This is a genomic window from Chloroflexus islandicus (genome assembly GCF_001650695.1).
GTDB lineage: Bacteria > Chloroflexota > Chloroflexia > Chloroflexales > Chloroflexaceae > Chloroflexus > Chloroflexus islandicus.
Map to the genome: position 1 here is coordinate 1 of NZ_LWQS01000043.1, position 57,671 is coordinate 57,671.

48 protein-coding genes (1 of these 48 running past the window's edge) are annotated in these 57,671 nt (G+C 61.3%); 27 read left to right on the forward strand and 21 right to left on the reverse strand.

The window, feature by feature from the left end; translation table 11 throughout:
• Nucleotides 1-205: 205 nt before the first annotated feature.
• Genes mnhG through mbhE form a run of 7 tightly spaced genes read right to left on the reverse strand, consistent with a single transcriptional unit; the run spans nt 206 to nt 6,094 of the window.
• Nucleotides 206-562, reverse strand: a complete 357-nt coding sequence (gene mnhG, locus A6A03_RS07020; protein WP_066785501.1) for a monovalent cation/H(+) antiporter subunit G — start codon at nt 560-562, stop codon at nt 206-208.
• On the reverse strand, nt 562-831 hold the full coding sequence (locus A6A03_RS07025) for an MrpF/PhaF family protein (RefSeq protein WP_066785503.1): 270 nt from the start codon (nt 829-831) through the stop codon (nt 562-564). The genes mnhG and A6A03_RS07025 overlap by 1 nt, the downstream gene beginning before the upstream one ends.
• Before the next feature lie 12 nt (nt 832-843).
• Nucleotides 844-1,356 carry a Na+/H+ antiporter subunit E gene (locus A6A03_RS07030; RefSeq protein WP_066785506.1) on the reverse strand — a complete coding sequence of 171 codons (513 nt, stop codon included), beginning with the start codon at nt 1,354-1,356 and terminating at the stop codon, nt 844-846.
• A 10-nt stretch (nt 1,357-1,366) separates the two neighbouring features.
• Nucleotides 1,367-2,884: a proton-conducting transporter transmembrane domain-containing protein gene (locus tag A6A03_RS07035; RefSeq protein ID WP_066785507.1), complete on the reverse strand. Its 1,518-nt coding sequence runs from the start codon at nt 2,882-2,884 to the stop codon at nt 1,367-1,369.
• Between the two features lie 15 nt (nt 2,885-2,899).
• Nucleotides 2,900-3,250 carry a sodium:proton antiporter gene (locus A6A03_RS07040; RefSeq protein WP_066785510.1) on the reverse strand — a complete coding sequence of 117 codons (351 nt, stop codon included), beginning with the start codon at nt 3,248-3,250 and terminating at the stop codon, nt 2,900-2,902.
• Nucleotides 3,247-3,786 (reverse strand): Na+/H+ antiporter subunit B, encoded by a 540-nt coding sequence (locus A6A03_RS07045; protein ID WP_066785513.1) that lies wholly within the window; start codon nt 3,784-3,786, stop codon nt 3,247-3,249. The genes A6A03_RS07040 and A6A03_RS07045 overlap by 4 nt, the downstream gene beginning before the upstream one ends.
• On the reverse strand, nt 3,722-6,094 hold the full coding sequence (gene mbhE / locus A6A03_RS07050) for a hydrogen gas-evolving membrane-bound hydrogenase subunit E (RefSeq protein WP_066785516.1): 2,373 nt from the start codon (nt 6,092-6,094) through the stop codon (nt 3,722-3,724). The genes A6A03_RS07045 and mbhE overlap by 65 nt, the downstream gene beginning before the upstream one ends.
• A gap of 417 nt (nt 6,095-6,511) precedes the next feature.
• Here mbhE and A6A03_RS07055 point away from each other — a divergent pair, with 417 nt between their 5' ends.
• Nucleotides 6,512-6,889, forward strand: a complete 378-nt coding sequence (locus A6A03_RS07055) for a cupredoxin domain-containing protein (protein ID WP_066785518.1) — start codon at nt 6,512-6,514, stop codon at nt 6,887-6,889.
• Nucleotides 6,890-6,957: 68 nt separating this feature from the next.
• On the opposite strand, the gene A6A03_RS07060 is transcribed toward A6A03_RS07055, so the two are convergent.
• Nucleotides 6,958-8,067, reverse strand: a complete 1,110-nt coding sequence (locus tag A6A03_RS07060; RefSeq protein ID WP_066785521.1) for a calcium/sodium antiporter — start codon at nt 8,065-8,067, stop codon at nt 6,958-6,960.
• Nucleotides 8,068-8,419: 352 nt separating this feature from the next.
• On the opposite strand from A6A03_RS07060, the gene A6A03_RS07065 reads away from it, so the two are divergent.
• Complete coding sequence (locus A6A03_RS07065) at nt 8,420-9,415, forward strand: TerC family protein (protein WP_066785523.1); 996 nt, start codon at nt 8,420-8,422, stop codon at nt 9,413-9,415.
• A gap of 6 nt (nt 9,416-9,421) precedes the next feature.
• On the opposite strand, the gene A6A03_RS07070 is transcribed toward A6A03_RS07065, so the two are convergent.
• Entirely contained in the window at nt 9,422-10,360 is a 939-nt protein-coding gene (locus tag A6A03_RS07070; protein ID WP_066785527.1) for an alpha/beta fold hydrolase, read from the reverse strand.
• A gap of 391 nt (nt 10,361-10,751) precedes the next feature.
• On the opposite strand from A6A03_RS07070, the gene panB reads away from it, so the two are divergent.
• Nucleotides 10,752-11,612, forward strand: a complete 861-nt coding sequence (gene panB, locus A6A03_RS07075; protein WP_066785530.1) for a 3-methyl-2-oxobutanoate hydroxymethyltransferase — start codon at nt 10,752-10,754, stop codon at nt 11,610-11,612.
• Between the two features lie 227 nt (nt 11,613-11,839).
• Complete coding sequence (gene panC, locus A6A03_RS07080; RefSeq protein ID WP_066785533.1) at nt 11,840-12,682, forward strand: pantoate--beta-alanine ligase; 843 nt, start codon at nt 11,840-11,842, stop codon at nt 12,680-12,682.
• Nucleotides 12,683-12,725: 43 nt separating this feature from the next.
• On the opposite strand, the gene A6A03_RS07085 is transcribed toward panC, so the two are convergent.
• Nucleotides 12,726-14,078, reverse strand: coding sequence for an aminotransferase family protein (locus A6A03_RS07085; RefSeq protein ID WP_066785535.1), 1,353 nt, complete (start codon nt 14,076-14,078; stop codon nt 12,726-12,728).
• Between the two features lie 138 nt (nt 14,079-14,216).
• Between A6A03_RS07085 and A6A03_RS07090 the strand changes: the two genes are divergently transcribed.
• Complete coding sequence (locus A6A03_RS07090) at nt 14,217-14,861, forward strand: NUDIX hydrolase (protein WP_066785656.1); 645 nt, start codon at nt 14,217-14,219, stop codon at nt 14,859-14,861.
• A gap of 43 nt (nt 14,862-14,904) precedes the next feature.
• Here A6A03_RS07090 and A6A03_RS07095 read toward each other — a convergent pair whose 3' ends face one another.
• Together A6A03_RS07095 and A6A03_RS07100 are read right to left on the reverse strand one after the other, a co-directional pair.
• Nucleotides 14,905-16,083, reverse strand: a complete 1,179-nt coding sequence (locus A6A03_RS07095; protein WP_066785537.1) for a S1C family serine protease — start codon at nt 16,081-16,083, stop codon at nt 14,905-14,907.
• 166 nt (nt 16,084-16,249) lie between these two features.
• Complete coding sequence (locus tag A6A03_RS07100; RefSeq protein WP_066785539.1) at nt 16,250-17,191, reverse strand: TIGR01777 family oxidoreductase; 942 nt, start codon at nt 17,189-17,191, stop codon at nt 16,250-16,252.
• A 787-nt stretch (nt 17,192-17,978) separates the two neighbouring features.
• Between A6A03_RS07100 and A6A03_RS07105 the strand changes: the two genes are divergently transcribed.
• From A6A03_RS07105 to A6A03_RS07140, 8 genes are all read left to right on the forward strand, one after another.
• Nucleotides 17,979-21,359, forward strand: coding sequence for a cyclic nucleotide-binding domain-containing protein (locus tag A6A03_RS07105; protein WP_066785542.1), 3,381 nt, complete (start codon nt 17,979-17,981; stop codon nt 21,357-21,359).
• A 1,286-nt stretch (nt 21,360-22,645) separates the two neighbouring features.
• The gene (locus A6A03_RS07110) at nt 22,646-23,647 is read left to right on the forward strand and encodes a LacI family DNA-binding transcriptional regulator (protein ID WP_066785544.1); all 1,002 of its coding nucleotides are present in this window, start codon (nt 22,646-22,648) and stop codon (nt 23,645-23,647) included.
• Entirely contained in the window at nt 23,644-24,558 is a 915-nt protein-coding gene (gene rbsK, locus A6A03_RS07115; protein WP_066785552.1) for a ribokinase, read from the forward strand. The genes A6A03_RS07110 and rbsK overlap by 4 nt, the downstream gene beginning before the upstream one ends.
• Nucleotides 24,555-24,950: a D-ribose pyranase gene (gene rbsD, locus A6A03_RS07120; protein ID WP_066785555.1), complete on the forward strand. Its 396-nt coding sequence runs from the start codon at nt 24,555-24,557 to the stop codon at nt 24,948-24,950. Before rbsK ends, rbsD begins: the two co-directional genes overlap by 4 nt.
• Before the next feature lie 30 nt (nt 24,951-24,980).
• On the forward strand, nt 24,981-25,949 hold the full coding sequence (locus A6A03_RS07125) for an ABC transporter permease subunit (protein WP_082908933.1): 969 nt from the start codon (nt 24,981-24,983) through the stop codon (nt 25,947-25,949).
• A gap of 94 nt (nt 25,950-26,043) precedes the next feature.
• Complete coding sequence (gene rbsB / locus A6A03_RS07130; RefSeq protein WP_066785560.1) at nt 26,044-26,973, forward strand: ribose ABC transporter substrate-binding protein RbsB; 930 nt, start codon at nt 26,044-26,046, stop codon at nt 26,971-26,973.
• 51 nt (nt 26,974-27,024) lie between these two features.
• A complete protein-coding gene (locus A6A03_RS07135; RefSeq protein WP_066785568.1) occupies nt 27,025-28,518 on the forward strand; it encodes a sugar ABC transporter ATP-binding protein in 1,494 nt (497 codons plus the stop codon).
• A gap of 5 nt (nt 28,519-28,523) precedes the next feature.
• Complete coding sequence (locus tag A6A03_RS07140; protein WP_156525291.1) at nt 28,524-29,471, forward strand: ABC transporter permease; 948 nt, start codon at nt 28,524-28,526, stop codon at nt 29,469-29,471.
• 21 nt (nt 29,472-29,492) lie between these two features.
• Here A6A03_RS07140 and A6A03_RS07145 read toward each other — a convergent pair whose 3' ends face one another.
• The 4 genes from A6A03_RS07145 to A6A03_RS07160 all read right to left on the reverse strand — a co-directional run bounded on the left by A6A03_RS07145 (nt 29,493) and on the right by A6A03_RS07160 (nt 32,013).
• Nucleotides 29,493-29,900 (reverse strand): hypothetical protein, encoded by a 408-nt coding sequence (locus A6A03_RS07145; protein WP_066785570.1) that lies wholly within the window; start codon nt 29,898-29,900, stop codon nt 29,493-29,495.
• A complete protein-coding gene (locus A6A03_RS07150) occupies nt 29,893-30,096 on the reverse strand; it encodes a hypothetical protein (protein WP_066785573.1) in 204 nt (67 codons plus the stop codon). Before A6A03_RS07150 ends, A6A03_RS07145 begins: the two co-directional genes overlap by 8 nt.
• Before the next feature lie 66 nt (nt 30,097-30,162).
• Entirely contained in the window at nt 30,163-31,152 is a 990-nt protein-coding gene (gene ftsY, locus A6A03_RS07155; protein ID WP_066785578.1) for a signal recognition particle-docking protein FtsY, read from the reverse strand.
• Between the two features lie 69 nt (nt 31,153-31,221).
• Entirely contained in the window at nt 31,222-32,013 is a 792-nt protein-coding gene (locus A6A03_RS07160; RefSeq protein WP_066785579.1) for an esterase/lipase family protein, read from the reverse strand.
• A 1,149-nt stretch (nt 32,014-33,162) separates the two neighbouring features.
• Here A6A03_RS07160 and A6A03_RS07165 point away from each other — a divergent pair.
• Nucleotides 33,163-33,630, forward strand: a complete 468-nt coding sequence (locus tag A6A03_RS07165) for a (2Fe-2S)-binding protein (RefSeq protein ID WP_066785581.1) — start codon at nt 33,163-33,165, stop codon at nt 33,628-33,630.
• Nucleotides 33,627-35,786: a xanthine dehydrogenase family protein molybdopterin-binding subunit gene (locus A6A03_RS07170; protein WP_066785583.1), complete on the forward strand. Its 2,160-nt coding sequence runs from the start codon at nt 33,627-33,629 to the stop codon at nt 35,784-35,786. Before A6A03_RS07165 ends, A6A03_RS07170 begins: the two co-directional genes overlap by 4 nt.
• Nucleotides 35,787-35,975: 189 nt before the next feature.
• Here the strand turns inward: A6A03_RS07170 and A6A03_RS07175 are convergent, their stop codons facing one another.
• Genes A6A03_RS07175 through ptsP form a run of 3 tightly spaced genes read right to left on the reverse strand, consistent with a single transcriptional unit; the run spans nt 35,976 to nt 40,885 of the window.
• The gene (locus tag A6A03_RS07175) at nt 35,976-37,409 is read right to left on the reverse strand and encodes a PTS fructose transporter subunit IIC (RefSeq protein ID WP_281181277.1); all 1,434 of its coding nucleotides are present in this window, start codon (nt 37,407-37,409) and stop codon (nt 35,976-35,978) included.
• 48 nt (nt 37,410-37,457) lie between these two features.
• Nucleotides 37,458-38,426 carry a 1-phosphofructokinase gene (gene pfkB / locus A6A03_RS07180; protein ID WP_066785590.1) on the reverse strand — a complete coding sequence of 323 codons (969 nt, stop codon included), beginning with the start codon at nt 38,424-38,426 and terminating at the stop codon, nt 37,458-37,460.
• Nucleotides 38,423-40,885: a phosphoenolpyruvate--protein phosphotransferase gene (ptsP, locus tag A6A03_RS07185; RefSeq protein WP_066785593.1), complete on the reverse strand. Its 2,463-nt coding sequence runs from the start codon at nt 40,883-40,885 to the stop codon at nt 38,423-38,425. The genes pfkB and ptsP overlap by 4 nt, the downstream gene beginning before the upstream one ends.
• Before the next feature lie 357 nt (nt 40,886-41,242).
• Here ptsP and A6A03_RS07190 point away from each other — a divergent pair, with 357 nt between their 5' ends.
• Nucleotides 41,243-42,040: a DeoR/GlpR family DNA-binding transcription regulator gene (locus A6A03_RS07190; protein WP_066785596.1), complete on the forward strand. Its 798-nt coding sequence runs from the start codon at nt 41,243-41,245 to the stop codon at nt 42,038-42,040.
• Nucleotides 42,041-42,485: 445 nt separating this feature from the next.
• Nucleotides 42,486-44,924: an endopeptidase La gene (lon, locus tag A6A03_RS07195; RefSeq protein ID WP_066785598.1), complete on the forward strand. Its 2,439-nt coding sequence runs from the start codon at nt 42,486-42,488 to the stop codon at nt 44,922-44,924.
• A gap of 321 nt (nt 44,925-45,245) precedes the next feature.
• Here the strand turns inward: lon and A6A03_RS07200 are convergent, their stop codons facing one another.
• Nucleotides 45,246-47,762, reverse strand: a complete 2,517-nt coding sequence (locus A6A03_RS07200) for a YbcC family protein (protein ID WP_066785600.1) — start codon at nt 47,760-47,762, stop codon at nt 45,246-45,248.
• A gap of 76 nt (nt 47,763-47,838) precedes the next feature.
• The gene (locus A6A03_RS07205; protein WP_066785602.1) at nt 47,839-49,413 is read right to left on the reverse strand and encodes a proton-conducting transporter transmembrane domain-containing protein; all 1,575 of its coding nucleotides are present in this window, start codon (nt 49,411-49,413) and stop codon (nt 47,839-47,841) included.
• A gap of 611 nt (nt 49,414-50,024) precedes the next feature.
• On the opposite strand from A6A03_RS07205, the gene A6A03_RS07210 reads away from it, so the two are divergent.
• From A6A03_RS07210 to A6A03_RS07250, 10 genes are all read left to right on the forward strand, one after another.
• Complete coding sequence (locus tag A6A03_RS07210) at nt 50,025-50,906, forward strand: LysR family transcriptional regulator (protein ID WP_066785605.1); 882 nt, start codon at nt 50,025-50,027, stop codon at nt 50,904-50,906.
• Nucleotides 50,907-50,918: 12 nt separating this feature from the next.
• Complete coding sequence (locus A6A03_RS20600) at nt 50,919-53,546, forward strand: winged helix-turn-helix domain-containing protein (RefSeq protein ID WP_066785607.1); 2,628 nt, start codon at nt 50,919-50,921, stop codon at nt 53,544-53,546.
• A 100-nt stretch (nt 53,547-53,646) separates the two neighbouring features.
• Entirely contained in the window at nt 53,647-53,937 is a 291-nt protein-coding gene (locus A6A03_RS07220) for a hypothetical protein (protein ID WP_066785608.1), read from the forward strand.
• A complete protein-coding gene (locus tag A6A03_RS07225; protein WP_082908935.1) occupies nt 53,886-54,527 on the forward strand; it encodes a flavodoxin domain-containing protein in 642 nt (213 codons plus the stop codon). The genes A6A03_RS07220 and A6A03_RS07225 overlap by 52 nt, the downstream gene beginning before the upstream one ends.
• A 15-nt stretch (nt 54,528-54,542) precedes the next feature.
• Nucleotides 54,543-55,397 carry a hypothetical protein gene (locus A6A03_RS07230; protein ID WP_082908936.1) on the forward strand — a complete coding sequence of 285 codons (855 nt, stop codon included), beginning with the start codon at nt 54,543-54,545 and terminating at the stop codon, nt 55,395-55,397.
• A 3-nt stretch (nt 55,398-55,400) separates the two neighbouring features.
• Complete coding sequence (locus A6A03_RS07235) at nt 55,401-55,703, forward strand: hypothetical protein (RefSeq protein ID WP_066785610.1); 303 nt, start codon at nt 55,401-55,403, stop codon at nt 55,701-55,703.
• The gene (locus A6A03_RS20335) at nt 55,682-55,858 is read left to right on the forward strand and encodes a hypothetical protein (protein WP_156525293.1); all 177 of its coding nucleotides are present in this window, start codon (nt 55,682-55,684) and stop codon (nt 55,856-55,858) included. Before A6A03_RS07235 ends, A6A03_RS20335 begins: the two co-directional genes overlap by 22 nt.
• Nucleotides 55,859-55,896: 38 nt before the next feature.
• Entirely contained in the window at nt 55,897-56,730 is an 834-nt protein-coding gene (locus A6A03_RS07240; RefSeq protein ID WP_066785612.1) for a CPBP family glutamic-type intramembrane protease, read from the forward strand.
• Between the two features lie 27 nt (nt 56,731-56,757).
• On the forward strand, nt 56,758-57,087 hold the full coding sequence (locus A6A03_RS07245) for a DMT family transporter (protein WP_066785614.1): 330 nt from the start codon (nt 56,758-56,760) through the stop codon (nt 57,085-57,087).
• An 88-nt stretch (nt 57,088-57,175) separates the two neighbouring features.
• Nucleotides 57,176-57,671 carry the 5' portion of a class I SAM-dependent methyltransferase gene (locus tag A6A03_RS07250; RefSeq protein WP_066785670.1) on the forward strand. 308 nt of this gene lie beyond the right edge of the window, so only the first 496 of its 804 coding nucleotides appear in the window; the start codon lies at nt 57,176-57,178; its stop codon lies beyond the right edge, outside the window.

The window sequence follows — 57,671 nt, forward strand, 5'->3', positions numbered from 1 at the left end:
TTAGGGCCGGGTTCTCGACAGATGTGCTGCCCACCCCTCCCCCAGCGGGGGAGGGGCACGGGGTGGGGGCCAACCCGCAGCCGCCAAGAACGCAACGAGGGTCGGGGCAGAGCCACCAAGAGCCACAAAAGATACCACAAACATCTGTTTGTGCCTCTTGTGTCTTTTCGTGGCTATTCAACCCGCACCGCAGGCCGCATAACCCCTATGACCGCAACCGGCCCTGCTCGACATCATACTTGCCGGCCAAATCGTCTTGCACCGTCTGCGGCGCGCGCTCGACCCCGGTCAGGTAGGCGGCTCGATCCAGCATGTGCGCCGCCACCGGCGCCGTCAACCAAAAGAAGGCGATCAGGGCGATCATCTTCGCTGCCGCGATCAGATCGCCATGATGCACAGCTACGGCCAACAGCACGCCAATAATCCCTAACGTACCGGTCTTGCCGCTAGCGTGGACACGGGTATACAGATCAGGCAGCTTGATAATCCCGATCGACGAGATAAAAATAAATCCTACGCCGATGGCAGCCAGCGCCAAGGTCACGATCTCTTTCAGTTCCATCAGCTTCGCCCCTCTTCGATATAGCGCGCCACGGCCACCGTCCCTAGAAAACCGAGCACCGCGACAATCAAGATCGCATCAACCAACGCCAACTGATCGGTAATCACCACATAGAGCGCCACCAACGCCACCACGTGGTTCATAATCGCGTCAAACGCCATTGCCCGATCAGGAATGCTCGGCCCGATCAGCAAACGGGCCGTCACGATCACCATCGAGATCGCCAGTACACCCATTAAGCCAGCGATCAGCATTTCAAACAACGTCATGATGATTGACCCCTACGGTAACAGTTCCATCACCCGCCGCTCGAAGTTCTGCTTGATGTCATCGCGCACCGCATCGGCGTCTTGCACATCAATACAGTGAATGTAGATCGTGCGTCGATCGGTCGAAATATCGAGCGAGACGGTGCCCGGCGTCAACGTAATCAGATTCGCCAAGACGGTAATCCCGGCATCACTCTTGACATCGAGCGGGATGGCGATAATGCCGGGGCGAATATCGGCGACGCGCCGGAAGAGCACGATCCGCGCCATGTCAATATTCGACTTTACTACACTCCACAGCGCAAACCCAATAAACGCGATCCACTTGAAGGTTAGGCGGGCGTAATTGCGCGTATCCATACGCGGGCGACCGAGCCCGCCATTGACAAAGGGAACGCTCAAAAAGCGGCTCGCCAGTGCGACAATCCCGTAGCTAAGGGCCAAGCCAACGATGAGATCGGGCAAGGTAAAGCTGCTTTGCAGCGCCATCCATGTGAGGGTAAGAATGAGCACTAAGACGATCATACCGCCCCCTTTACTTCAGCGCCGCCCGATACACCGCTTCACAACCATCTGCGCCACAAACGGCGGTAATGTAGACATTGCGGTCAAACGCCTGTTGGCCGGCAATCGTGTTGTAATCCACCAACGGCCCGGCCAGTAAGCCCAGCGCCACGCTGAGGATCACCAGCGCCGCTCCCGGCGCCAACAACCCGAACGATACCCGCGGCAAGCGATTGACATCATCGTACGACTTTTTCCAGAAGACCTCGTTCCAGATTTTGAGCATCGAGAAGAAAGTCAGAATGCTGGTGCCGGCGGCCACGGCGGTGATCAGATACGCCTGCTGGCTGACGCCAACCTGCAAGAGGATCAGCTTGCCGATAAAGCCGCTGAGCGGCGGGATGCCGGCCAGCGACAAAATGCCAAGGAACCAGAACAGCGCCAATAGCGGTTCGCGGCGGGCCAAACCACCCATCTTCTTCAGATCGCCGGTGCCGTAGATCTGCTCGGCGGCGCCGCCAATGAAAAACAGCGCCATTTTGACAATCATCACGTGCGCAGTAAAGACCAAGCCGGCGGCCAAGCCGGCGGCGCTGGCTAAGCCCAACCCCATCACGCTATACCCGATCTGGCTGATGATGTGAAAGCTGAGGATACGGCGCACATTCATCTGCGCCACCGCTCCCAACACGCCAATCACCATCGTCAGACCGGCCAGCAGCGTGAGCCACGGCCCGTAGGTCGCCAGTTCATTCTGGAACATCAACCCAAATGTCCGGTAGAGTGCATAGACGCCAACCTTCGTCATCAACCCGCTAAAGATAGCAGTGACAGCGACCGGCGGGGTGTGATAACTGGTAGGCAGCCAGAAGAAGAGCGGCACAATCGCGGCTTTGCTGCCGAACGCAAACAGAAAAATCCCAGCCAACACGGTCTGCAAGCCGGGGTTGGCGAGGGTCGCCATGCGCTCGGCGATATGGGCCATATTGAGCGTACCGGCGAAGCCGTACATCAAGCCGCAACCAAATAGAAACGCAGTGCTGCCGAGCAGATTGAGCACCAGATACTTCAATCCGCCCTCAAGCTGATCACGGCTGCCGCCGAGCGTGATCAATCCAAACGACGCCACCAACAACACTTCAAACCAGACGTACAGGTTAAAGAGATCACCGGTGAGAAAGGCGCCGCTCACCCCAAGCAGCAAGAGCAGCAACAGCGGATAATAAAAGTGCTGTTCCCGTTGCTCGTCAACCGAAGCGAAGCTATAGAGGATGGTCGTCAGCATCAGCAACGCGGCCAGCATCACCATCAGCGCGCTCATGCCATCGGCCACCAACGAGATGCCAAACGGCGCCAGCCAACCCGACGCTTGCGCCACCAATGGCCCGCTTGCTGGCGCCACGCTCATCAACCACAGACCGTAGCCAAGGTTGATCAAGACGCTGATCAGCGTGATGGCCCGCGCCACGATGCGCTGGCGGTTGAACAAGACGGCCAGCGCCGCCCCGATCAGTGGCGTGATGATCGGAATAAAGAGATGAAACACCATGTCTATATTCCTATGCTACAACCGGTCAGTTGTCGAGAGATCATCCAGATCGTCGCTGCCCACAGCCTGATTCGAGCGATAGGCCAGCGCCATCACAAAGGCGGTAAAACCAAAGCTAATCACAATCGCGGTCAGGATCAGCGCCTGCACCAACGGATCGGCAGAGCCGGGAGGGGGCTGACCAGCGGCATCCACCAGTGGCGACGCCCCGCGGCGCACCCCATCACCCATCGTAAAAATGAGCAGATTGACCCCGTGGCTCAACAAAATCAAGCCAAGAATCAGCTTCACTACCGAACGGCGCAACATCAGATAGGTCGCGCCGGCAAAGAGCGATCCGATCGCAATCGCTAACAAGATAATCATGCCCCCTCCTCTTGCTCGACCGGCGCTGGTTTCATCGCCGGCAACGGGAAGAGTGACGGCTCTTCAACCAGTAACAGCGCGATTTTCGTCGTCACGCCAATGACGGTAAAGTAGACCCCGATATCAAACAGCACCGGCGTGCCGATTTTGCCCACACCGGGGATCGGTTCAGGCAACCAGAACGCCTGCATATAGGGCAGACCGGCAACCATTGCCGGCAACCCCCAAATCGCGCCGAAGAAGACGCCAAACGCCGCCAATAGCAGATAGTTGACTGGCAAGATGCGCCGGGCCGTTTTGGGGCCAAACGCCACCATTTGCAGAATGATCGCGCTGGAAGCCAGCAAGCCGCCGATAAAGCCGCCGCCGGGTAGATTGTGCCCGCGCAGCAGCATATAGATCGAGAGCAGCAACAGCAGCGGCATCATCAGCCGGCTGACCGTGCGCAGGATCAGCGAATCGTACAGCGCACTATCTCTTGGTGTCGACCGGCTCGGCGGCCGGTTCGGCAGTGGTGACTCGTTCCGGTGCAACATCGTTCTTCCCCTGTCGTAAACGGAGCAAGCCGTAGATGCCTAACAGAGCAATAAACAAAACGGTAATTTCGCCCATGGTGTCAAAGCCGCGGAAGTCAACCAATATTACGTTGACCACATTGGCGCCTTTACCCTTCTCAAGACTATTCTCAAGGAAGAAGGGGGCCAAGGGCGCGAACGCATCGTTGGTCGCCGTCGCCAACACCAACCCGGTTATCAAGAGGCCCATGGCCGCCGCCACAATCGCGTCGCGGCGGCGCACCCACGCGGCTGAAAAGCTCTCGAACCGCACCGGCAAGACCGAAAAGACCAACAGCAGGAAGACGGTCGAGAGCACTTCAATCAGCAACTGGGTCAACGCCAGATCGGGGGCCGAGAAGAGCACAAACAGCAGCGACACCATCGCCCCCACCACGCCGGCGGCGATAATCGCCCCCAAGCGCGTGCGGGCCAGAATCGTCGCCAGCACGCCAACCGGGATCAGCGCCACGGCCAGCACTTCGTAGAATTGCAATTGCGGATCGAGATCAAACCGGATCGCGCCGAGGCCGAAGCTGGCAAACGGCACACCAACAAAGAGCAGCATCGCTAGCGCCGTGACCAAGATATAACGGCGCAAGCGACCCTCTTGGATCGTGCGGGTCAGCGCCGTCGCGCCGGCCAGTGTGCGCTCAATCAGGCGATCGAAAATCATATCGCCGCGCGACCATGCCGGCCAGCCACGCATGTTCGCCAACTGCTCGCCAAAGCGGGCTAACCCGACACCAACCGCAATCGCGCCAAGACTGACCAGCAGCGCCGTATTAACGCCATGCCAAAGGGCTAATTCAACCTCAAGCGGCTTGCCGTAGATGGCCGTGCTCGCCGGCCCAATCAAGCCGCTGATTGGCCCTAGCAAGGCCAGCGGAATGATCAGCGACAGCGCCGCCGGCACGCCGGGGCCAATCAGCATGCCCGGCACGGGGTCGGTGACGTGCTGCTGCATCGCCGCCATGCTGCGCTGGCCAAGGAAGGTATTGCTGAATAACCGCCAACCAGTGACCAGATAGGCCGCCGCCGTCACCGCGATCGCCGCCACCGCCAGCACGCTCAGGGTTGCGCCGAGATCGGTTTCGAGCGCCGCTTCCAGCATTAACTCTTTGGCGACGAAGCCGAACATCACCGGAATGCCGCCAAACGAGAGCAAGGCCAACGCGGTAATCACCATCGTCTGCGGCATATAGGCCCGCAACCCGCCCAGCCGGCGCAGATCGCGCGTGCCGCACTCGTGATCGATCACGCCGGCCAGCATAAACAGCGCCGACTTGTACAGGGCGTGGGCCAAGATGTTGGTCGCCACCCCTTCAGCGCCATACTTGCCGCCCAAACCGATCTGCATCGTCAGCGCGCCGAGCATGCTGATCGTGGTGTAGGCTAGCATCGCCTTGAGGTCAAACTGGCGCATCGCCACAATCGCGGCGAAGGTCATCGTGGCGCCGCCGACCACGGCCAGCGTCACATCCCATAGCGCCGTGCCGCCCAACGCCGGGCTCAGCCGCGCCATCAGATACACGCCGGCCTTAACCATGGTCGCCGAGTGGAGAAAGGCGCTGGCCGGGGTGGGAGCTTGCATCGCCCCCGGCAGCCAGAAGTGGAAGGGAATCTGGGCCGATTTGGTGAAACAGCCGAGCAAGATCAAGATTACCGCCGCCGGGTAGAGCGCATGCGCCCGCAAGACATCGCCGGCAGCCAAAATATCGCGCAGCTCGTAGCTGCCGGCGGCCTGCCCCAGCAGCAGCAACCCGACCAACAGCGCCAACCCGCCGCCGCCGGTCACCAACAGTGAGTGCAACGCGCCGCGCCGCGCATCGGCATAGTCGTGCTTGTAGCCGATCAGCAGGTACGACGTAACCGAAGTCAACTCCCAGAAGACGAACATCGTCAGCACGTTGCCGGCCAGCACCAGACCGAGCATCGCGCCCATAAACAGCATCATGTAGGCTAAAAACCGGCCAAGGCCGCTATCAGCGCCGAGGTAATGGCCGGCGTAGCCGACGATCAACGTGCCGATACCGGTGATAATCAGCGTAAAGAGCAGGCTCAAGCCATCGAGGGTAAAACTCAGATCAAGCCCAAGAGCCGGCACCCACGCGATCCGTTCGACGATCTGGCCGCCTTCCCACACTGGCCCGGCCTGCGCCAAGGTCAAGCCAAAGATCGCCAATGGAATGAGGGCCAAGCCCCACGCGATGCGATCACGACCGGGCAAGCGGGCCAACAACGCCAGCGGCGCAGCAGCCAACGCAATCAACACAAGCGGATAGAGCATGCTCCCCTCGACCAACGTGCAGAAACCAATCCAATACCGTGATAGAACACCGGCGCCGGCTCGATCCATCCTCACCGGCGCAATGCAGCAAGTTTCAACGATCGGTAGTGTGTCATTGTGCGAGTTAGGCAGATCATCATCGCCAAGCGCCGCGACCCATTGGTTGCCTATCTCGCCGCATCACTGCTAGCGCCAGATATGATGTTGTAGCCAAACCAGACCTACGATCGCGGTCACAGGCATCGCTGCATGGCTGCCAGATTCATCACTCAACATTCCACAAGGGTTTGGGTCTGCTGCCATTGTACCCGAAAATGGTTGAACTGTCACAAGACGATGCCTCTACCATCACCGCGCCTATTTCTGGTACAGTTATGGCGAAGCGACCGTGATCCATAAGCTGAAGAGTACGATCCCATGAAAACTGCCATCCAATCACGCCTGCACCGGATACTATTCGCCGCCGGCATCATCCTGATCGGATTAGCATTCCTCACTGCTTGCGGCGAGCCATTGCGCGAACGCACGATCGAAGTGACCGCCACCGAGATGCGCTTTGATCCGGATCGGGTCGAAGCCCAAACCGGCGAACAGATTTTTCTCCGGCTGCGCAACCGCGGCCAAGTCGTCCACAGCCTGACCATCGAGCTGCCGAGCGGCGATCGCACCGTTTCGGCTGATCCGGGGGTAGACGCGATTCTGGCCTTCCGCGCCCCCGCCCCCGGCGAATACCGGTTTTATTGCCGCATCCCCGGCCACGAAGCCCAACAAGGGGTACTGGTCGTATTGCCGTAAAACCCCCGGTAGAGCCGCACGGCCGTGCGGCTCCCATAGCCGTGCGGATCACCCCGCGCGGCCTGCGATTACGCCCCCGGCGTCGCCCAATCGCGCCGCCGCACCGCATTGAGCGCCAACACCAGCAACGTAATCGCCGTGATCGGCAACACAAACAGCGCCATCACGCTGCTGAAGGCCGGCAAGGCATCGTGCTGGGTAGCAGCCAAGATCAGGTAGGCGGTATATGCCACATAGTACCCAAGGAAGAGCGCCCCTTCCCAACGATTAATGCTAAGGCCGGTGACAAAGATTGGCAGCGCCGCAAACGCAACCGCGATCATCACCGGCAGGTCGAAGGTAATGATCGAGGGGGCGACCGTCAAGCCGCCGGGTGTCACCAGCGCGGCAAGGCCGAGAATGCCGAGAATATTGAAGACATTGCTGCCGATGACATTCCCGATCGCAATATCACGCTCGCCCTTGAGGGTGGCCACAATCGAAGCAACCACTTCGGGCAGCGAAGTGCCTGCCGCCACGATGGTCAAGCCAATAATCACATCACTCACCCCAAAGGCTCGCGCCAGCGTGGTTGCGCCCTCGACCAGCCAGTTCGAGCCAAGGGCCAGCAAGCCCAACCCGATCACGATAAAACCGATGCTGGTCAGCCATACCTTGGCGCCACCCTGCGCCGGCAACTTCTCCGGACCGAACTCTTGGGCAAATTCAGCCCGCGCCTCGGCGCTCTCTTTCCGGCTGGCGTAGATTGACCACACCGTATAGCCGATCAGCAAGCCAAACAAGAGCACGCCATCCAACAAGCCGACGTTGCCATCGAGCGCAAGGCCGGCCAGCAGCAGCGAAACGGCAATCATAAACGGCACCTCGCGCCGGATGAGCTGCACCGCTACGATCAGCGGGCTAATCACTGCGCACGCACCGAGAATGAAGAGAATGTTGAAAATGTTACTCCCCACCACATTGCCGACCGCAATATCGCTCTTGCCGGCCAAGCCAGCCTGAATGCTGACGGCCAATTCCGGCGAACTGGTGCCAAACGACACCACCGTCAACCCAATCACTAGCGGCGAAATACCGGCCAGCGCCGCCAACTGGCTCGAACCGCGCACTAATAGTTCACCGCCGACCGTGAGCAGCGCCAGCCCGCCAATAAGCAACCCGATTGTGATCACATCCATACGGCATGTCCATTGTTGATTCCTAAACCAATATACACAATTGTTTAGTATATCGATAAAGAACGAACTTGGCGAGGGCGGTTCTTCGCCATCATAGCTACCGCCCACCCGTAGCATGGGTGGGAAATTTTCCCCTATCAGAAACGGCAAAAATACGCTATAGTGCAAACCGTTGGGGAGTAGCCGCCTGCTTCGGGCAGGTTGATGCAATCGTCAAGACGGAATCCTCGCATTCCCGGTTGCATCGAGTACTGGAGTACCAGACTGGCGAGACCGGCGCAGTGGTGAGCTGCCGTCGGCTCGCTTTTTTATTGTGATAAAACGTATCACATGCACAGGGAGAAGCAAAACCATGTTCGATGCAGTATGGGTCTGGGTCGGCTTTAATCTTTTTGTCTTGGCCCTGCTCGCAATTGATTTAGGCGTCTTTCACCGGGAAGCGCACGAAGTTTCCCTGCGCGAAGCAGCCATCTGGAGCGTCGTTTGGGTTTCGTTGGCCTTGCTCTTGAATCTGGGGTTGTACCTCTTCTGGGATACCATCATGCCGAATAGCTCGCTCAGCGCGAGCGATGCCGGGCTGGCCTTCTTAACCGGGTATCTGATCGAGAAAGCGTTAAGCGTTGATAACATTTTCGTCTTTGTGCTGATCTTCTCGTACTTTGCGGTACCGGCTAAATACCAGCATCGGGTGCTCTTCTGGGGCATTCTGGGTGCGCTGATCATGCGCGGTTCGATGATTTTGGCCGGCGCGGCGCTGATCAAGCAATTCCACTGGATTATCTGGATCTTCGGCGCGTTCCTGATCTTTACCGGCATTCGTATGGCCACGGCCCAAGATGAGCAGATCGAGCCGGAGAAGAACCCGGTGGTGCGCCTGTTCCGCCGCTTTATGCCGATTAGCGATCGCTACGACGGCCAGAAGTTTCTGACCCGCCAGAATGGCGTATTGATGGCGACCCCGCTCTTGCTGGTGCTGGTGATGGTCGAAACCACTGACCTCATCTTCGCCATCGACTCGATTCCGGCCATCTTTGCGGTGACGCAAGATCCGTTTATCGTCTACACCTCAAACGTCTGCGCCATTCTGGGGTTGCGCGCGCTCTACTTTGTGCTAGCCGGCGTCGTCCACCTCTTCCACTACCTCAAGCTAGGGCTATCGGTGGTGCTGGCGTTTGTCGGGGTCAAGATGCTGTTGCCTGATCTCAGCGCAGCGATCGTTGGCGTGAGCTGGAAGATCCCGACCGGGGTGTCGTTGGGGGTCGTCGCCACGATTATTGCCGTGTCGATTATTGCCTCATTGGTGCGAGCGCGCGGGGCGGAAGCCGGTGAACATGCCGCCTCATCGTAGCCTCGTCTAGCCGTCTGAATGTTCGTTGCGCCAATCGGCTTCATCATCGTGCCCAGCAGGAACCAGCTCTGCGATCAATTCACCGATCTGGTCAGGGCATTCCTGCTGAGGCATATGGCCGCAACATTCAAGATGGATATACTGCCCGCGCCCTTCGAGCACCACTTCGGTGGCCTCGATACATTCGCCTGCGACGATCATGTCATGATCGCCAGCCATGAGAATAGTCGGCGTCGGACATTCACTGACCAGATCGAGATATTGATCAGCGCGGAAGAGCGCATCAACCGCCAGCCAGCGCAACGCCGAGAGGGTTGCCCGGCGTTGGCGCGCTTGGCACAGCCGCGCCCACACCCGGCGGCGCAGAAACCGCTGCTCGCGCGCCGGCAATTCGTAGAGATTGAAGTAGAATGGGCGCAAGCTCTGGAAGGCCAGCTCACGCGAGCGTCGCATACCGGCCAACATCAACTCGCCCACCCCCGGCAATAAGAGCGGCCACAGCCAGCGGCGTGGAAATTGGCGTTTGATCGGCAAGCAGCCGCTGATCAGAATTTGCTGTTGGATGAGCTGAGGCAAGCCTATGCTCAGACGCTGCGCAATCATTGCCCCCAATGAATGGCCAACTAACGTTACCTGCTGCAAACCGAGCGCCGCCATAAATTCGGCCATCGCGCGGGCAAAGAAGGTTAGGCTGTAACCGCTTTTAGGGCCGGAACTGCGGCCAAAACCGGGTAGATCAGGCGCAATGACGCGATAGCGCTGCGCGAGTGACGGAATGATAGACCGCCATGTATCGGCTTCATCGCCTAACCCGTGAATGAGCAGGAGCGTTGGCGCCTGAGCAGCGCCGGTATCGTAATAAAATAGTTCGAGATCACGAAGAGCAATCCGGCGAGCATACGGCACCAACATGGGGGGGATGTCCATCGTGGGATTTCTCTGCATAGCATTGGCTCATGGGCAAGCAACTTTGCTATATTTTATGCTACCTATTCTGATATGTCAAACATTTTGAGAATTGGGCGCTAAACTACTACAACAAAATTGTTGACCGATTTTAAATAAACCAGACCGCGTGCTGAATAAATCACTCATTATTTCGATTCACAAAAAGTTGTATCTTCTTTAGTAACAAGGCTCATCATACAAAAGAGCCACATTTCACCCGCTACATCACGCTTACGCCATATTTACACATAATATCACTATGGTTTAGCCCTGCGCTGTCACCAAACCCTCTCCTGCTCTATCCTGCTATCACCCCCCTCACTATTCCGTGCTACAATCGGGCATGCCGGAATGACCGGCAACGAATGACTACCAAGAGGAGCCGGCAATGCGCACAACCATTCGTGATATTCAGCAGATGCGCGATCGCGGCGAGCGGATCCCGATGGTGACCGCGTATGACTATACTTCGGCGCAAATCGCCGATCGCGCTGGCATTCCTATGATTTTGGTCGGCGATTCGCTGGGGATGGTGGTCTTAGGCCACGAATCGACGGTGCCGGTGACACTCGACGAGATGTTGCATCACACCCGCGCCGTCGTGCGCGGTGCGCGCAAGGCGTTGGTCGTGGGTGATCTGCCGTTTTTAACCTACGCCTCGCCCGAACAGGCCGTCATCAGCGCCGGGAGGATGCTACAAGAGGCGGGCGCGCAAGCGGTGAAGCTGGAAGGTGGTGTGCATATCGCACCGACGATTGCCCGGCTAGTGCATTTGGGAATTCCGGTGATGGGGCATATTGGCTTTACCCCGCAAGCGGTCAACCAAATTGGGTTGCGGGTGCAAGGTAAACGCGCCGCCGAGGCGCAGCAGTTGCTGGCCGACGCGCTGGCCGTGCAAGAGGCCGGCGCCTTTGCGGTTGTGATCGAGCTGGTGCCTGCCGAACTCGCGCAAGCGATTACCGAACGGCTACGGATTCCGACGATCGGGATCGGGGCCGGCGCCGGCTGTAGCGGGCAGGTGCAGGTCTGGCACGATATGCTCGGCCTGTACAGCGATTTTGTGCCCCGCCATGCGCGCCGTTACGCCAATCTCGCCGCTATCATCGGCGAGGCGCTGGCCCAATACGCCAATGATGTGCGCGCCGGCGCCTTCCCCGGCCCCGAACATAGCAGCCGGATGGATGCAGACGAACTGGCGGCGGCGTTGCGCCAGTTCGACGCCGGCGCACCGTCAGAGGAACCAGTCTGATTGTGCCGCTAGGAAGGGCGTAGCACCTGAGCCGCACTGCGCTGACCGGCTCAATTGCGGGGTCGATCCACAGGCGTAGATGGCGGGCCGCGGATGGGCCGTACTAAGCGGCGACCTAGCGCGCTCTTGCCAGCAATCTCTCGCGCTCAATCAGGCAATTGCCGCACTGCTGGCGGCGACTCGCAATGACATGCGAACCTTATCACATCTGTTCAATGAGGAATCGTATGGAAGTACTACATACTATCGCCGATTTCCGCCGCGCGCGCGCGGCCTTTGGCGAATTAGGCTTTGTACCGACGATGGGCTATCTCCACCAAGGTCACTTGGCGCTCGTCGAGCGGGCGCGCGCTGAATGCCCGGCGGTGGCAGTCAGCATCTTCGTCAACCCAACCCAGTTTGGGCCGCACGAAGATTTTGCCCGTTACCCGCGCGATACCGAGCGCGACTTGGCGTTGCTCGCCGCCGCCGGGGTTGATCTGGTCTTTGTGCCGCCGGTGGAAGAGATGTACCCACCCGGCTTTGGCACGTATGTCATCCAACCCGCCGCCGATGAAGTGCTGGAAGGCGCGGCCCGGCCCGGCCACTTTCGCGGTGTGGCGACGGTAGTGTGCAAGTTGTTTAACATCGTGCAGCCAACCAAGAGCTACTTCGGCCAGAAGGATGCGCAACAGACGGTGGTGATCCGGCAGATGGTACGTGACTTGAATATTCCGGTCGAGATCGTGGTCGCGCCGACGGTGCGCGAACCGGACGGGCTGGCGCTGAGCAGCCGGAATGTGTACCTCACCCCTGCGCAACGCGCTGCCGCGCCGGTGCTTTACCGGGCATTGCGGGCCGCCGCCGAACGCTACGCCGCCGGTGAGCGCAGCGGTGAGGCGTTGCGCGCGTTGATGCGCGAGGTGCTGGCGGCTGAACCGTTGGCGAAGCCGGAGTATGTGAGCGTGGCCCACCCGCTGACCCTGCGCGAGCTGGATCAGATTGGGCTAGAGGGGGCGCTGCTCTCGATGGCGGTGCGATTCGATGGCGTGCGGTTAATCGATAACTGGGTGCTGGAAGGGATGAGGTAGGGGCGTAGCGCGCTGTGCCCACAAGGCACAGCGCGCTGTACTCCTACCGGGTGGCGGCGATGGTGGCCTCGATGGCATCGGCGATGATGGTGACAATTTGGTCGATCTGCTCATAGGTGGTGACCAACGGCGGGGCGAGGCAGATGGTATCGCCGACAACGCGGGTGAAGAGACCACGCGCGGTCATCTCTTTCTGCACCCGCACGCCAACATTGGCGCTGGCTGGGAAGGGCGCTTTGGTGGCGGTATCGGCCACCAGCTCGATGCCGGCCATCATGCCTTTGCCGCGCACGTCGCCGACGTGCGGCAGCGCATACAGCTCTTGCAGCCGGCGCTGCATGTAATCGCCTACTTCGGCGGCGCGCTGCACCAGCCCTTCCCGCTCGATAATGGCGATATTGGCCAACGCCACCGCACAGGCGGTCGGGTGGCCGGAATAGGTAAAGGCGTGCATCCAGCGCTTATCGGGCGGAACCGACTCGATAGCTTCGTAGATGCGGTCACTGACGCCAATGCCGCCGAGCGGAATGTAGCCCGACGTGATCCCCTTGGCAAATTGGGCAATGTCGGGTTCGATGCCGTAGTGCTCTAGCCCAAACCAGCGCCCAGTGCGGCCAAAGCCGGTAATCACCTCGTCGCTGATCAGCAGCACCTCGTAGTAATCGCAAATCTCGCGGATCCGCTTGAAATAGTCGTCTTGGGGCGGAATGACGCCACCGGCGCCTTGCACCGGCTCGGCAATAAAGGCGGCGACGGTTTCCGGTCCTTCACGCAGGATCGCCTCTTCGAGCAGATTGGCGGCGGCCACGCCATCGCTGAGGTGCGGGGTCGGATTGACAAAACGGTAGGGGTAAGGCGACTCGATATGGATAAAACCGGGCACGCGCGGCTCAAACATCGGCCAGTAAGCCGGCAAGCCGGTGGCGCTCATAGCGGCCATCGTCACGCCGTGGTAGCCCTTCATGCGGGAAATGAACTTCACCTTCTCTGGCTTGCCAACCGCCTTCCAGTAGAAACGGGCCGTCTTAAACGAGCTTTCAGTGCTCTCGGCGCCGCCGGAGGTGAAGAAGAAGTGGTTGATGCTGGGGTAAAAGAGTTCGCTCAGTTTCCGCCCCAACTGAATAGCGGGCAGATTGGTCGAACCAACATACGACGAATAATAGGCCAATTGCTTCATCTGCGCGCAAGCGGCTTCGGCCAGCTCTTCGCGCCCATGGCCGACATTCACATTCCACAGCCCGCTCAGGCCATCGATATACTCGCGCCCTTCGGCGTCGATTACAATCGATCCACGGCCAGCCACCCAAATTTTCGGGTTCTGATGCGCCGTCGGATGGGTGAGCGAGTGGATCAGATAGTCATGATCGGCCTGAATCTGTTCCTGCAGGTTGTACACGCGCGCCTCCTCGTGGGAAATACTGGTGCTGATGATTGGATTGTAGCGGAGAAGCGCAGAGACGGCAAGCGAAGCATGGGGCGAAGAGCAAGAACGCAGTACAATAGAGGACAATGAATTCCGATGATGGAGAGCATTATGCGTTGGCGCACACAGATTGAATTGATCCGGCAGGCGCTGGCCGGGCCGCCGCCGCCACTCGAAGAGGTGCTGATCCTGCGCCGGCTTGATGGCGCGCCGTTGCGCCCATTCACGCCGCCACCGGGAGTCACGCCGCGCCAATCGGCGGCGTTGCTACTCCTCTTTCCGCGCGACGATCAATTGCACCTGCCGCTCACGGTGCGTTCGAGCCGCGTCACTACTCATCGCGGCGAGGTTTCGTTGCCGGGAGGCGGGATCGATCCCGGCGATGGCGGCGCTGCCGGCGCGGCGCTGCGCGAGGCGCACGAAGAGATTGGGGTTGATCCGGTGCAGGTGGAAGTGCTCGGCGCGTTGACTACCTTCTACATCCCGCCGAGCAACAACTACCTGACGCCAATCGTGGGGGCGTACCCAACGCCGTTTGAGCCGAACCACGACCCGGAAGAGGTCGAGAGCGTGTTTACGGTGCCGCTAGCTGCGCTGTTTGATCCGGCGACGGTGCGCGAAGAGATTTGGGAACGCAATGGCACGCGCATGCGCGTGCCGTTTTTCGCCCTCAACGGGTACAAGGTGTGGGGGGCCACCGCCCTGCTGCTGAGCGAATTTGTCGCCCGGCTGCAGCGGGCGGGGTGGGGACGGTGAACCGATGGCCATGCGATGGGTGTTGTCACCGATTATGAGGATGTTATCGTAAATTGCTGGGGCGTTCGCCCAACGTCACTGTCACATTCTGTTCTCGGCCGTCACGCAGGATGGTCAATTCGACCGTATCGCCGGGCCGGTACTGCAACAGCAATTGGCGCAGCGAGGTATTGTGATCGAGGCGTTGGCCATTGACGGCGGTGATAATATCACCCTCGCGCAGACCGGCCTGCGCCGCGGCGGTGTTGGGCAAGACAGCGGGCTGGCCGCCGAGGCCGGGATTAATAAACGCGCCGTTCTGTACCGGCAGATTGTACAGGGCTGCCACTTCACCGTCAATCATCAGATAGGTAATGCCGAGGAAGGGATAGCGCACCTGCCCCGTGCGGATGATCTGATCGGCCACGTTTGAGAAGATGCTGCTCGGCACCGCAAAGCCCAAGCCCTCGACCGGCGCGCTCGAACCAAACCCAAGCTCATTGCGCACAACCATCGTGTTAATACCGACCACCTCGCCCTTCAAGTTGATGAGCGGGCCGCCGCTATTGCCGCTATTGATAGCCGCGTCAGTCTGGATCAAGCCCTCCATCCCGCTGCCGGGAACCGAACGGTTCAGCGCGCTGACCACGCCAGCCGTCACCGTGTTACGGAAGTTGCCGAGCGGACTGCCGATCGCCAGCACCGTCTCGCCGGGTTGCAACGCTGCCGAATCGCCAATCACCGCCACGCCGGGCACCTCGCCATCAACCTTCAATACCGCAATGTCGTTGAGTGCATCAGTACCAACCACATTGGCTTGCCGGCGCACGCCATCGGCGAACAACACAAAGTAGCGACGACCGCCATCAACCACGTGATTATTGGTGATGATGTAGCCATCATTGCTGATAATCACACCACTGCCGCTGCCGCGACCGGTGCTGCTCTCAACCGTGACCGTCACCACGGCTGGAGCCACCCGCTTCACCGCTTCCACCATCGCATCCGACAGACTGACGACCACTGCATCGGACACTGCTGGCGATTGGGCAGGCGTAGCGGCGCTATTCGTTGTCGCCGCGACCGGTTGCGTCCGCAGCGATGTTACCGTCGCCGAGACCTGCGCGACGGTTTGGCGCGAAACGAGATAGCCGGCAACGCCGCCAGCGGCGCCGCCGCCGGCGACGCCGATAAAGATGCCAAGCAAAAAGACAAAGATCAATGCCAGCCGATTGACATTCATAATCAAACCTCCTCTGCTTCTGGCGACACCCGTCGCCATCGCTGCGGGTATCATCGCGCGCCAATTTTAATCTTGGGTTAGAAGCAAGTAAGAAGTTGATAAGATTCGATCGGAGTGTCCGCGGTAACGCACAGACGCTGATAGCGAGCGTCTGTGCGCTACAACCTCAACGCGGTATATTAAGCAAATCGCGCAAAGCCGGTTCGAGGGTGGGGAAGCGGAACTGATACCCCAGATCGAGCGCCTTGCGGGGCACGGCGTTTTGGCCATTGACCACCAGATCGGCCATTTCGCCGAGGGCGATACGCAGGCTAAACTCAGGCACCGGCAACCACGACGGCGAACCGAGCACTTTGCCGACCACAGCGGCGAAATCGCGGTTGGCCAGCGCACCGGGAGCGGCGGCGTTGAGCGGGCCGCGCACGCGCTCGTTTTCCAGCGCAAAGCGGATCAAGCCGATCTCATCAGCCGGATGGATCCACGGGTAGACCTGCGTGCCGGGCAAAATCGGGCCGCCGGTGAGCAGCTTGAACGGTAGCATAATCTGCGGCAATGCCCCCGAATCGGGATCGAGCACCAGACCGGTGCGAAGCATCACCGTGCGCACACCCAACGCTTCGGCTTTGGCCGCCTCAGCTTCCCATGCCACGCAGACCTGCGCCAGAAAATCGCGTCCGGGAGGCGAGTTCTCATCGAGGGGCGTGTTATCGCGGTAAAAACCGTAGTAGCCAACCGCTGACGCGCAGACAAACACGGCTGGCCGTTGCTGGGCCGCCGCCATCGCGTTGACGATGCCGCGCGTGCCGATCACCCGGCTGTTGCGAATCTCCGTTTTGTATTCGGGTGTCCACCGCATACCGAGCAAGCCGGATGAAATCGGTGCGCCGGCGAGATGGACGACACCCCATGCACCGTTGATAGCCGCAAACCATGGCCCTTGCTCGGCGGGTTGCCATGCTACATAGTCGGCAGCGCCGGGCAACGACGAACGGGCACGGGCCGGATCACGGCTAAAGATCACAAGCTCGTAATCGTTGCGGAGTTCGGCGACCAATTTGCGACCGATTAAGCCGGTCGCCCCAGTAATGACAATGCGTTTCGTGCTCATATTAGCATCGTACCATGTTCGGCGAGACTGTCAATGATGTTCCGGTTATGGAGTGCGGCAGTTTAACTGCCGTACTCCAAAGCGGGAGATACGCAAAAGGCGCAAACAATAACAACCTTTGCGCTCTTTGCGTCCTTTGCGCCTTTGCGTTCACAATCTCTGCACCTTTGCTTGCTTTGTGCCTTTGCGTTGACTCCCTCACCCCCCAGCCCCGCTCCCCTGCTGGAGGAGGAATGCCCCCACCCCGTGCCCCTCCCCCGCTGGGGGAGGGGTACACTCACCCCCCGGCCCCCGCTCCCACTGGCGCGTTCAAGGGCGGACAGAACCTTTGTCCAGCACCCGGCCCTGAAGGGCCGGGCTAGGCTTACGAAGCCCGCTGCGCGAGCTGCTGACCCTCACCCCCCGGCCCCGCTCCCACCTGACGGCAGGAGCGGGGGAGTCGCTAGGTTGCCGCCGTAGCGCGCCTACTACCCCTGTTTGTGCGGGCCGGCGGCCCGCGCTCCGGTGGGCCGGGTGGCGCTGGCGGGAAAGATTTGCCGCCGCGGGAGCGAGAGGGTGCGGTACTGCGCAAGGTTATGGAATGCGGCAGTTTAACTGCCGCGCTCCATAGCAAGGATTGCCATTGCTGAAGCGGAAGCGTGCTGTGAGGGATATCTTCGCTCGCAATACAAAACGAAAAACAGGTTTGGCAAATCACGACTTCGCTCTTATGATGTAAAGGCAACGCAGATTGGCCGTTCATACTAATGGCAGACCGGATTCTCACGCTGAAATTCTGCGCACCGGCATGGCACAAACCTTGCGCCCCCAACGCCGCTTTTGGTCTACACTCGAAGAGCAGGTGACTGCTCCGAGCGACCAGCGCCGCACCCTCTATCAGAGCCTGCAACGCCGGCTGGCCACCCACCCAGCCGGCGAAGGCGGGGTGTGGAGCATTTTGCGCCAACGCGCCGACCCGGCCCAATACCGGCCTCAGCGGATCGAAGGGGTGATCGAAGAGACGCTGAACGAAGGCGGCCAGCAGGTAACGGTGCTGCGTAGTCCGAGCGGGCATTACCTGCGCCTGAGCGCCGCTGAGCGTGAGATTTGGCAGGCGATGGACGGCAGCCGGACGATTGCCCAATTAGCGACGATGGGCTTTCTGCGCTTTAAGCAATTGTTGCCCATCGCCGATTTAGTCGATTCGTTGCGCACACAGGGATTTCTAACCGACACCCCAACCGGCATCTACCAGCGTCTACGCACCCAGCTCGAACAGCGCACGGCGGAGGGCTTAGGCCAACGCCTCCTTAGCCTCACCCATGGGCGGAGTTTTGCGTTTACCGGCGCTGATGCGCTGTTTGACGGATTGTACCGCTGGATTGGGCGCTGGCTGTTCAACCGCTTCTTTGCCGGATTGCTCGGCATCATCACCGTGATCGGCGTGATCTGCTACTTTTTGCCGGGCGTGAGCGGCAGCGACCTGATCAGTGGCGAACAGTTTGCGCTCGACTTTTTGATGTTGGGCATTGCACTGTTTATCACCCTCACCTTGCACGAAATTGCCCACGGCTTGGCGGTGAAACACTTTGGCCGGCATGTGCCGCGAGCGGGGATTATGCTCTATTTCGGCATGCCGGCAGCGTTTGTCGATACCAGCGACATTTGGCTCGCACCGCGCCATGCGCGCATTCTGGTGTCGCTAGCCGGCCCGCTCTGCGATTTACTGATCGGATCGATTGCCGCGATCATCGCATGGGCCGCGCCTGACACCCTCGCCGGGGTGTGGATGCGCCGGATTGCGACTGCTTCGTACCTGACGGCGCTATTTAACTTCAACCCGTTGCTTGAACTCGATGGCTATTTCATTCTGGTTGACGCTTTGCGCTTGCCGAATCTGCGCAACCGGGCGCTCGCCTTTATCGGCGGCCCGTTCTGGCAAAAACTCCGCACTGGCGCAGCGCTCAACCAAGAAGAGCGCATCTTCGCCGGCTATGGCTTGCTGAGCGCGATCTACACCGGCGTGGCGATCGTGATGGCAACCCTCTTTTGGCAACGCCAATTCGCCAGTATGGTCAGCGAATTGTGGGCCGGGGGCTGGTTCGGGCGGCTGCTGGCGGTGGCGCTGTTTGTGCTGGTCATCGCGCCGTTGGCGGTCGGGGTGGTGTTAGCTGGATGGGGGATGATCCGGGTCGCTGCCGAGTGGCTGGCCCGGCGCGGTTATGGGCGTAACCCGCTGATTGTGGCGAGCGCGTTTGGCGCGCTGGCATTGGCGGTTAGCCTCTTGCCGCTGCGTTTCGGGCTGAGTTGGGGAACCGGCGCTTTGCTGACCACGCTGTGGGTAGTGGCGGTTATTACTCAATGGTACCTGCAACGCGACTACGAAGGGGCGTGGATCGGGCGGGCGCTGGCCAGCTTCTTGCTGATCAGCGTGATCGAAATGGTGGCGCAGGCGGGATATTTGCTCGCCCCTGATGCAGTACGGCTCTGGTCGGGGATGGAGATTGCTGGCTATGCGCTGCTGCTCTTGGCCGGTTTTGTCGCGCTGCTCGATGTGGATTTGCACCAACAGCGCAGCGGTGAATTGATCGCCAGCGCCTTTCTGCTCACCCTCGCCTTCCCCGCCGGCGCAACCGCTGCCGAAATCATCCGCGTGGCGCACCCCGAGTATAGCCCGTTGTGGGCCTTGATCGCTGCTGTGCCGATTTACAGCGGTGTAATCGGGCAAGCGTTGCTCTTGCCGCTGCTCATTAGTTTGCGCGATGCGCGGCTCTTCTGGAGCTGGCTGTTGCTCTGGTTTGGCATTCTGATCCAAATCGGCAGCTATTTGCTGGAATTGTTGCCGGTGTGGCGAAACACGCCACCGGCGTTGGCGCTGCTGGTGTTGGCCGCCGGCTTGTGGGCAGCGGCGTGGGCCACCCACCTCGTTACCTTGCGCAGCATCAGCCTGAGCGGGTTGAGCTGGCCGTTGCAACCGGCGTTGGGTGAGAAGGTGCGGCTGCAAGATGCCTTCCGTCACATGTACATCGGTATGTACCGCCTGTTGCGGGCAAACTACGGCGTGCAGCGCACCAGCGCGCTAGATAACCGGATGGATGTGCTGGCGGCGACGGCCAACTGGGAAATCACCTTTGATCGCGATCAAGTGCGGATCAGTCCGACGGTGCTGGCGATGCCGCTCGATACGCAAGCAGCACGTTATGCCGAGATTCTGCGTTACACCGTCACGACGCTGGAACAACTGGCGGGACGGGCGTTTGCCCGCCGCGCGCTGCTCGCATCGTATGACGCCTTGCCGTGGCCGGAACGCGAGGCGCTTGACCGGCACTGCCTTGCCCAGATGCCGTGGGCTAACGAAATCTCACAGGCGTTTGGCGATGCGCGGGAAGCGCGCCTGCGCTTGCTGCGCCAGATTGAGCTGTTTGCCACCTGCGACGATCGTGAGTTGCACGAGCTAGCGGCGGCCTTTGTGCCGCAACGGGTGGCTGCCGGCGAGATGTTGCTGCGCGCCGGCGAACCGCCGCGCGGGATTTGGGTGATCGAGGCAGGTGAAGTGTTGGAGCGAAATGGCGATGTGGTGCGCGAACTGCACCGTGGCGACTATTTTGGCGAGTTGCAAGGCCAAGGGGTGACGGAGTGCGAATATCGGGCCAGCATTGAGAGTGATCTGCTGTACTTGCCAGCGGGCGAATTGCAACGGATGCTGCGCGAAGCGGCGCCGCATACTGCGGAGGGGGCTGAACTGCTGAACCGCATGCGACTGCTTGAGCGGGTGCCGTTGCTGGCCGATGTACCGCGCGCCCAACTGCGCGAGCTGTCCCGTAACGCCGAACAGATGACGGTTGCCCCGCGGCAGGTGATTATCCGGCAGGGGCGGGCGAGCGGCAAACTCTATATTATTGCGCAAGGTCAGGTTGCGGTGTTGCGGCAGGAAGAGACCGAACAGGGGCCGCGCGGGCCGGCGCGACTGGTGGCGCGGCTCGGCCCGGCGGAATTTTTTGGCGAGATGGAGCTGTTGCGTGGGACATTGCCGATCGCTAGCGTGGTGGCGATCACGCCGCTTGAGCTGATTGCCATTCCGCATCAGGCAGTGGCGCAGTTAATCTTGGGCGGCGACCGGCTCACGCGCAAGCTCGAACAGATCAGCAGCGGGCGATTGCTTGAGCTGAAAGCGCGCGGGGGGAGTTGACCGCGGAGAGCGAAGTTTTTTTACCTTACCACAGAGAGCGCGGAGGGCGCAGAGGGGTTTTTACCGCAGAGAGCGCGGAGGGCGCAGAGAGGGTAAACGCCCCCCACATTCACCCCCTTGCCCCATCACCTTCGCGTGCTTTGCGCCCTCTGCGGCTTTGGCAATGCCCCCACCCCCAACCCCTCCCCCGCTGGGGGAGGGGTGGACAGAACGTTTGGTCGAGTACAACCATTCATCGCGATGTTCTCCACTCCCCTCTCCCGCGCCAGTGAGAGAGGGGCCGGGGGTGAGGGCGAACCAGCGCATCGCAATGCCATCAATTACATCTACGCTCATACGTTCTGTCCGCCCTTGCACCCGCTGGGGGAGGGAGACGCCCTTCTCGCAACGAGCGGGCAAAGCGCTCGCAGCCATCGCCTGTTTGGGCGGACGGCGGATATGCAGACAGCGATCCCGTGCTCGCAGGGGATTGCTTCGCCGCCTCCGGCGGCTCGCAATGACAATAAGGGAGCAGGGGCGTGGCCCCTCCCAGTCCGCTCCCGGCGGGTTAAGGAATGGACAGACATCCGGTCACACACAACCGTTGATCGCTGTGCAATGCCTCAACGCTTAGCTCTGCTCCCCTCTCCCGCGCCAGTGAGAGAGGGGCCGGGGGTGAGGGCGAACCAGCGCATCGCAATGCCATCAATTACATCTACGCTCATACGTTCTGTCCGCCCTTGCACCCGCTGGGGGAGGGAGACGCCCTTCTCGCAACGAGCGGGCAAAGCGCTCGCAGCCATCGCCTGTTTGGGCGGACGGCGGATATGCAGACAGCGATCCCGTGCTCGCAGGGGATTGCTTCGCCGCCTCCGGCGGCTCGCAATGACAATAAGGGAGCAGGGGCGTGGCCCCTCCCAGTCCGCTCCCGGCGGGTTAAGGAATGGACAGACATCCGGTCACACACAACCGTTGATCGCTGTGCAATGCCTCAACGCTTAGCTCTGCTCCCCTCTCCCGCGCCAGTGGGAGAGGGGCTGGGGGTGAGGGCGAACCAGCGCATCGCAATGCCATCAATTACATCTATGCTCATACGTTCTGTCCGCCCTTGCACCCGCTGGGGGAGGGGCGCGGCTAACAGGAGTATGTATTTACGGCGTTTTTTTACCGCAGAGGACGCAGAGGGTTGCATACCGCAGCGGGCGCAGCGGACGCAGCGATCGTTCAACCCGAAAGGTGATTGACTCAGGCCCGATGATCGGCTATACTGGTGCGCAAACGATTGCGCAAACGATTGCGAAACAAATATGACCACGATTCGCGAAGTCGCGTTGCGAGCGGGAGTCTCACCCTCAACGGTCTCGCATATCATCAACAATACGCGCTTTGTCGCGCCGGAAACGCGCGAGCGGGTATTGGCGGCGATGGCCGAGTTGAACTACCGGCCGAACGTGCTCGCGCGTTCGCTGCGGCGGGGGGAAACGCACACGCTCGGCCTGATGTTGCCCGATAGCGCGAACCCGTTCTTTGCCGAAGTGGCGCGTGCGATTGAAGATGCCGCTTTTCGGGCCGGTTATAACGTCATTCTCGGTAATACGGAAAACGATCTGGCCCGTGAGCAAGTATATGTTGATGTGTTTGTGCAAAAGCAGGTTGACGGGTTGATCTTTGTGGCAACCGGTGATCAAAGCCCGTCGCTCGAAGAGTTGCTGCGGCTTGAACTGCCAGTGGTGGTGGTTGATCGGCAACTGCCCGGCCTTCAGGTTGACGCGGTGTTGACCGATAACTTGCAAGGCGGATTGTTGGCCACTCGATACCTCTTGAACCATGGCCATCGCCGGATTGGCTGCATTACCGGCCCGTCGCACCTCACCCCAAGCGCCGAGCGGGTGGTCGGGTACCGGCAAGCGCTGGTCGAAGCGGGCATAGCGATTGATGAAAGGTTGATCCGGCGCGGTGATTTTCACCCGCATTCGGGGTACGCCCTCACCCACGAATTGTTGCGCCTTGACCAACCGCCAACGGCGCTGTTTGTCTGTAACGATATGATGGCGCTCGGCGCGTTGCGCGCGCTGGCCGAAGCCGGTCTGCGCGTGCCGGCTGATTGCGCGGTGGTCGGGTTTGATGACATTGAGCTCGCTTCATACGCCAATCCGCCCCTCACCACGATTCGCCAAGATAAAGCAGCGTTAGCTGCCACTGCGGTGCAGTTTCTACTTGAGCGGATCGCGGATCCGAGCATACCGGCGCGCACGCATATCGTCGCGACCAGTTTGGTCGAACGCCAATCAGGAGGAGCATGCCGATGACCCCAACAATCATTGTGGTGGGTAGTCTGAATATGGATCTGGTCGTGCGCGCGCCGCGCCACCCGCAACCCGGCGAAACGCTGATTGGCAGCGATTTTCAGACCTTTCCGGGGGGCAAAGGGGCGAACCAAGCAGTTGCGGCGGCCCGGCTCGGTGCGCGGGTGCGGATGATCGGGCGGGTAGGGGTGGATGCGTTTGGCGAGGCGTTGCTGGCTGCGGCCCAAAACGATGGCGTTGATACGACCTTTGTCCAGCGCGACCCCGACCACCCGACCGGCGTGGCGTTGATCACCCTCGACGCGCACGGGCAAAACACGATTGTGGTGGCGCCGGGAGCCAATATGCAGGTGCGTGAAGCTGATGTGGAGCGGGCCGAAGCCGTCTTTGCCGGCGCAGATGCGCTGTTGATGCCGCTCGAATGCCCGTTGGAGGCGGTGATGGCGGCAACGCGCCTTGCGCGCAAATATGGGGTGAAGGTCATCCTTAACCCGGCGCCAGCCCGCCCGTTGCCGGCTGAGCTGCTGGCCCAACTCGATTACCTTGCGCCTAACCAGCCGGAGTTGCAAACTCTGGCAGAGGGCGAACCCGATGTAGCGGCAGCGATTGCGAAGCTGCGCCAGCAAGGGGTGCAGAATGTCGTAGTCACGCTGGGAGAAGCCGGCGCGCTGCTGGTGAGCGATGATCAATCGGTGCAGCTACCGGCGTTTCAGGTGCCAGTGGTTGATACGGTGGCCGCCGGCGATGCGTTTGTGGCCGCGTTTTGCGTTGCACTGGCCGAAGGCAAGCCCCCCCGCGAAGCCGTGCGGTGGGGCAATGCCGCCGGCGCGCTAGCCGTGACCCGCGCCGGTGCGCAGCCGTCGTTGCCGTCACGGGTGGAAGTGGTGCGGTTGTTGGAGGTGCAGGTGATATGAAAAAGACCTTGTTACTGAATACAGCGCTCTCGGAACTGATTGCTAGCCTTGGTCACGGCGATATGGTGGTGATTGCCGATGCCGGCCTGCCGATACCACCTGAAACGCGCCGGATTGATCTCGCCCTGTGCCGGGATATGCCCCCGTTTCTTGACACAGTACGCACGGTGTTGAGCGAAATGCAGGTCGAGCGCGCGATCATTGCCGAAGAGACCGGACGCCACAGTCCCCATATCCAGACTGCGCTGGCGCAGATGTTACCGGCAACGCCATTGGAAGAGATCAGCCATGCTTCGCTCAAAGAGCTGTGCCGGCAAGCGCGCGCTGTCGTGCGCACCGGGGAATTTACGCCGTATGCGAATGTGATTTTAGTGGCCGGGGTCGTGTTCTAGCGACACTAGCGAGCAGATAGGGAACCGAGCATGCGATCATTCCCGCTGAGCAGCGATCGCTTCGATCGCCGCACATTTGGCCAACGGTTTGGTCTGGCGCTGATCTTTGTCTTGTTGATGCTGGCGCTGGCGCTCCTCTCTGACCGGTTTTTGACGCCGGCCAATTTGACAAACATTCTGCGCCAAACGGCCATCAACGGCATCATCAGCGCCGGGATGACGTTGGTGATCTTAACAGGCGGGATCGATCTCTCGGTGGGATCAGTGCTGGCCTTATCGGTAACGATCGGCGCGGCGTTGATGAAACAGGGTTGGCCGGTTGAGCTCAGTGTGCTTGCCGCACTGGCGACCGGCGCCGGCCTTGGCTGCATCAATGGCGTACTGATTACACTGGCGCGCATCCCGCCCTTCATTGCCACGCTTGGGATGCTCACGATGGCGCGCGGCTTGACGCTGATGTACACCCAAGGCCAGCCCATTACCGGTTTTCCGGCAGCGTTCCGTTGGCTTGGCGCCGGTGATATTGCCGGCATCCCCGTGCCAATCGCGCTCATGCTGTTGGTCTTCGTGGCCGGCGGATTCTTGCTCTATCGCACCAGCTTCGGCATGCAAATCTATCTGCTCGGCGACAATCCCACGGCTGCGCGCCTGACCGGGGTACCGGTCAACCGGCTGACGGTGCTGGTGTACACCATCTCAGGGTTCTGCGCCGCCTTAGCCGGCTTAATTCTGATTGCCCGGCTCGACTCGGCCCAACCAACCATCGGCCTTGGCTACGAACTCAACGCGATTGCGGCAGTTGTGGTCGGCGGGGCCAGCTTTAGCGGCGGCGAAGGCGGGCTAGTGGGCACGTTACTCGGCGCGCTCTTGATCGAAACGCTCAACAACGGCCTCAACCTGCTCAATGTCTCATCGTTATGGGAGCAGGTGGTGAAAGGGGTGGTGATTGCGCTGGCCCTGCTGCTCTATCGAGCGATTGGCTCGCGCAATAGTCGATAGCTGAACGGAAAGGAGGGCTTATCGCCGCAAAGGCAGCTTGTTTCTCATCGCGCAAACGTTTTCGTACTGATGACATCGAGGAGGATTGAGAGCAATGAAGCACCTGATACGCGCAATCGTCGCACTGGCACTCATCACGCTCGCTGCCTGCACCAACACCGGCCCGGCAGCCTCACCAACCGCAGCGCCGGCGCAGGGCAGCGGCGAGATCACGATCGGGCTCGTCATTTCCACCCTTAACAACCCCTTCTTCGTCACCTTGCGCGACGGCGCGCAGCGCGCCGCCGACGCAGCCGGCGTCAAACTTACGATTGTAGATGCTCAAGATGACTCGGCCAAGATGATCGCCGGGATCGAAGACCTGATTACGAAGAAGGTCAATGCGTTGATCATCAACCCGACCGACTCGGACGCGGTGGTGCCGGCGATTCAGAAAGCGAACGCCGCTGGCATTCCGGTCTTCACGGTTGACCGCGGCGCCAATGGCGGGACGGTGGTGAGCCACATTGCGTCGGACAACGTAGCCGGCGGACGGATGGCGGCAGAATTCCTCTGCAATGCGATTGGCGGCAAGGGCAAAGTGGTGGAATTGCAGGGCATTGCCGGCACCTCGGCGGCCCGCGATCGCGGCCAAGGCTTCAATGAGTATATGTCAACCTCGTGCAAGGGCGTCGAGATTGTCGCCCAACAGACGGCAGACTTCAACCGCGACCGCGGTCTGCGCGTCTTCGAGAACATCTTGCAGGCCCAGCCGGAAATCAATGGCGTCTTCGCCCACAATGACGAGATGATTCTCGGCGCGATTCAGGCGGCGGAAGCGGCAGGCCGCAGCGGCATCGTCTTTGTCGGCTTCGACGCGATCGACGATGCCACCAAAGCGGTGCAAGAGGGCAAATTGGCGGCCACCGTCGCCCAACAACCCGATCTGATGGGCCAGATTGCGGTTGAAACAGCCGTCAAGTACCTGAAGGGTGACAAGGTCGATGCCTCGATCCCGGTGCCGTTGAATCTGGTGACGAAGTAGGCCTTGTAGCTGGGCCGGAAGCAGCGAGAGCTTCCGGCCCGTCCTCTCTCTATGACAAGCGCAACTCCACGGCTCAAATTAATCAACGTTTCCAAGACGTTTCCCGGCGTGCAGGCGGTCAAAAGCGTCAGTCTTGAAGCCTACAGCCAGCAAATTTTGGCCTTAGTAGGTGAAAACGGCGCCGGGAAATCCACCTTGATGAACATCATTAACGGCGTCGTCCAACCCGACAGCGGATCAATCATGCTTGACGGGGTGGAAGTCCGCATCGACTCGCCGCGCCGTGCGCAATCGTTAGGGATCACGATGATTCACCAAGAATTAGCGCTGATCCCTGAACTGACCGTCGGGCAAAATATGTTTCTGGGGCGCGAACCGAGCCGGGGTGGATGGATCGACTGGAATGAACTGTACCGCCAAACGCAACAGGTGCTTGATCGCCTTGGCATTGCGATCTCGGCGCGGGCCAAAATCGCTGAGCTGAGCATCGCCGAACAGCAACTGGTGGAAATTGCTCGCGCGCTCTCGTATCAAGCGCGCCTGATTGCCCTTGACGAACCGACGAGCTCGCTCACCGATCGCGAAACCGAGATTCTGTTTCGCTTGGTGCGCCAACTGCGCGCCGAAGGGGTCGCGTTGATCTACATTTCACACCGCATGGAAGAGATCTTTGCGCTGGCCGACCGGATCGCGGTGATGCGCGATGGCGAACTCATCACCGCCGGCCCGGCGAGCGAGTTTACCCCGCAGCGGGTCGTGCAATTGATGGTTGGGCGCGAACTGCAACCCTCTGCCTCGCAACCGGCCCAACCGCGCGGCGAGCCCATCTTGCGCGCTACCAATCTGGTTGCCGGCAAAGCCGTGCGCGGCGTTTCCCTCACCCTCCATCGCGGTGAAATCGTTGGCATGGCCGGCTTGGTTGGCGCCGGACGCACCAACGTTGCCCGCCTGTTATTCGGCGCCGACCGGCTCGATCAGGGGGAAATCTGGTTTGAGGGCAAGCCGGTATCAATCCGCTCACCCCGCGATGCCATCCGGTTAGGGATTGGGTTAGTGACAGAGGATCGCAAAGCGCAAGGCTTATTTCTCAAACAGAGCGTGCGCAATAATGCCGGCGCCGGCTTGCTCGAACGGCTATCCCGCTTTGGGTTTGTCAATTTCCGCGCGCTCACCCAACAGGTCAGCGACTTAACGACGCGCTTGCGCGTGCGTACCCCCTCGCTCAACCAGCAAGTACGCAATCTGTCGGGAGGCAATCAGCAAAAGGTGATCATTGCCCGCTGGTTAGCGTTGCAACCAAAGGTCTTGATCCTCGATGAGCCGACCCGCGGCGTTGACGTTGGCGCTAAAGCGGATATTCACGCGCTGATTCGCGAATTGGCCGCGCAGGGCATGGCGATTTTGATGATCTCTTCGGAATTGCCGGAAATACTAGCCGTAAGCGACCGGATCTTGGTTATGCGCGAGGGGCGGATTACAGCGGAATTGAACCGCGCCGAGGCGACGCAGGATCGGATCATGCAAGCCGCCGTCGGGCAAGAGTAAGTGTCATGATGCACATCAAAACGCTATCGCTGAACCAGATTGGGACGTATCTGATTTTGCTGGTGATCTTGGCAACGTTTGCACTCTTTTCGCCTCAATTTTTTACTGTTAATAATCTACTGACCCTTGCCCTGCAAACCTCGCTCGTGGCACTGGTGGCGATTGGCATGACCTTCACGATCATTACCGGCGGGATCGATCTATCGGTCGGTTCAACCGCAGCGCTGGCCGGCGCCATCGCTGCCGGGATTGCCGTCCAGCTTGGCACGTATCCGGGATTGCTCGCCGGCATCGCAACTGGGTTGGCGATTGGCGCCCTCAATGGCGCTTTGATCGTATGGGGCCGGCTGCCCCCGTTTGTGGCCACACTGGCTAGTATGGCGACCGCGCGCGGGTTGACGCTGGTCTATACCCAAGGCCGGCCCATTGCCGGTCTTGATCAGGCGTTTACCTTTTGGGGCAGCGAGTCGTGGCTTGGGGTGCCAATGCCGGTCTGGATCTTGTTGATCACGGCGGTGATCGCTCACCTCATCCTGCGCCAAACCCGGCTCGGCTTGCATCTTTACGCGATTGGGGGCGGTGAAGAGACCGCGCGGCTCGCCGGAGTCAATGTTGGACGGATCAAATTCAGCGCCTACCTGATCAGCGGGTTATGCGCCGCGCTCAGCGGGATCATTCTCACTGCGCGCTTGTGGTCGGCGCAACCCAACACCGGCATCGGCCTCGAACTGGACGCCATCGCCGCGGCGGTGTTGGGCGGCAGCAGTCTCGCCGGCGGCGCCGGCGGCATTCCGGGAACGATCGCGGGATCGTTCATCATTGGAATGCTGGCGAATGGTCTCAACCTGCTCGGAGTGCCATCGTACCATCAGCAGGTGATTAAGGGGGCCATCTTCGTGATCGCAGTGGTGCTGACTGGCGGCGTAGGGATTGCAAACAAAAAACGAGCCTAACCAAGTGCCGTTCGCCACCCCTCACGGCAACAAAAAGATCTGGATCTCGCCGTTGCGCGCGTTGCGGGCCGTGATCCGGTAACGGATCTGGCCCTGCTCGTCGCTGCGAATCGGGCCGCTGCGGGTTACTTGCGTCCCCGGACGGCTGGCGAGCGCAAAGGAGACCGCGCCGTCGGGTTGGATGAGGTCGATCTGCACATCCCCCGACTCGACCGCGACCATGACAATCGCTTGAGCCTCGGTGTTGGCCGGCAACGCCGGCACCCGGTATTCGTCGCTGCCCTCGGCGCTGACGAAGGTGGTCAGGATGTTGGCGGCGCTGCCTTGTAAAGAAACAGTGGTCTGCTCGCCGCTGATGAGGAGGCAGCCGGCGAGCAGCACAGCACAGCCGATCAGACAGAGGGTGGCGATCAGCCGCCGATCAACCATACGACTCCGGACGGTAATCGACGGTGTAGGTCTCTTCTTCGGGCACTAGTTCTACGCGCAGCGGCTTGCGCGAGACAAGCCGGATATTGGCGCCGCAGTTACGGTTGGCGCACACCACGAGACCACCAACGGCGACATACGGAAAGATCGCGAGTTTTTGCTTGCACGATGGGCATTTGACAACTTCGACCGACATAGCCCTCTCTCAATATGGGCCCGGCGCTAGTGGGCTGGGCGGCCCACTAGCGCCGGGCCGCTACCGTTACCCCTTCACCGTTTTTGGTTCGGCAAACAGTGCATCAACAAAGGTTTGCGCGTCGAACAGCGCCAGATCGTCGAGCTTCTCGCCGGTGCCGATGTAGCGGATCGGGCGTTCGATGTCTTGAGCGATGGCGAAGGCGATCCCGCCCTTGGCGGTGCCATCCATCTTCGTCACCGCAACATCGGTCACGCCGGCGGCCTTGAGAAAGGCCTTGGCCTGCAACACCCCGTTCTGACCGGTAGTCGCATCGATCACAAGAATCGTCTCGTGGGGCGCGCCGGGCAGTTTGCGGGCAATAATGTTGCGGATCTTCTCCAGCTCTTGCATCAGGTTGTACTTGGCATGCAAGCGACCGGCAGTATCGACGATCAAGATATCGACATCTTGCTCAAGCGCAGCGTCGATCGCCTTATACACCACTGCCGCCGCATCAGCGCCTTGGCCGAGACTCACGCACGGCACGCCGGCCCGCTCGGCCCACGTCTCAAGCTGCTCGGTGGCGGCGGCGCGGAAGGTATCGCCGGCGGCGAGCAGCACTTTTTTGCCGAAGCGGTTCTTGTAGCGGTGCGCCAATTTCGCGATCAGAGTCGTCTTGCCGGCCCCGTTGACGCCGACCACCAAAATCACATACGGCTTGGCGTCAGGGCGCTTCTGGCCGGCATATTCGGCAAACGTGCGCACCATCTCGGCCTTGAGCATATCACGCGCCTCGCGCGCTTTCTTGACCCCGTGGCGATTGACGCGGTCGAGGGTGCGGTTCACCAGATATTGGGTCGTCTCAAGCCCGACATCGGCTTGGAGCAGCGCCTCTTCCAGCTCATCCCACAGTTCATCGGTGATCGGATCGTCGTTCGCAAACAGCTTGGCGATCCGGCCAAAGATGCCCTGTCGCGATTTTTCTAGCGACGCGGCGACCTGCTCCTCTTCGCGGGCAGCTTCTTCTTCGCTCCGCGGCGCGTCTTGGGCGCGCCCAAAAAGACGGCGAAACATACGGTTCCTCGCGGTATTCCCTTCACCCCAACCCTGCTCCAAAGCGGGGGGATGAGCAAGGTAACGGTGCTATGCTCGTGATTTGGCGGCGAGACGTTGCGCTGCAACGTCACTAGATTGATTATAGCCGATCGCGCCGGCTTGTGTCGCAGCATAGGCAACGGCGGCCTGCCACCAGACTGCGACGGTGGCTGGGCTAGAGCCGTACCAGAGCCGGTCGGGACGCGGGTCGTGGCGTAAGCCGGGAATAATGATTTGTAATGAGCCGGGCAACAGACCGTGATGCAGCGGCACCACGCCATCGCCCCATTGCGCGCCTTCGCCGCTGATGAGACGGTAGCTCTGGTAGGCGCCGCGTTCAGGCGGCGGGCCGTTGGGATCACCGAAGATGCTGCGCCCGATCACACTCACATAGTTCACATCCGGCCAATATGCCCCCGGATAATGCTCCTCGGCCCAGCGAATCTGGTTGAGGCCGCCGATGCGGCCTTCGCGTTCGGTGCGCTGCGGCGTACCCAATGTGATCAGCATATCGACACGGTGATGGCCATGGTAAGCGCGCCCGCGGTAGGGCTGGTCGCCGAGGAAGATGCGGGCCAGCACGCCGCCGGCGCTATGGGCAACCAGCGTGATGCGCGAGCTGCCGGTTTGGGCGATGAGATCGTTGACCGTGCGATCAAGCTTGCGCAGCAGCTCGGCGTAACTGTCGGCGAGCGTCACCCATGCCCAGTCGAGCCGGTTGATGGGCGCAATAAAGACGGGCCGTCCGCTCACCTCGGCGAGGTGGGCGCGCAGTGGTTTGTAGAGTTGGGGATCGCTGGCGAAACCGCCAATGATCAAGATTGGTGTGGTATTCATCATGAGTAGTATACTATGAACAGGGATTGCACAGCAATTGTTGGTATTCTACCGCAGCGAGCGGGGGGAGGGAATAGCCACAAAACGACGCAAAATGCACAAAAGTTTTTTGCGCCGCTTGGGTCGCTTTGTGGCTGGCACCGCCCCGCCCCCAGCGGGCAGGTAAAGGGGAATAGCCACAAAACGACGCAAAATACCCAAAAATGTTTTGCGCCTCTTGCGTCTCTTTGTGACTATCACCGCCCCGCCCCCAGCGGGCAGGTAAAGGGGAATAGCCACAAAACGACGCAAAAGACACAAAAGTTTTTTGCGCCTCTTGCGTCTCTTTGTGACTATCACCGCCCCGCCCCCAGCGGGCAGGTAAAGGGGAATAGCCACAAAAAGACGCAAAATGCACAAAAGTTTTTTGCGCTTCTTGGGTCGCTTTGTGGCTGGCACCGCCCCGCCCCCAGCGGGCAGGTAAAGGGGAATAGCCACAAAACGACACAAAAGACACAAAAGTTTTTTGCGCTTCTTGCGTCGCTTTGTGGCTATCACCACCCCGCCCTTAGCGGGTTCAAGGGCGGACAGAACATCTGTCCAGCACCCGGCCCTGAAGGGCCGGGCTAGGGGTACGAAGCCCGCTGCGCGGGCTGCTGGCCCTCACCCCCTGCCCCTCTCCCACTGGCGCGGGAGAGGGGAGTGGAGAATCGAGTGTTGAGGCATTGCATCGCGATGAATGGTTGTACTCGACCAAACGTGCTGTCCACCCCTCCCCCAGCGGGGGAGGGGTTGGGGGTGGGGGCCAATAATGGAGAGGTGCTAGATCTGGAAGTCGCAGACAACACCAAAAGTCGCAAAATACCCAAAAATGTTTTGCGCTTCTTGCGTCTCTTTGCGGCTATCACCGCCCCTCCCCCAGCGGGCAGGTAAAGGGGAATAGCCACAAAAAGACGCAAAAGACACAAAAGTTTTTTGTGCCGCTTGGGTCGCTTTGTGGCTATCACCGCCCCTCCCCCAGCGGGGGAGGGGTTGGGGGTGGGGGCCACTAGCGGCGAGGTACTACATCAAGCAACCGCAGGCAGCACCAAAAGTCACAAAAGACCCAAACAATGGTTTGTGCCTTTTGTGTCTCTTTGTGGCTATTCATATTCGCAGTATCGAGGAGTTTGCATGGAACTGACCATCAACGGCCAACAGTACACCGTCGCCGATGAACCGGCGCGCCCATTACTGTACGTATTGCGCGACGAGTTGGGGCTGACGGGAACAAAGTTTGGGTGCGGCGCGGGGATTTGCGGCGCGTGTACGGTACACGTGAACGGGGTGGCGACGCGCAGTTGCCAGACAATGCTGGCGGCAGTGGCCGGCGCGCAGATTACGACGATTGAAGGATTGGCTGATGGCGAGCGGCTGCACCCGGTGCAACAAGCTTTTCTTGAGCTGCAAACGCCGCAGTGCGGTTGGTGTATGAGCGGGCAGATGATGACAGCAGCGGCGTTGCTGGCTGAAAACCCCAATCCAACCCGCGAGGAGATGATTGCGGCGATGCGCTACAACTACTGCCGCTGCGGGGCATACGCACGGATTGCGCGGGCAGTGATGCGCGCTGCCGAGTTGATGAAGGAGGGCGCAGCATGAAGCGCGACGATCGTCCGCAACGCTGGCGCATGACCCGGCGCGGCTTTTTGATCGGGTTGGGTTTGGTGGGCGGCGGCTTGGCCCTCGGCGCGGCGCTGGGTCTGCCGGCGGCGCGGCTGGCGCTGGCCGACCTGCTTGGTGACGGTACCGGGCCGCCGGCGTCGTTCCCCAAAGAGCCGGCAATCTGGTTTGCCATCCAGCCCGATGGCCGGGTGGTGATGGCTATGCCCAAGGTCGAAATGGGGCAAGGCGTCCATACCGCGCTGGCCCAACTGGCCGCCGAAGAGTTGGGCGTGGCATGGGAGCAGATCAGCGTGACGCAGAGCAGCTCAATCGGGCCGGTGCGCGATCCTGCCGGCACCAGCGCCTCATACTCGGTTATGGGTCTCTTCCCGGTGATTCGCGAGACGGCGGCTACCTTGCGCGAGATGCTGCGCGCCGCCGGAGCCGAGCAGCTTGGGATTGCGCAGGCCGCGATCGAGCAGGGGTTCGTGATTGATCCGGCCAATCCGGCCCGCCGGATCGGGTTTGGCGAGTTGGCGGCGCAACCGCGGGTGTGGCAGGCGCCAGCCGAAGCGGCCCCGTTGACGCCGCCCGACCGGTGGCGAATCATCGGCCAGCCGGCGCCGCGGCTCGATCTGCCGGCGAAAGTGCGCGGTGCGGCGATCTACGGTTACGATGCGCGGGCCGAGGGCATGCTGTACGGCGCCGTGGCTCGCCCGCCCCACCTCGGCGCGAAACTGCGGCGGGCCGCTCCCGGCACGGCGCTGAGCCGGCCCGGTGTGGTGCAGGTGGTGATCCGCGATGGGTTTGCCGGTGTCGTGGCTGAATCGCGCCTCACCGCCTACGCTGCGCTTAACGATCTTGAGCTTGAGTGGGAGCTACCGCCGCCGTTTACCCATCAAGACCTTGCAGAACGGCTGGCGGCACAAGCCGGATCGGGGACACCGATTCAGCAACGCGGCGATGCCGGCGCTGCCCTGCGCGGGACGCAGGTGATTGAGGCGACCTACCGCACTCCGCTCGCTGCCCATGCCAACCTCGAACCGCAAGCAGCGCTGGTTGATGTCCAACCTGACCGGGTACGGGCTTGGGTCAGCACCCAATCGCCGGTGCAGGTAGCCGAGTCGATCGCGGCCACGCTAGGCCGGCCAGCCGATACGGTCGAAGTCACCCCCACCTATCTCGGCGGCGGGTTTGGGCGCAAACTGCTGATCACCGCCGCCAACGAAGCCGCCATCCTCTCGGCAGCGGCAGGCAAGCCAGTCCATGTCGGCTGGACGCGCACCGAAGAGTTTCGCTACAGCTACTTGCGCCCGCCGACCTACGCCGCCTTCCGCGCCACGCTCGACGGCCAAGGCAATATCATCGCCCTTGAACAACGCCACGCCAGCGGCAACGTGCTGTTCGATTTCATTCCAGCGCCGCTACGCTGGCTGCTTGGCAGCGATTTTGGCGCGTGGCGCGGCGCGCGGCTGGTTTACAACATTCCGAACCTGCTGGTCACGTCGCAAACGGTTGAGTTGCCGGTACCGACCGGGCCGTGGCGCGGGCTTGGCTTGCTGGCCAATGTCTTTGCCGTCGAAAGCTTCATCGACGAACTCGCGCACGCCGCCGGCAGCGATCCGCTCGAATTCCGGCTACGCCACCTGCCGGACAGCGATCTCGGCCAGCGCTTCCGCGCAACGCTGCTGGCCGTCGCCGAGATGGCCGGTTGGCGCACACCGGCGCCGGTGGGCCGGGCACGCGGGATTGCGTGCAGCGTGGATATGAACACGGTTGCGGCTCACGTGGCTGAAGTGGGGTACGAAGATGACAAACTGCGGGTCTACCGGGTGTGGGCAGCGGTCGATCCCGGTCTGGCGATTAACCCCGACGGGTTGGCCGCCCAAACTGAAGGCGGGATCATGATGGGCCTGAGCGCCACACTGTTCGAGCAGGTCACGATCAGCGAGGGCCGGATCGACGCCGGCAACTTCGACCGCTACCCGTTGTTGACCATCGCCGACGCGCCAGAGGTAGCGGTGCAGATTCTGCGCAGCGGCGACCAGCCCTTTGGCGGCGGCGAACCGCCGATGGGGCCGATCGCGGCGGCGGTGGCCAATGCCCTTTTTGCGCTGACCGGCGAGCGAAAACGGCAACTACCATTGGGATAAAAAGGCGCAAAGCGAGCAGAGACGCAAAGGATGCTCAACGCAAAGGCGCAAAGAGCGCAGAGGACGCGAAGGTTTTTTAGGTTGGGTAAGAGCGTGCTTGACGCCATCCCTACAAAACCCTCTGCGCCCTTCGCGTCCTTCGCGTCTTTGCGTTAAAGATCTCTGCGCCTTTGCCTCGTGTGCGTCTTCCTAGTCAGCCGCGCCTTGGCTCGCCACCGCCGCCCGGCTCTCGCTCACGCCGGCGATCGGGCGCTTGAGGACGTAGAGCATCCCAGCGGTGACCAACGTACCGGCCAGAATTGCAACGATGTACATCGGCAAATTACCGACCGCGTTGGGGATGGGCAGCACGAAGATCCCGCCGTGCGGCACCGCCAGCGTCGCGCCGAAGACCATCGAGAGCGCGCCGGCCACTGCCGAGCCAACCATAATCGAGGGAATGACGCGGAACGGATCCTTGGCGGCGAAGGGGATTGCGCCTTCGGTGATGAACGAGATGCCGAGCACTGCCGCCGCCTTGCCCGCCTCGCGCTCTTCGGCGGTGAAGCGATCCTTGAACAACAAGCTGGCCAGCGCCAAACCAAGCGGCGGGGTCATACCGGCAGCCATCACCGCCGCCATCGGCGTCGTCACTTGCGACGCCAGCAGACCGGTCGCGAAGGTATAGGCCGCCTTATTGACCGGGCCACCCATATCGAACGCCATCATCGCGCCGAGGATCAGGCCCAGCACCAGCGCGCTGCTCTGCTCCATGCTTTGCAGCCACGCGGTCAGTGCGTTCAACGCCGAGCTAACCGGCTGGCCGATGACGTAGACCATCAGCAACCCGACAAACAGCGAGCTAAGCAAGGGCAGGATCAGCACTGGCTTCAGACCGGCCAGCGTCTTGGGCAGGTTAAGGTTGCGGTTGAGCCACAGCGTAGCGTAGCCGGCGATGAACCCGGCCAAAATGCCGCCGAGGAAGCCCGAACCGGTGGACGAAGCCAGCATCCCGCCAATCATGCCGGGCGCTAGACCGGGCCGGTCAGCGATTGAGAAGGCAATAAAGCCGGCCAGAATTGGCACCATCAGGGCAAAGGCCGACGGGCCGCCGATCTGGAACAAGGCCCACCCCAACGTCCCGCGATTCGCATCCTCGTAGACATAGATGCCGCCAAAGGCAAACGCGAGCGCGATCAACAGACCACCAGCGACCACAAACGGCAGCATATAGCTGACGCCGGTCATCAAGTGCTTGTACGGGCCAGCCACGCCAGCCGCGCGGGCCGCCTTCGCCGCCGCCACTTGATCAACGAGATCGGCGCTAGCCGGTGCCGCAGCCCCCGCCGTCTTCGGCTTCGCCTGCTCGAGCGCCGTCTTCACCACTGCCGCACCGTCGTGAATCGCCGCCTTCGTGCTCGTCTCGTAAATCCGCTTGCCGGCAAACCGGCTCAGATCGACCTTGGTATCAGCCGCGATAATCACCACCTCAGCAGCGGCAATATCCGCCGCGGTCAGGGTGTTTTCTGCGCCGACCGACCCCTGCGTCTCGACCTTAATCGTATGACCGAGACTCTCCGCCCCGCGCTGCAAGCCCTCGGCAGCCATAAAGGTATGGGCAATGCCGGTAGGGCACGACGTGATCGCACAATAAGCGCCATGATGTTCCTCCCTCTGCTCCTTCCATGCGACCTATTGACCAACAGGCGTCACTGGCGTGACAACCGGATCAACCTCAGTAACGACCACCTTCGCCGCCAAGGCCATCAATTCGGCGCGCGGCGGCAGATGCGCGCCGATGGAACCGAGCGCCGCCAGTGAAAAGGCGGTCGCGCGGCGGGCAATCTCAGCCAAGGTCAAACCCTCGACCAAACCGGCAATCGTACCGGCGACCATCGCATCACCTGCGCCGACGGTGCTCTTGACCGTCACCGGCGGCGGCACGGCATGCAACATGGTTGCGCCTTCACTAAAGATCGCACCCTGCGCTCCCATCGAGACAATGACCAGCGGCACTCCCATCTGGTTGATGCGGCGAGCCGCGGCTGCGGCGGCCTCTAGCCCATCGCCGGCCAGCAAATCGATCTGGCGCAGCTCGTCGAGGTTGGGCTTGACCAGCGCCGGCTGGGCCGGCAAACCGGCGGCCAGCGCCGGCCCGCTGACATCGAGCGCCACGGCGCGGTGGAACCGGCGCAAACGCGCCACCAATTCCGGCACAAACTCCACCGGCACGCCGGGAGGCAACTTACCGGCCAAGACAAACCACTCGTGATCGACGGCTAACTCATCAATCACCGCCAGCAGCGCATCGAGCGCGCCGGGAGGCGGCGGCAAACCGGGCAGATTGATGTCGGTAGTCTGCTGGTTAGCCTCATCAACAATCTTGACCCCGATACGAGTCGCGCCCGGCACCCGCACAAAGCGATCGGCAATCCGTTTTGCAGCAAAATGGCGCTCAAAGATGTGCGGATTTTCCGCGCCGAGCAGGCCAGTGGCAGTGACGTTCAGCCCAAAATCGGCCAGAAACGACGCCACATTCACCCCTTTGCCGCCGGCGTCGCGCTGCATCGCCCGCGCCCGGTTCACCGTATTCGGCTGAAAATGATCGACAAAGACCGTCTGATCGATGGCTGGGTTGAGCGTAATCGTAGCAATCTTCATAGCGCGCGCACCTCCGCTGCACTGCGACACGCCAGCGCCCGCCGCGCCAGCTCGCGCAGATCGGCGACGCTGAGGCCGCGCAGATGCGCTTTGATGGTCGCGACACTGGGAATGCTGACGCTCAACTCATGCACACCTAAACCAACCAAAATCGCCGCACCAAGCGGATCGCTGGCGATGCCGCCGCACACCCCTACCCAGCGTCCGGCGCTCGCCGCTCCTTCGACGGTACGGGCAATCGTGCGCAACACCGCCGGATGCAGGCTATCGGCTTGGCGGGCCAATTCGGGATGGAGCCGATCCATCGCCAGCACATACTGGGTCAGATCGTTGGTGCCGATCGAGAAGAAATCGACCTCGGCAGCCAGCACATCGGCCAGCATCGCCGCCGACGGCACCTCAACCATAATCCCGATCTCAACCGGCGGCGCATTGAGCTCGGCCCGGATCCGTTCGGCAATCGCCTTCGCCTGCTGCACCTCCTCGAGCGTCGCCACCATCGGGAACATGATCTTGAGCGGGCCGTGCCGCGCGGCGCGGTAGATCGCGCGCAGTTGCGGCTCGAACAGATCGGGCCGGCGCAGACAGAGCCGCAACCCGCGAATGCCGAGGAACGAATTGTCTTCGCGGGGAATGTTGAGGTACGGCACCTCTTTGTCGCCGCCAATGTCGAGCGTGCGGATGATCAACGGACGGCCAGCCATTGTCTCGACCATCGTCCGGTAGGCTTCGTACTGCTCCTCTTCGTCAGGCGCGCTCTCGCGCTCGATAAAGAGAAACTCGGTACGCATCAAGCCCACGCCGTCGGCTCCGTTTTCGATCGCGCGCGCCGCATCGGCCACCCGATTGACATTGGCCGCTACCTCAATCTGCACCCCATCGCGGGTGATCGCCGGCTGGTGGCGAGTGGCAAACGCCACTGCCTGCGCTTGATCCAAGCCGGCCCGCAACGCGCGCGCCGTCTCGACATCAGCCGCCGAGGGCCGCAGATAGAGCTGGCCGTGAAAACCATCGAGAATCGCCGGGGTGCCATCTTCGATGTCCAGCACCGCCTCGCCGGCGGCGACAATCGCTGGCAAACCGAGCGAACGAGCAATAATCGCGGTGTGTGAAGTTGGGCCGCCCAACGCTGTGCATAACCCCAACACACTATCAGGATCGAGCGTGGCGGTATCGGAAGGAGTCAGATCATCGGCGACCAAAAGCGCCGGCTCGGCCAAGCTGATAAACGGCATCTCGCCAAGGCCGAGCAGATGGCGTAACACGCGCTGGCCAACGTCGCTCAGATCAACTGCCCGCCCGGCCAAGACCGGATCATCAAGCTTCTCAAGCTGGGCCACGCGGGCAGCGATCGTCTGCTGCCAAGCCCACGCTGCGCTATGGCCATCGAAAATCCGGCTGACCGTCTCGCGCACCAGCGCCGGATCGGCCAGCAACTCGGCGTGAGCGCGAAAGATCGCCGCGCGCGACGAACCGAGCCGGCGCGAGACCTCGCCAGCGACCAGCTCTAACTCACTGCGTGCCGCCGCCAGCGCATTCTCAAGCGCCGCCGCCTCGCTCATCCGATCACTAGGGTTATCGGTAATCACAAGCGGCGCGCGGCGATAGTGGCGGATGGGGCCGATCGCCAACCCCTCGGCAGCGCCAATCCCGTTGATCGTCGCCGCGACATGCTGGGGAGTCCAATCGCGATACGCCAACTGCGGACGATGCGCCGTCTCTGGCTCGACCGGCTCTTCACCCATGCCTGACGCCACCAGCGCCTGCAACGCCGCTAACGCAGCCGCCGCATCAGGCCCTTGGGCCGAAATCGTCACCGTTGCGCCTGCACTCACGCCCAACTGCAACAGGCTGAGCAAACTCTTGCCGTCGGCCACCGTCTCGCCGTAGCGCACCCGGATCGCGGATTGAAACCGCTTTGCGGTTTCGACAAACGCAGCCGCCGGACGGGCGTGCAAACCGGTCGGGTTCTGGATCGTCACTGGTACGGCGTGCTCATAATCGGTCGCCGGCGGGGCCGGCGGGGCCGGACGCTCGCCGGTCAGCGCTTCGACAATATCCGCCGGATCGCGGGTTTGGCGCAGTTTGGCGACCAGCGCTGCATCGCCAAGCACACGGGTCAAGCGGCGCAACACATCAATATGCTCATCGGAACGGGCGGCAATGCCGACGATCAAATGCGCCGTCTCGCCGTCATTCCACGGCGTGCCTGCGGGAACTTGCAGCACGGCGATGCCGGTTTCACGGATGAGATCGCGGTCTTCGGGTTTGCCGTGGGGGATAGCGATGCCGTTGCCGAGGAAGGTATTGGCCAGCTTTTCACGGGCTAGCATGCTCTCGATATAAGCGGGCTGGATATTGCCGGCCTGCACCAGCACCTGCCCAACCTGCCGGATCGCATCTTCCTTCGAGGTCGCGACCGCGCCAATGCGGACACTCGCAGCCGTCAGCTTCAACATACAGCACTCCTCTGTGCGCCAGCCTGCGTAGGCTGGGTAGGCCTAGACCGCCGCAACGGTGCGGTCATGCGACAACTCGCCGTGATGAAACGCGACCGGGTAAGGCGAGGTTGCTTGTATGGCCAATGTTCGTTGCCGGGATGTCATCGGTATCGTTTGATGACTTGATCATATCATACATTTTCGTTTTGTCAATAGATGATTTTCGTTTGATTTTGTTTTTCATGTAGAACCGCACAGCCGTGCGGCTCTACAGGCGCCCAACGGTTATGGATCATCCCCTTGACGCTGGTCATGCCGGTACCGTACAATACAAACGCAACCAAACGAAAATCAATCACAACCGGAGATAGATCAATGCAACCGGATGACAACGCGATCGGCGAACGCAGCCCGCTCATGCTCGACCGGCGCAGCCGGATCGCTGAATTGGTGCGGCAACGCGGCTCGGTGCGGGTTAACGAACTGGCCGAGTTTTTTGGCGTGACGCCGGTGACGATCCGCAACGATTTGGCTGCACTCGAACGCGAGGGGGTGCTGATCCGCGATCACGGCGGCGCGGTGGCGTTACCGGCGACCAGCGCGCTGATCGCGTTCGAGCAACGGGCCGGCATCCGGCTCGAAGCCAAGGCCCGCATCGGCGCCGCCGCCGCCCAACTGGTCAATCCCGGCGACACGATCTTGCTTGACGCCGGCACAACCGTGGTCGAGATGGTCAAACACTTACGCCAGCGCACGCCGCTGACCGTCGTCACCAACGCCTTGAACGTGGTGATCGAGCTGCGCCATCTCAGCGACGTGCAGGTCTGGATGCTCGGCGGCGCCGTCAATTACGCCACCTTCGGCACACTGGGGCCGCTGGTCGAGCAGAATCTAGCTCATCTGGTGGTCGAGAAGCTGTTTCTGGCCGCCGAGTCGGTCGACTCAAGCTACGGCGTGACCGACTCGACCAGCGAGATCGCTCAAACCAAGCGCGCGTTGGCCCACGCCGCCCGCCGGATTATTCTGCTGGCCGATTCGAGCAAGTGGCAGCGGCGCGGGTTTATTAAGGTGTTGCCGCTTGAGTCGATCGAAACGGTGATTACCGACACCGACTTGCCCGAGATCGATCTGCGCCGTATGGAAGAGGCCGGCGTGCGGGTTATACTGGTGTAGAAGGCGCAAAGCGAGCAGAGACGCGAAGTGATCTAAACGCAAAGGCGCAAAGAGCGCAGAGGACGCGAAGGTTTTTTAGGTTGGGTAAGAGCGTGCTTGGCGCCATCCCTACAAAACCCTCTGCGCCCTTCGCGCCCTTCGCGTCTTTGCGTTAAAAATCTCTGCGCTCTCTGCGTCCTTTGCGCCTTTGCGTTTATCATCTCTTTGCGTCTTTGCCCCCTCTGCGCCTTTGCCTCGTGTGCGTCTTTGCCCCCTCTGCGCCTTTGCCTCGTGTGCGTCTTTGCTCCCTCTGCGCCTTTGCCTCGTGTGCGTCTTTGCCCCCTCTGCGCCGCTACTGTTAGAGTTTCACTAGAACTTGGCCGCTGCCATTGACACGCTTCGGCGTGCGTTTCACAATACCAATAGTGCGGAATAGTTGTTCCGCTTACCAATCGGGAGACGCGCTATGAGTGACGAGACGCTGCACGACCAACCGAGCGAAGAGACCCCAGAGACGCTGCCGCTGATTCCGCTCGAAGGGGCAGTGGTCTTTCCCTATACTGTGGTCAGTTTGACCCTCGATGAGCTGGGGGCAGCGGCGGCTGAGGCAGCCGCGCGCGAGGGGCGCAAGGTGTTGCTGGCCGCGCGCCGGCCCGATCCGCCGGCTGATGCCCCAATTACCGATCAGCTCTTTCGGGTTGGCGTGGTGGCCCGGATTGAGCAGATCGGCACATTGCCCACCGGTGCGACCGGTGTGGTGGTACGCGGGTTGGTGCGCGCCGAACTGATCGAAGCCACCCAGACCACGCCTTACCTGCGCTTCCGCTTCACCCGCCGGCCCGATGTCTTCGAGCGCACGCCGGAACTTGAACAGTTGATGGTCGAAGTGCATGCCGCCATCGACGCCGTGCTCGAATTGCGCCCCGGCGTCACTCAAGAGATCCGCAATTTCGTGCGCTCGATCGACGATCCCGGCCATCTGGCCGATAATACCGGCTATTCGCCCGATTACACCTTCGCCGAACGGCAAGAGCTGCTCGAAACCTTCGATGTGGTCGAGCGGCTGCGCAAGGTGCGCGAGTTCTACCGCAAGCATTTTGCTGTGCTCGAAGTGCAGGCTCGCCTGCGCCAAGAGGTGCAAGAGAGTGCGGCCAAGCAGCAGCGCGAGTTTTACCTGCGCCAGCAGTTGAAGGCGATTCAAAAGGAGTTGGGGGAAGATAGTAGCGAAGCGGCCGAGCTCGACGATCTGCGCCAGAAGCTGGCCGCTGCCAACCTGCCGGAAGTAGCGCGCAAAGAGGCCGACCGCGAGTTGAACCGGCTGGCCCGGATTAACGCGAGCTCGCCGGAATATCAGATGGTGCGCACCTACCTTGAGTGGTTGGCTGAATTGCCGTGGAATATCTATACCGGCCAGCCGATTGACATCGCCTATGCCCGGCAAGTGCTCGACGAAGACCATCACGGCTTGCAGAAGGTGAAAGAGCGCATCCTCGAATATCTGGCGGTCAAGCAGCGCCGCGCGCTGTTGGGGGAAGAAAACTTGCGCGCTAACCGCGAGCCGATCCTCGCCTTCGTTGGCCCTCCCGGCGTCGGCAAGACCAGCCTCGGCCAGAGCATTGCCCGCGCTTTGGGACGCAGCTTCGTGCGCATGAGTTTAGGCGGCGTGCGCGACGAAGCCGAGCTGCGCGGCTTCCGCCGCACCTATATCGGTTCGCAGCCGGGCCGGATCATCCAAGAGCTGCGCCGCGCCGGTACCGCCGATCCGGTGATTTTGCTCGATGAAATTGACAAACTCGGCATGGATTACCGCGGCGACCCAGCCGCCGCGCTGCTTGAGGTGCTTGACCCGGAACAGAACCACACCTTCACCGATCACTATCTCAATCTGCCGTTCGATCTCTCGCGGGTGCTGTTCCTTGCCACCGCCAACACGTGGGATACGGTGCCGCCGGCGTTGCGCGACCGCATGGAGGTAATCGAACTGTCGGGGTACATCGAAGACGAGAAGGTGCAGATCGCGCAGAGCCATCTCGTGCCGCGCCAGTTGCGCGCCAACGGTTTGCGCCCCGAAGAGGCGACGGTGAGTGAAGAAGCGCTACGCTGCATTATCAACGAATACACCCGCGAAGCCGGCGTGCGCAACCTCGAACGGTCGATTGGCGCGGTGCTGCGCAAAGTTGCCCGCCGCCTCAGCGAAGGCGAGATCGACCCGGCCAGCTTGCCGTTCGTGGTTGATGCCGCCTTCGTGCGCACGGCCTTAGGCCGGCCCCGCTTCACCAACGAAACCCGCGAGCGGATCGACCAACCCGGCGTGGCGATTGGGTTGGTCTGGACGCCGGTCGGCGGTGATATTATCTTTGTTGAGGCGAGTGCGGTGGAAGGGAAGAAGGAGCTGCGGATCACCGGCCAGCTCGGCGATGTCATGCGCGAGAGCGCCGAAGCTGCGCTGACCTACGTCCGTTCGCGCGCCCGCTCGCTCGGCATCGAACCGGATTTCTTCGAGACCCACGCCATCCATATTCACGTGCCGGCGGGAGCCGTGCCCAAAGACGGCCCCTCGGCGGGGATTACGATGGCGACGGCGTTGGCTTCAGCCGCCACTGGCCGGCTGGTGCGTGACGACATCGCCATGACCGGCGAAATTTCGCTGCGGGGGAGGGTGCTGCCCATCGGCGGCATCAAAGAGAAGGCGCTCGGCGCGCACCGGGCCGGGATTCGCACCATCATTCTGCCCAAGCGCAACATGCTCGACCTCGACGACCTGCCGTCCGCCGTCAGCGCCGAGATGACCTTCATCCCGGTCGAAACCCTCGACGAGGTGTTGAGCGTTGCCCTGCTGCCGCCGGGTGAAACTGCCCCAACCATCACGGTAACGCAACCGGCGGGAGAGGTGCCGGTGGGGTGATATGGCATCGATAGGAGCCGCACCGCCGTGCGGCTCTACAATTGCATCTATCCAGTACAAACATTGGAGCCGCACCGCCGTGCGGCTCTACAATTGCATCTATCCGGTACAAACATTGGAGCCGCACCGCCGTGCGGCTCTACAAATTGCATCTATATCTGTACAAACATGGGAGCCGCACCACCGTGCGGCTCTACAATTGCATCTATCCGGTACAAACATTGGAGCCGCACCGCCGTGCGGCTCTACAAATTGCATCTATATCTGTACAAACATGGGAGCCGCACCACCGTGCGGCTCCAATGACTGCATCAGGTGATGTTACACCGCCTGCCAGCGCAACCCGCCGGCGTATTGGTGCGTCACCTTGCCATTTTCACCGATCGCAAACAGGTAGAGCCAGCCGTTGTCGAGCAATTGGCGCACCTGTTCGTGCTTGGCGATGATCGCGGTCATCGCATCGATCGGCGCTTCAATCAGCACGTGCAAGCGCATTGGTTCGTGGACGTACTTCTCGCCGTCGTGAACCGACTGCCACGGCAGCCCGACCCGCAGGTCGCCAGCGTTGCCCTCAAGCACGCCGAGCGTACCGACCACGTTGTGCAGCGTCTTGTTGCCGCTGCCGAAGACCCGGTTATCAACCGTTGAGCCGTAGTATTGCAGGTTGATCCAGCTCGCCACGATCATCGGTGCGGTAATGATCAGCTCCAGCACACCGAAACCATCGTCCTGCCGCCAATCGTAGTTGTGCAGGAACGAGCGCCCGTCCAGCTTCACCCCAGCGGTGCGCTCGCGGGGAGCGGCGATGAACGCGGCGCAGCCGGCCAAGCCCCACTCTGGCCGCACCTGTGACCAGTCTTTGCTGCGCTGGCGCACCGCTTGATCGATGTTATCATCCGCCCCAATCTTCAGCAATGCGGCCCGCTCGGCCCGCGCCAACCGTCCGGCAGCGGCCAGATCGGCTTCCAACTGCTTGAGATCATCGGCGTGGCTGGCCGGCACATCGCCTTTGTCGAAGATGGTCACATCGTCGGTGGTGGTGTCGTGCAAACCGGCCACGAACACCGTATCGGCCGGAATGTCGATCCCGCGCTGGCGCAGACCGGCCCGCACCGCCGGATCGTTGAGGATCTGCACCGCCACCCGCACGTTCGCTTCGCCGGTGTGGCCGCCGCACGCGCCACAATCAAGGCCAGTGGCGTGCGGGTTGTTGACAGTGGTTGAACCGTGGCCGGCCAGCAACACGATGCGGGCAAAGTTGCTGGTCATTGACATCGCCTTGAGCGCACCCTCGGCGGCGGCAATCCGCTGCTCCAGCGCCATACCAGTCACGCGACCATTGATCGGGCGCGGTTCGAGGCTCGGCTTGACCCGCGCGCGGGTATCGGCATCGAGGCCGAACGTCGCCGGATGCGGCACCGGCCGGGTGATGCCGAGCGTGTCGAGCAGTAGCTTGCGCAGATAGGCCAAGCCGACCGGCCCGACGAAGCCGAAGCACGAGACCGGGCCAAACTTGAACATCCGCCACGCCTTGGCCACGCGCTGGTTCATCGTCCGCTTGGCGATAGCGGCTTCGACATCGGCGCTGGCCTTGCCATCAACCGACTCGGCGATCACGAACTGCGGCGTCAACAAGACCGGACACTGCGCACCACCTTGCGTCTCGGCCAGCGGGATGTACTCGATCGGGAAGCCGAAGAACCCGGCAAAGCCAATCGTCTCGATCTCGCCGGTCACAGTTTCGAGCGCGCGGCGGAAGATCTCTGAGCGCACGTCGATGCAGAACGCGGCTTGCGCGCGCTTGCGGGTTGCGGCAGCCGCCGGCGCCGGCGCGCCGAGGCTGGCGAACAACTGGCGCTGGTAGGCCTTCTCGAAGGCGCGTTGCAGCAAGAGATCGCCGCCGAGCGCCCGCTTGGCCGCTTCGTCCACCTGATCATTGCCCAATTCTCCCTTGCGCTGCTGCCACGCTTCGGCCAAGCCGGTGCGGGCAAAGCTGCGCCACAACGCCACTTCCCACACCAGCCGGATCGCCAGCAGATCGGTCAAGGTTTGGTCTTGACCGCCGTAGAGTTCGGCATTCCAGCGCAGGTAGCGGGCATACCCGGCCCAGCCTTGGATCGACAGCAAGAGGCGGTGGAAGTAGGGCTCAAGACCATTGGCCGGGATCTGCAACAGCTCAACAGCGGCCACGATCGCCTCTGGCGCGGTCTTGGGCATTTCCTGCAACACGCGCTGGAAGGCGCGCGCGCCACGCACCTGCGGCGTGCGGTCGAAGGCGGCTTCGGCCCGCCACGCTGCGAAAGCCGGCAGATTGGCCCACGGCGAGCGCCAATAGGACTGGCCCAGATCGAAGTAGGCGCCGGCCCAGTTCGAGATTGAGTCGGTGACAATATCGGCCCACGGCGTGCCGGTCAGCTTGGCCGCGACATCGGCCACGGTAGGCAGCGTCTTGATCACCGGTTCCGGAGTGCGGCTGAGGGCAAACGCCTTCAGCGCCGCCACCGTCGCCGGCGAGCCGGGGAACGGCGCCCCCGCCGCAATCGCCGCCGCCAGATCGTCATCGGTAATGCGCCCGCTCTGAATGGCCTCAGCATAGAACGTGCGCGGCGCAGTCATCTTGGCGCCGGCCCGCCGCGCCAGCAGTTGGGCCGCCTGCGCAAACGAGTGATCGATCAGGCCCAAGTAGGGGTTCACGGCGACGAACGTGCGCAACGGCCACAACGGCGCAATCTGGTGCTCGGCCCGCTTGGCCGCCGCGATAACCGCTTCCGCGGTCAGCTCCCGGATCGGCGCAGCGATAACTGGCAGCGATTGGATATTGGTCTCAACCAGAGTCATTGGCGCATCCTCCATACGTGATATTGCAATCTCTTATCAGTCAGGGTCTATGCGTGTGGATCCGTGCCCCATTCCATCACCGCGCCAACCGGAGCGTATCGAGCACCCGGTCAAACAGCGCATTAGCGTAGAAGCCGTGCTTGAGATGGACATAGAACGCGCGCCACGCCGGCAGATTGGCGAGCGCCGGCAAAAAGGCGCTGAACGCCATCACCGCAACGAAGATGACCACCGCCGCGATCATCGCGACCATCACCGGCATGCTCAGCGCCGGATAAACCGCCACCGCCCCGCCGAGCAAGGCCTCAGCGGCCACTTCGAGCGCGAAGAAGGCAAGCGTCACCAAGACTGCCATCCCCATTGTGCGCGCGATAACGTAGAGGGGCGCTTTGCCGGTCGTACCCTTAACCAATAGGTAAGCGACAGCCGCCATAAAGATCGTGACCATCGCCGTCTCACCGGGCCGCTTGGTAATATCGATCCCGATCGCAGTCGCCACCGCGACAAACATCGCCACCGCCACCGCCATATTCGCCAGCAACGCCAGCGGGTTCGGCGCCTTATCCAGCTTCTGCGCGCCAGTATTGCGCACGTACTCGATAATGCTGCCCGACGAGAGGAAGGCGTGGGCCTTGTAGCACGAGTGGGCAATCAGGTGCATAATCGCCACCGTGTGCGCGCCAAAACCGCACAGCATCAACATAAAGCCCATGTGCGCCGCGCTGGAGTAAGCCAGCGACACCTTGACGCTGCTCTGGGTAATCATCGATGACGAGGCGAAGATGGCGGTAAAGCCACCGAGCACGATCAGTAAGATAAGCGCCGGCGTCGACAAGAAGACCAGCTCGCCAAACCGCACCACCAAGAAGATGCCAGCGTTAAGCAGACCAGCGTGCAGCAGAGCTGACACCGGCGTCGGCGTCTCCATCACCTCGAGCAACCAGCCATGGAAGGGGAACATTGCCGACTTCAGCGCCGCCGCGATCACAATCAAGATGGCGGCGGTTGCAGCGCCAGCCGGGATCACACCCGACGCCAACGCCGCACTGGTCGCGTCACGGAGCTGGCCCAAATCGGTCGTACCGAAGGTTTGCGCCAGCAGCACCGCTGCGCTAATCAGCGCCACATCGCCAACGCGGGCCACGATAAACTTCTTGCCCGCTGCCCGGATCGCGCGTGGCCGATCGGGGTAAAACACCAGCAGCTCGTGCAGAGCAAGGCTCATCGCAATCCACGCTGCCACCAACTGCCAGAGATTGCCGGCCATCACCATCAACAGCACGGCGCTGACCGTCAGGTACAAACGGATGAAAAAGAGCTTCTGGCGCGGATCACCATCGAGATAGTTCCGGCTAAACTGGATCAACAACGCGCCCAGCAGCGTCACCAACCACGACATCATCACACTGAGCGCATCGAGGCGCAGCGACAGCCCCACCTCGCCAATCCCGATCAACGGGCTGACCTGCGGGCCAGTGGTCAAGACCACGATCCCCAATGTGAGCATCAAGCCAAACGCGCCAATGCTCACCGCCCGCCCAACCTGAAACACCAGCTCAACCGAACGCAACAGGTTGAGCGCCGCCAACAGCGCCACAACCGCCAACGATAGCGGCGCAAGATATCCCAGAAGCGCCAACATCCCATCCATACCGTCGTTACCTCCCTGTGTATCAATGGTCGATAGTTGGATAGTATCATGCGGCTATCAATCAGTAAAATATATGTTTTTGCAAAATACGTTCGTTTTGATAGAATATTTAACGAGGGGTCATTGCAGCAGCGCATGCAATCTGGCATACTGGTGGTGGATGGGGCGCACGGCATCTATCCCACCGCAGGATGCAAGGGCGGACAGAACCTGTGATCGCAAATGCGGTTGATGGCGTTGGGATGCGGTGGTTTGCCCCCACCCCCAGCCCCTCCCCCGCTGGGTTCAAGAGCGGACAGAACAGATGAGCATAGATGCGGTTGATGGCGTTGGGATGCGGTGGTTTGCCCCCACCCCCAGCCCCTCCCTCGCTGGGGGAGGGGTGATGGGGAGTGCAGCACGGGGCTTTACGGTATCGCACAGCGATCCACGGTTGCAATCGATCACATGGTCTGCCCGCTCCTCAACTCACTGGTGCGGGAGAGGGGAGCGTAGAACCGAGCGTTGAGGCATCGCACAGCGATCGACAGTTCCATGTTCTGTCCGCACCTCAACAACGCAGGGCAGGAACCGCACAGCCGTGCGGTATTACGGTAGGCATATCAAAAATTATGTTGAATTATCATCATTTGCGGTATTTCTGGATCGTGGCCCACGAAGGCAACCTCACCCGGGCCGCGCGCAAGCACAACATCGCCCAATCGGCGCTGTCGATGCAGATCAGCGCGCTCGAAGATTATCTGGGCCAACCACTGTTCGAGCGAGTGGGTCGCCGGTTGGTGCTGACCGAAGCCGGCCATATTGCACTCGACTTTGCCGATGCGATCTTCGCCAAAGGCGATGAACTGCTCGGCACCTTTGGCCGCTTGGCCGAGACCCAGCAAAAGGTATTGCGCGTCGGCGCGCTGTCTACCCTCTCGCGCAATTTTCAGGTGCGCTTTCTGCGCCCGCTGCTGATCGATCTCGATATCAAGGTCATCATTCGCTCTGGCGCGCTCGATGACCTGCTCAACAGCCTCAAGCTGTACGATCTCGATGTGGTGCTGTCGGATGTGGCGCCTCCCCGCGATCAGTCCTCGCCGTGGATCATTCACGTGATCGACACGCAGCCGGTGGGCTTGATCGGCCATCCCCGCGCTGACCGGTATCAGAAACCAATTGACGAATTATTACGCACCGAGCCGCTCGTCGTGCCTTCGCCCGAATCGACGGTACGCGCCGGCTTCGACGCTCTGATGCACCGTTTAGGCATTGAACCGTGGATCGTGGCCGAAGCTGACGACATGGCCATGCTGCGGTTGATGGCGCGCGAACACAGCGGCTTGTCGGTGATGCCGCCAATCGTGGTCAAAGATGAACTCGACAACGGGATGCTGGTCGAGTATGCCGATTTGCCCGATCTCGCCGAGACCTTTTGCGCGATTACCCTTGTCCGGCGCTTCCCCAACCCGTTGTTAAGTCTTGTGTTGCCGAAACCGGCAGCGCCGGAATAGATGATGGCAACTATGACACCTACCCTTTTGATCAGCAAGATCATCCCACCGCGGCCCGCGCCTTCCACGATCGCGCGCCCGCACTTGGTGGCGCGCCTGAACGAAGGGCTGGCTGAGCAGCGCCGGCTGAGTCTGATCGCCGCCCCCGCCGGCTATGGCAAGACCACGCTCGCCGCCGCGTGGGCCGCGCAATGTTCCTGCCCCATCGCGTGGCTGGCGCTCGACGAAACTGACGACGACCCAATCCGGTTTGGCCTCTATTTCGTGGCGGCGCTGCAACGAGTCTACCCGCAGCTTGGAAATGACTTGCTGCCCATCTTGCGCGCCGGCCAATTCCCGCCCCCCGCAATCTTCGCGGCCACGATCCTCAACGAGCTTGCCACCCTCAACGAGGTTCTGGTCTGCGTGCTCGACGACTTCCACCTGATCCACGATCCGGCGATCTTGACGCTGGCCGAGCAGGTGTTAGCCCACGCGACGCCATCGTTCCACCTGATGCTCGTCACCCGCGAAGATCCGGCTATGCCGTTGGCCCGCTGGCGCGCGCGCAACCAGCTCACCGAGGTGCGCGCAGCCGATTTACGGTTTGACCGCGCCGAAACGATCGCCCTTCTCTGCGAACGGATGCGGTTGGCGTTAGATGACGCCGCTCTCGATCAGGTGCTCGAACGCACTGAGGGATGGCCGGCAGGGGTGCAACTCGCCGGATTATCATTGCAAGGGTCGCCCGATCCGGCCCGGTTGGTGGCGGAACTGAGCGGTTCACATCGGTTCATGCTCGGTTATCTTACTGAAGAGGTGCTGGCCCGCCAGCCGCCCGCTGTGCAAGAGTTTCTCTTGCAAACCTCCATCCTCGACCGGTTCACCAGCGAGTTGTGCGATGCCGTCACTGGCCGGACAGACAGCGCCGCGCTGATTGACTATCTCGTAGCCGCCAACCTGTTCCTCGTGCCGCAAGACCATACCGGCACGTGGCACCGCTATCACCGCCTGTTCGCCGAACTCTTGCAGACGCACCTGCGGCGCCGCTATCCCTCGCTCATTGCTCGGCTGCATCAACGCGCCAGTCATTGGCACGAAACGCAAGGCAGGCCGGTTGAGGCGATCGATCACGCGCTGGCCGCCAACGAGCAAGAACGGGTCATTGCGCTGCTCGAACGCCATGGCTGGGTATTGTTGAATGCCGGCTATACTCACGCCCTTGAACGTTGGTTGCACGCTTTGCCGGACGGCTGCCTTCAAACCAGCCCGCGCCTCTGCCTCGACTTCGGCTGGATGCGGCTCTTGCGCGGCCAGCTTGAACAGGTGGAGCCACTGCTCATACAGGCAGAAACCGCCTTCGCTGCCCAACCGCCTGCCAATGACGCGGCGCTACGGGCAGAGAGCTTGGCCTTGCGCGCCAATCTGAACCAAACGGTTGGGCGAATCACAGAAGCCATTACGGCGGCTGAGGCGAGTTTGGCAGCCAACCCCACCGGCAACGAACGAGTCGCCGGATTGGCGGCGCTGGCATTAGGTGGGGCCTACCGCCAGTTGCCCGACTTTACCAACGCCGTCGCCGCATTGCAACGCGCAGCGCAATCGGCGCGCACCGCCGGCGATCCCGTTACCGAAATGCTGGCGGTGGCGCACCTCACGCTGCTCGCAACGCAATACGGGCATTTGCGCCTCGCGGCGGCCACCGCCACCGCAGCGATCCAGCATCTAGAGCACAGCCAAACTGCGCCGCCGCCGATCTTTGGCGCAGTCTACGGCGCATTGGGGCTAGTGTTGTACGAATGGAACGATCTTCCCCGCAGCCGTGCATACCTTGAGCAAAGCATTCATTTGGGGACGTTAGCGGCGCACAATGCTTCGGTGATCTACAGCCAATGCACGCTTGCCCGCCTCTTGCAATCTGAAGGCGATCTGGCTGGAGCTGCCCACATCCTAGCCACTGCTGAAACATTGCTTGGACAAGGTGCGCCAGCGTGGGTGCGGCCCGAACTGCTTGCGCAACAGGTTGCACTAGCGCTGGCCACCGGCGACCTCGCCACCGCGACGGCGCACCTCCGGCGCTGCGGCATCACGCCTGATGAACCGGCCACCCATCGTACCCTGCTCATCCATCTAAGCTGGTTGCGTCTGCTGCTGGCGCAACGCGATCCGCGCGCCGCCGATGTAGCCCAACACCTGATCAGTGTCGCCGAGACGACCGGACGGTACGATATCTTACTGCGCACCCTTATCCTGAGCGCGCAATGCCGCCAGCACGACCAGCCAACCGCGACGCGCCTGCTCAACCGCGCGCTCGCGATTGCCGAAGCGGAAGGCTATGTCCGCATCTTCCTTGAAGCCGGCGAGGCGATCAGCAATCTGCTGCGCCAGATTGATTGCCCGCCATGGCTGGCGATCCATCTGCCGTCACCGGCGCCAGCAGCGCCCCGCCAGATAACCGCCGCCGGCTTTGAACCGCTGAGCGAACGCGAAGCGACCGTGCTGCGCTTATTGGCGCAAGGTCTGACCTATGCCGCGATCGCCGAGCACTTGGTTATCAGCGTCAACACCGTGCGCTTCCACGTCAAGACCATCTACGGCAAACTGGCGGCCAACAACCGCACCCACGCCGTGGCGCGCGCGCGTGAGCTTGGCTGGCTGTAGCGCACAACTACATCATTTCCGCCGCACGGACTACATCTTCGTGTAGTCCGTTTTGTTTGGCCCAGAGATACACTGGAGCCAACACGAAAGGAAGCGCGCAATGAACAGCCACCCCACCATTGCTGATCAGCAACCGTACTGCCTCATCCTGCGCGGACGGATTGACGAAGAGTTTGTGATCGCCTGTTGCCCGCCGGGAGCTGTCTTGAGCTACGCCGGCGCGACCAGCCGTATCGCGCCGATCCAGACCGATCAGGCCGGCATCCTCGGTCTCTTGCGCCACCTGCACAATCTGGGATACGTGATACTAGCCTTCACGCACGAAGAAGGAGCATCATTATGCCGGCCCAACCCATCTCCCGCCGCCGCTTCCTCACAGTCGCCGGTCTGAGCGTTGCCGGCGCGACGCTGGCCGGCGCCGGATTAACGGTTGCCGCAACCCAAACGCCAGTGATTGACCACCCTACCGTCACCTTAGAAGGAGCAACTCCGATGAGCAAACGCATTCTCGTGACGTATGCCACCCGCGCCGGTTCGACTGCCGAAATTGCCGCCGCGATCGGTGAAAGCCTTGCTGCGCGCGGCTATGCCGTCGATGTCAAACCGGTGAACGAGCAACCGGCGTTGGCAGGCTATACCACGGTGATTATCGGCAGCGCGATTCGCATTGGCAACTGGTTGCCTGAGGCGATCGAGTTCGTGAAGAGACATCAGGCCACCCTGAGCGGGCTACCGGTCGCGCTCTTCACCGTTCACCTGCGCAACACCGGCGATGATGAAGCTAGCCAAACCGCCCGCACCGCCTATCTCAACGCCGTGCAACCGTTCGTGCCACACGCCGAAACGGTCTATTTCAGCGGCAAGATGGACTTCAGCCGCCTGTCGTGGCTTGACCGGATGATTGCCAAGATGGTTGGCGCGGTCGAGACCGATGAACGCGATTGGAACCAGATCCGCGGCTGGTTGCCGGTAGGATTGTGACCTGAGGAGACGATCATGCCTACGCAACGCATCTTGAACTGGCTGGTGCCGATTATTGGCGGGTTAGCGGCGGTCGCTGCGCTGGCCGGCCTCTGGCCCGCCAGCGGCACACCGTACCCACTGACAACCTTCCGTGGCGAGCAGGTAATGATCAACGCCCGTGGCCTCTACTACTGGGACACGGTTAGCTCGGCAGCGCAGATGCAAGCCAACGATGCGGTGATGCTGGCATTGGGTGTGCCGTTGTTGGCTGTCTCACATGCGCTCAGCCGGCGCGGTTCGTTGCGCGCTCGCTTGCTATTGGCCGGCACGCTCGGCTTCATCCTCTACACGTACCTCACGATGTGCGTTGGCGCACAATACAACCCGCTCTTCCTTGTTTACACCGCTCTCTTCAGCCTTAGTCTCTTCGCCTTGATCATCGTGATCAGCTCGTTTGATCTTGCCACGCTGCCCAGCCACTTCGCTGACAACCTGCCCCATGGCCCGATCGCCGTCCTACTCTTTCTCACCGCCGCTTTTCTGACCGTCGCATGGCTAGGCCGGATCGCGGCCAGTTTCGGGCCAGACGCCATTCCCGTCTTAGAAAACACCACCAGTATGTTCATCCAAGCGCTCGATCTGGCCATCATCGCACCGTTGGGAGTGCTTGGCGGCAGCTTGCTCTTGCGCCGGCACGCGGTGGGATACCTGCTAACCGCGATCGGGTTGGCCAAGTTTCTCACCCTCGGTACCGCAGTGAGCTTGATGGCATGGAACATGGCCCGCGTGGGAGTGGCCATCAGTCCAGCCGAACTGGTCATCTTCCCGGCGCTGACGCTAGCAGGGATGCGTATGACCGCCATCTTGCTCACGCACGTGAAAGAGTAAGCTATGAAAACGCCATTCTGGCGCACCAGCAGCGTGATCGGCGGCCTCGCGCTAGGCTTGCTGATCCTTACCCGCCTGATCAGCGAACTATCGTTCTGGCTGGCGGAACCGCTATATTACCAATGGCGCCAGCTTGATCCGGACAACAGCTTTCTCATGATCACGTTGCATCATCTCTGGCAAGGGAGCATCGCGCTGCTGGTGATTATCGTTATTGCGCGCAACATACGCTTGCTCACATCAATATCGCATTCAACCCGCTGCGGATCACGCATTGCAACCTCTTGCAACAGCTCACCTGCCTGATCTTTGGCGTTGGCTGTTCACGCGCACCGGCAACCTGCTGGGACAATCCTCGCCCATCATTTGGCGTGATCATCACCACCGGCACTGGTCTCTTCCTGCCGTTTGCAACGCAACCGGCGCCTGTCAGCCGGCAACCATTGCAGTGGTACGATTAGGGCAATGGTTGCCGGTATGTTACGTGCCAAGGTATCGTATGCGCCAGCTAACGTCCCCTCTCATCCTACTTGCCACCCTGTTCGTGCTCATTGGCGGGCGCGCGCTACTCACAACCGCGTTTCCCGTTCCGCGCACATTTGATCTGCTCGACACCGTGATCGTGACGGTCGCGTTGTGGGTCATCTCTCGCAACGTCCAGACGCTCCAACGGCGCGATTGGGCGCTGGCGATCGGGGCAGGGCTGCTCGTGGGCGGGACAATGCCGTTGACCACGCTCTTTTCACCATACCCGTTCTTCGGCCTGATCGACGGCGCAGCGGCGCAAGGCCTGTTGCGCGGCCTCTTCACGACGATCGCTCTGCTCGGCGGGCTAGCGGTGATGCGCCAAGGCGGGCCAGTACCGTGCCGCCTCGCCGCCGGCGATTGGCGCCAAACCAGCCAGAGCATCGGGCTGGGACTCGCAATCGGGTTGCCGTTCGCGGCGGTGAATATAGTTGGGTTACAATTAACCCAGCATCAGCCGATCCAGTGGCAATCGCCAATTGCCGCGATCATTGACGCGCTCCAGCCAGCCATCGTCGAAGAGACGCTCTACCGGTTTGCGCTGTGGGGCTGGCTCTGGCAGCGACTGCGCACACAACCGCCGGCGCAAGCCGTCTGGTTGGCCGGTCTCCTCGCAACGTTGGCCCACGCTTATGCTCACGTTGATGATCTCTGGTTAAGCGCGCCGCTGATAGGGTTCGTCATAGGAGGCGCGCTCGCGCTCGTATGGGGCGTACCGGCGTTGCTGCTGGCCCGCCGCTATGGTCTTGAGGCTGCCATCGCCTTCCACTGGATGCAGGATGCCGTCCGTTTTATCGCTGGGTTCTGAATCGTTGCTGTAGGATGGAGTAGGGGTATGAAATACTGGCTTTTCTTGATGATCGCTATCGTATCTGAGGTGATAGCAACCTCGGCATTAAAAGCGAGCGCCGGCTTTACCCGCCTCTTGCCATCGGTGATTGTGGTCGTTGGCTACGCGATCTCGTTTTACGCGATGTCGCTCGCATTAGAAGCGATTCCCGTCGGGATTGCTTACGCGATCTGGTCAGGGATTGGAATCATCTTAATCACCGCCATTGCGTGGATGCTGTACGGTCAAGAACTCGATCTATGGGCAATTATCGGCATTGGTTTCATCATTATTGGGGTGGTGATTCTCAATGCCCTATCAAAAGTTGAAGTGTAATCAACACAATGACTGTTTTGTCATTGACTCGGGTGATGCGCAATGATACAATCACGCTGTGATTTATCCCGCAAAACCCGGCACTATGATGAAACAAGCGATCCTGCGGCAATCGATCCAGCTTGCTGCGCTGATGCGGATGTTTCCGACAAATCTTACCCCGCTTGAACAGTTACGCGGGTTGATCCAACAGCTTCATCCGCTGGCGCCACCCACCCCCTTTATCCGAATCGGCCCGCACGGCGACGGCGGCTACCTTGTACCCGACGATCTTGCTGGTATTGTCGCCTGTTTCTCTCCCGGCGTCGGCCCCATTTCTGAATTTGAACGCGCATGCGCCGAGCGCGGCATGCGCGTCTTTATGGCTGACGCCTCGGTTGATGGGCCGGCTACCCCGCATCCGGCATTTCAGTTTAGTAAGTTGTTTGTTGGTGCGCTCAATACTGATCAGTTCATCACATTGGAGGAGTGGGTCCACCAATCGCTGCCTGACGAGCCAGCCGCCGATCTGCTCTTGCAAATGGACATCGAGGGATCAGAATACGAGGTGCTGTTGGCGACGCCGCCGGCCCTACTCAACCGCT

Excerpts from the sequence above, each read along its gene's own strand:
- mnhG (WP_066785501.1), bottom strand. The coding sequence starts at position 562 with ATGGAACTGAAAGAGATCGTGACCTTGGCGCTGGCTGCCATCGGCGTA.
- A6A03_RS07025 (WP_066785503.1), bottom strand. The coding sequence starts at position 831 with ATGACGTTGTTTGAAATGCTGATCGCTGGCTTAATGGGTGTACTGGCG.
- A6A03_RS07030 (WP_066785506.1), bottom strand. The coding sequence starts at position 1,356 with ATGATCGTCTTAGTGCTCATTCTTACCCTCACATGGATGGCGCTGCAA.
- A6A03_RS07035 (WP_066785507.1), bottom strand. The coding sequence starts at position 2,884 with ATGGTGTTTCATCTCTTTATTCCGATCATCACGCCACTGATCGGGGCG.
- A6A03_RS07040 (WP_066785510.1), bottom strand. The coding sequence starts at position 3,250 with ATGATTATCTTGTTAGCGATTGCGATCGGATCGCTCTTTGCCGGCGCG.
- A6A03_RS07045 (WP_066785513.1), bottom strand. The coding sequence starts at position 3,786 with ATGTTGCACCGGAACGAGTCACCACTGCCGAACCGGCCGCCGAGCCGG.
- mbhE (WP_066785516.1), bottom strand. The coding sequence starts at position 6,094 with ATGCTCTATCCGCTTGTGTTGATTGCGTTGGCTGCTGCGCCGCTGGCG.
- A6A03_RS07055 (WP_066785518.1), top strand. The coding sequence starts at position 6,512 with ATGAAAACTGCCATCCAATCACGCCTGCACCGGATACTATTCGCCGCC.
- A6A03_RS07060 (WP_066785521.1), bottom strand. The coding sequence starts at position 8,067 with ATGGATGTGATCACAATCGGGTTGCTTATTGGCGGGCTGGCGCTGCTC.
- A6A03_RS07065 (WP_066785523.1), top strand. The coding sequence starts at position 8,420 with ATGTTCGATGCAGTATGGGTCTGGGTCGGCTTTAATCTTTTTGTCTTG.
- A6A03_RS07070 (WP_066785527.1), bottom strand. The coding sequence starts at position 10,360 with ATGCAGAGAAATCCCACGATGGACATCCCCCCCATGTTGGTGCCGTAT.
- panB (WP_066785530.1), top strand. The coding sequence starts at position 10,752 with ATGCGCACAACCATTCGTGATATTCAGCAGATGCGCGATCGCGGCGAG.
- panC (WP_066785533.1), top strand. The coding sequence starts at position 11,840 with ATGGAAGTACTACATACTATCGCCGATTTCCGCCGCGCGCGCGCGGCC.
- A6A03_RS07090 (WP_066785656.1), top strand. The coding sequence starts at position 14,217 with ATGCGTTGGCGCACACAGATTGAATTGATCCGGCAGGCGCTGGCCGGG.
- A6A03_RS07095 (WP_066785537.1), bottom strand. The coding sequence starts at position 16,083 with ATGAATGTCAATCGGCTGGCATTGATCTTTGTCTTTTTGCTTGGCATC.
- A6A03_RS07100 (WP_066785539.1), bottom strand. The coding sequence starts at position 17,191 with ATGAGCACGAAACGCATTGTCATTACTGGGGCGACCGGCTTAATCGGT.
- A6A03_RS07105 (WP_066785542.1), top strand. The coding sequence starts at position 17,979 with ATGGCACAAACCTTGCGCCCCCAACGCCGCTTTTGGTCTACACTCGAA.
- A6A03_RS07110 (WP_066785544.1), top strand. The coding sequence starts at position 22,646 with ATGACCACGATTCGCGAAGTCGCGTTGCGAGCGGGAGTCTCACCCTCA.
- rbsK (WP_066785552.1), top strand. The coding sequence starts at position 23,644 with ATGACCCCAACAATCATTGTGGTGGGTAGTCTGAATATGGATCTGGTC.
- rbsD (WP_066785555.1), top strand. The coding sequence starts at position 24,555 with ATGAAAAAGACCTTGTTACTGAATACAGCGCTCTCGGAACTGATTGCT.
- A6A03_RS07125 (WP_082908933.1), top strand. The coding sequence starts at position 24,981 with ATGCGATCATTCCCGCTGAGCAGCGATCGCTTCGATCGCCGCACATTT.
- rbsB (WP_066785560.1), top strand. The coding sequence starts at position 26,044 with ATGAAGCACCTGATACGCGCAATCGTCGCACTGGCACTCATCACGCTC.
- A6A03_RS07135 (WP_066785568.1), top strand. The coding sequence starts at position 27,025 with ATGACAAGCGCAACTCCACGGCTCAAATTAATCAACGTTTCCAAGACG.
- A6A03_RS07140 (WP_156525291.1), top strand. The coding sequence starts at position 28,524 with ATGATGCACATCAAAACGCTATCGCTGAACCAGATTGGGACGTATCTG.
- A6A03_RS07145 (WP_066785570.1), bottom strand. The coding sequence starts at position 29,900 with ATGGTTGATCGGCGGCTGATCGCCACCCTCTGTCTGATCGGCTGTGCT.
- A6A03_RS07150 (WP_066785573.1), bottom strand. The coding sequence starts at position 30,096 with ATGTCGGTCGAAGTTGTCAAATGCCCATCGTGCAAGCAAAAACTCGCG.
- ftsY (WP_066785578.1), bottom strand. The coding sequence starts at position 31,152 with ATGTTTCGCCGTCTTTTTGGGCGCGCCCAAGACGCGCCGCGGAGCGAA.
- A6A03_RS07160 (WP_066785579.1), bottom strand. The coding sequence starts at position 32,013 with ATGATGAATACCACACCAATCTTGATCATTGGCGGTTTCGCCAGCGAT.
- A6A03_RS07165 (WP_066785581.1), top strand. The coding sequence starts at position 33,163 with ATGGAACTGACCATCAACGGCCAACAGTACACCGTCGCCGATGAACCG.
- A6A03_RS07170 (WP_066785583.1), top strand. The coding sequence starts at position 33,627 with ATGAAGCGCGACGATCGTCCGCAACGCTGGCGCATGACCCGGCGCGGC.
- pfkB (WP_066785590.1), bottom strand. The coding sequence starts at position 38,426 with ATGAAGATTGCTACGATTACGCTCAACCCAGCCATCGATCAGACGGTC.
- ptsP (WP_066785593.1), bottom strand. The coding sequence starts at position 40,885 with ATGTTGAAGCTGACGGCTGCGAGTGTCCGCATTGGCGCGGTCGCGACC.
- A6A03_RS07190 (WP_066785596.1), top strand. The coding sequence starts at position 41,243 with ATGCAACCGGATGACAACGCGATCGGCGAACGCAGCCCGCTCATGCTC.
- lon (WP_066785598.1), top strand. The coding sequence starts at position 42,486 with ATGAGTGACGAGACGCTGCACGACCAACCGAGCGAAGAGACCCCAGAG.
- A6A03_RS07200 (WP_066785600.1), bottom strand. The coding sequence starts at position 47,762 with ATGACTCTGGTTGAGACCAATATCCAATCGCTGCCAGTTATCGCTGCG.
- A6A03_RS07205 (WP_066785602.1), bottom strand. The coding sequence starts at position 49,413 with ATGGATGGGATGTTGGCGCTTCTGGGATATCTTGCGCCGCTATCGTTG.
- A6A03_RS07210 (WP_066785605.1), top strand. The coding sequence starts at position 50,025 with ATGTTGAATTATCATCATTTGCGGTATTTCTGGATCGTGGCCCACGAA.
- A6A03_RS20600 (WP_066785607.1), top strand. The coding sequence starts at position 50,919 with ATGACACCTACCCTTTTGATCAGCAAGATCATCCCACCGCGGCCCGCG.
- A6A03_RS07220 (WP_066785608.1), top strand. The coding sequence starts at position 53,647 with ATGAACAGCCACCCCACCATTGCTGATCAGCAACCGTACTGCCTCATC.
- A6A03_RS07225 (WP_082908935.1), top strand. The coding sequence starts at position 53,886 with ATGCCGGCCCAACCCATCTCCCGCCGCCGCTTCCTCACAGTCGCCGGT.
- A6A03_RS07230 (WP_082908936.1), top strand. The coding sequence starts at position 54,543 with ATGCCTACGCAACGCATCTTGAACTGGCTGGTGCCGATTATTGGCGGG.
- A6A03_RS07235 (WP_066785610.1), top strand. The coding sequence starts at position 55,401 with ATGAAAACGCCATTCTGGCGCACCAGCAGCGTGATCGGCGGCCTCGCG.
- A6A03_RS07240 (WP_066785612.1), top strand. The coding sequence starts at position 55,897 with ATGCGCCAGCTAACGTCCCCTCTCATCCTACTTGCCACCCTGTTCGTG.
- A6A03_RS07245 (WP_066785614.1), top strand. The coding sequence starts at position 56,758 with ATGAAATACTGGCTTTTCTTGATGATCGCTATCGTATCTGAGGTGATA.